Origin of the sequence: Candidatus Electronema sp. JC (genome assembly GCF_048287365.2) — a bacterium.
GTDB lineage: Bacteria > Desulfobacterota > Desulfobulbia > Desulfobulbales > Desulfobulbaceae > Electronema.
Genome location: NZ_JBLWEM020000002.1, coordinates 1 through 54,684, shown reverse-complemented (window position 1 = coordinate 54,684; position 54,684 = coordinate 1). Strand labels below are relative to the sequence as shown.

The 54,684-nt window shown below is 56.2% G+C and carries 59 protein-coding genes (1 of these 59 only partly in view); 25 read left to right on the top strand and 34 right to left on the bottom strand.

Annotated features, from left to right (window positions below; translation table 11 throughout):
• The 5 genes from nifK to nifH all read right to left on the bottom strand — a co-directional run.
• A protein-coding gene (gene nifK, locus ACNKH3_RS00550; protein WP_420207854.1) for a nitrogenase molybdenum-iron protein subunit beta crosses the window boundary here: on the bottom strand, positions 1-1,091 show its 5' portion. Its footprint begins 283 nt before the window's first position; the window shows 1,091 of its 1,374 coding nt (coding positions 1-1,091); its start codon is at positions 1,089-1,091; its stop codon lies off the left edge, out of view.
• A gap of 118 nt (positions 1,092-1,209) precedes the next feature.
• Positions 1,210-2,853 (bottom strand): nitrogenase molybdenum-iron protein alpha chain, encoded by a 1,644-nt coding sequence (nifD, locus tag ACNKH3_RS00545; protein WP_420207853.1) that lies wholly within the window; start codon positions 2,851-2,853, stop codon positions 1,210-1,212.
• A 22-nt stretch (positions 2,854-2,875) separates the two neighbouring features.
• The gene (locus tag ACNKH3_RS00540; RefSeq protein ID WP_420207852.1) at positions 2,876-3,250 is read right to left on the bottom strand and encodes a P-II family nitrogen regulator; all 375 of its coding nucleotides are present in this window, start codon (positions 3,248-3,250) and stop codon (positions 2,876-2,878) included.
• Between the two features lie 2 nt (positions 3,251-3,252).
• Positions 3,253-3,582: a P-II family nitrogen regulator gene (locus tag ACNKH3_RS00535; RefSeq protein ID WP_420207876.1), complete on the bottom strand. Its 330-nt coding sequence runs from the start codon at positions 3,580-3,582 to the stop codon at positions 3,253-3,255.
• A 318-nt stretch (positions 3,583-3,900) separates the two neighbouring features.
• Positions 3,901-4,725, bottom strand: a complete 825-nt coding sequence (gene nifH, locus ACNKH3_RS00530) for a nitrogenase iron protein (RefSeq protein ID WP_420207851.1) — start codon at positions 4,723-4,725, stop codon at positions 3,901-3,903.
• Between the two features lie 453 nt (positions 4,726-5,178).
• On the opposite strand from nifH, the gene tsaD reads away from it, so the two are divergent.
• Genes tsaD through ACNKH3_RS00505 form a run of 5 tightly spaced genes read left to right on the top strand, consistent with a single transcriptional unit; the run spans position 5,179 to position 9,535 of the window.
• On the top strand, positions 5,179-6,180 hold the full coding sequence (gene tsaD, locus ACNKH3_RS00525; RefSeq protein WP_420207850.1) for a tRNA (adenosine(37)-N6)-threonylcarbamoyltransferase complex transferase subunit TsaD: 1,002 nt from the start codon (positions 5,179-5,181) through the stop codon (positions 6,178-6,180).
• Between the two features lie 2 nt (positions 6,181-6,182).
• A complete protein-coding gene (locus ACNKH3_RS00520; protein ID WP_420207849.1) occupies positions 6,183-6,719 on the top strand; it encodes a DUF2062 domain-containing protein in 537 nt (178 codons plus the stop codon).
• Positions 6,716-7,261 (top strand): DUF2062 domain-containing protein, encoded by a 546-nt coding sequence (locus ACNKH3_RS00515; RefSeq protein WP_417916636.1) that lies wholly within the window; start codon positions 6,716-6,718, stop codon positions 7,259-7,261. Before ACNKH3_RS00520 ends, ACNKH3_RS00515 begins: the two co-directional genes overlap by 4 nt.
• Positions 7,254-7,790: a DUF2062 domain-containing protein gene (locus tag ACNKH3_RS00510; RefSeq protein WP_417916637.1), complete on the top strand. Its 537-nt coding sequence runs from the start codon at positions 7,254-7,256 to the stop codon at positions 7,788-7,790. Before ACNKH3_RS00515 ends, ACNKH3_RS00510 begins: the two co-directional genes overlap by 8 nt.
• Positions 7,787-9,535 (top strand): YgiQ family radical SAM protein, encoded by a 1,749-nt coding sequence (locus tag ACNKH3_RS00505; protein ID WP_420207848.1) that lies wholly within the window; start codon positions 7,787-7,789, stop codon positions 9,533-9,535. The genes ACNKH3_RS00510 and ACNKH3_RS00505 overlap by 4 nt, the downstream gene beginning before the upstream one ends.
• A 27-nt stretch (positions 9,536-9,562) precedes the next feature.
• Here ACNKH3_RS00505 and ACNKH3_RS00500 read toward each other — a convergent pair whose 3' ends face one another.
• The 12 genes from ACNKH3_RS00500 to hemL all read right to left on the bottom strand — a co-directional run bounded on the left by ACNKH3_RS00500 (position 9,563) and on the right by hemL (position 17,284).
• A complete protein-coding gene (locus tag ACNKH3_RS00500) occupies positions 9,563-9,922 on the bottom strand; it encodes a CGGC domain-containing protein (protein ID WP_417916639.1) in 360 nt (119 codons plus the stop codon).
• 152 nt (positions 9,923-10,074) lie between these two features.
• Positions 10,075-10,794 (bottom strand): DUF533 domain-containing protein, encoded by a 720-nt coding sequence (locus ACNKH3_RS00495; RefSeq protein WP_420207847.1) that lies wholly within the window; start codon positions 10,792-10,794, stop codon positions 10,075-10,077.
• Between the two features lie 30 nt (positions 10,795-10,824).
• On the bottom strand, positions 10,825-11,232 hold the full coding sequence (locus ACNKH3_RS00490; protein ID WP_420207846.1) for a CBS domain-containing protein: 408 nt from the start codon (positions 11,230-11,232) through the stop codon (positions 10,825-10,827).
• A gap of 15 nt (positions 11,233-11,247) precedes the next feature.
• Entirely contained in the window at positions 11,248-11,595 is a 348-nt protein-coding gene (locus ACNKH3_RS00485; protein ID WP_420207845.1) for a P-II family nitrogen regulator, read from the bottom strand.
• Positions 11,585-12,388, bottom strand: a complete 804-nt coding sequence (locus ACNKH3_RS00480; RefSeq protein WP_420207844.1) for a DUF1538 domain-containing protein — start codon at positions 12,386-12,388, stop codon at positions 11,585-11,587. The genes ACNKH3_RS00485 and ACNKH3_RS00480 overlap by 11 nt, the downstream gene beginning before the upstream one ends.
• A gap of 2 nt (positions 12,389-12,390) precedes the next feature.
• Positions 12,391-13,119, bottom strand: coding sequence for a DUF1538 family protein (locus ACNKH3_RS00475; protein ID WP_420207875.1), 729 nt, complete (start codon positions 13,117-13,119; stop codon positions 12,391-12,393).
• 228 nt (positions 13,120-13,347) lie between these two features.
• A complete protein-coding gene (gene atpE, locus ACNKH3_RS00470) occupies positions 13,348-13,611 on the bottom strand; it encodes an ATP synthase F0 subunit C (protein ID WP_420207843.1) in 264 nt (87 codons plus the stop codon).
• Positions 13,612-13,682: 71 nt separating this feature from the next.
• Positions 13,683-14,405, bottom strand: a complete 723-nt coding sequence (atpB, locus tag ACNKH3_RS00465; protein WP_420207842.1) for a F0F1 ATP synthase subunit A — start codon at positions 14,403-14,405, stop codon at positions 13,683-13,685.
• A gap of 4 nt (positions 14,406-14,409) precedes the next feature.
• Positions 14,410-14,838 carry an ATP synthase subunit I gene (locus ACNKH3_RS00460; protein ID WP_420207841.1) on the bottom strand — a complete coding sequence of 143 codons (429 nt, stop codon included), beginning with the start codon at positions 14,836-14,838 and terminating at the stop codon, positions 14,410-14,412.
• On the bottom strand, positions 14,828-15,070 hold the full coding sequence (locus ACNKH3_RS00455; protein ID WP_420207840.1) for an AtpZ/AtpI family protein: 243 nt from the start codon (positions 15,068-15,070) through the stop codon (positions 14,828-14,830). Before ACNKH3_RS00455 ends, ACNKH3_RS00460 begins: the two co-directional genes overlap by 11 nt.
• Before the next feature lies 1 nt (position 15,071).
• Positions 15,072-15,866: a PD-(D/E)XK nuclease family transposase gene (locus tag ACNKH3_RS00450; protein WP_420207839.1), complete on the bottom strand. Its 795-nt coding sequence runs from the start codon at positions 15,864-15,866 to the stop codon at positions 15,072-15,074.
• Between the two features lie 125 nt (positions 15,867-15,991).
• Positions 15,992-17,284, bottom strand: coding sequence for a glutamate-1-semialdehyde 2,1-aminomutase (hemL, locus tag ACNKH3_RS00445; RefSeq protein ID WP_420207838.1), 1,293 nt, complete (start codon positions 17,282-17,284; stop codon positions 15,992-15,994).
• 261 nt (positions 17,285-17,545) lie between these two features.
• Between hemL and ACNKH3_RS00440 the strand changes: the two genes are divergently transcribed.
• From ACNKH3_RS00440 to def, 10 genes are all read left to right on the top strand, one after another.
• A complete protein-coding gene (locus ACNKH3_RS00440; protein WP_420207837.1) occupies positions 17,546-18,469 on the top strand; it encodes a DNA-methyltransferase in 924 nt (307 codons plus the stop codon).
• Positions 18,384-19,163: a PmeII family type II restriction endonuclease gene (locus ACNKH3_RS00435; protein WP_420207836.1), complete on the top strand. Its 780-nt coding sequence runs from the start codon at positions 18,384-18,386 to the stop codon at positions 19,161-19,163. Before ACNKH3_RS00440 ends, ACNKH3_RS00435 begins: the two co-directional genes overlap by 86 nt.
• Entirely contained in the window at positions 19,138-20,247 is a 1,110-nt protein-coding gene (locus ACNKH3_RS00430) for a hypothetical protein (RefSeq protein ID WP_420207835.1), read from the top strand. Before ACNKH3_RS00435 ends, ACNKH3_RS00430 begins: the two co-directional genes overlap by 26 nt.
• Before the next feature lie 47 nt (positions 20,248-20,294).
• Complete coding sequence (locus ACNKH3_RS00425; protein WP_420207834.1) at positions 20,295-20,762, top strand: hypothetical protein; 468 nt, start codon at positions 20,295-20,297, stop codon at positions 20,760-20,762.
• A gap of 50 nt (positions 20,763-20,812) precedes the next feature.
• On the top strand, positions 20,813-21,142 hold the full coding sequence (trxA, locus tag ACNKH3_RS00420; protein ID WP_420207833.1) for a thioredoxin: 330 nt from the start codon (positions 20,813-20,815) through the stop codon (positions 21,140-21,142).
• A gap of 69 nt (positions 21,143-21,211) precedes the next feature.
• A complete protein-coding gene (gene trxB / locus ACNKH3_RS00415; protein ID WP_420207832.1) occupies positions 21,212-22,147 on the top strand; it encodes a thioredoxin-disulfide reductase in 936 nt (311 codons plus the stop codon).
• Positions 22,148-22,157: 10 nt separating this feature from the next.
• Complete coding sequence (locus ACNKH3_RS00410; protein WP_420207831.1) at positions 22,158-22,997, top strand: outer membrane protein assembly factor BamD; 840 nt, start codon at positions 22,158-22,160, stop codon at positions 22,995-22,997.
• A gap of 4 nt (positions 22,998-23,001) precedes the next feature.
• Positions 23,002-24,816: a GspE/PulE family protein gene (locus ACNKH3_RS00405; RefSeq protein WP_420207830.1), complete on the top strand. Its 1,815-nt coding sequence runs from the start codon at positions 23,002-23,004 to the stop codon at positions 24,814-24,816.
• A gap of 23 nt (positions 24,817-24,839) precedes the next feature.
• Positions 24,840-25,580, top strand: a complete 741-nt coding sequence (locus tag ACNKH3_RS00400; RefSeq protein WP_420207829.1) for a 16S rRNA (uracil(1498)-N(3))-methyltransferase — start codon at positions 24,840-24,842, stop codon at positions 25,578-25,580.
• A 2-nt stretch (positions 25,581-25,582) separates the two neighbouring features.
• Positions 25,583-26,089 (top strand): peptide deformylase, encoded by a 507-nt coding sequence (gene def, locus ACNKH3_RS00395; RefSeq protein WP_417915741.1) that lies wholly within the window; start codon positions 25,583-25,585, stop codon positions 26,087-26,089.
• 96 nt (positions 26,090-26,185) lie between these two features.
• Here the strand turns inward: def and ACNKH3_RS00390 are convergent, their stop codons facing one another.
• From ACNKH3_RS00390 to ACNKH3_RS00380, 3 genes are read right to left on the bottom strand one after another with little or no spacing between them, the layout of a single operon-like run.
• Positions 26,186-27,247, bottom strand: a complete 1,062-nt coding sequence (locus ACNKH3_RS00390) for a KamA family radical SAM protein (protein ID WP_420207828.1) — start codon at positions 27,245-27,247, stop codon at positions 26,186-26,188.
• Entirely contained in the window at positions 27,231-27,503 is a 273-nt protein-coding gene (locus tag ACNKH3_RS00385; RefSeq protein ID WP_420207827.1) for a Txe/YoeB family addiction module toxin, read from the bottom strand. Before ACNKH3_RS00385 ends, ACNKH3_RS00390 begins: the two co-directional genes overlap by 17 nt.
• Positions 27,484-27,756: a type II toxin-antitoxin system Phd/YefM family antitoxin gene (locus ACNKH3_RS00380; RefSeq protein ID WP_420207826.1), complete on the bottom strand. Its 273-nt coding sequence runs from the start codon at positions 27,754-27,756 to the stop codon at positions 27,484-27,486. The genes ACNKH3_RS00385 and ACNKH3_RS00380 overlap by 20 nt, the downstream gene beginning before the upstream one ends.
• Positions 27,757-27,950: 194 nt before the next feature.
• Here ACNKH3_RS00380 and ACNKH3_RS00375 point away from each other — a divergent pair, with 194 nt between their 5' ends.
• From ACNKH3_RS00375 to folE2, 3 genes are all read left to right on the top strand, one after another.
• Positions 27,951-28,112, top strand: coding sequence for a hypothetical protein (locus ACNKH3_RS00375; RefSeq protein WP_420207825.1), 162 nt, complete (start codon positions 27,951-27,953; stop codon positions 28,110-28,112).
• Positions 28,113-28,296: 184 nt separating this feature from the next.
• Complete coding sequence (locus ACNKH3_RS00370) at positions 28,297-32,361, top strand: AAA domain-containing protein (RefSeq protein WP_420207824.1); 4,065 nt, start codon at positions 28,297-28,299, stop codon at positions 32,359-32,361.
• A gap of 134 nt (positions 32,362-32,495) precedes the next feature.
• Positions 32,496-33,311 (top strand): GTP cyclohydrolase FolE2, encoded by an 816-nt coding sequence (gene folE2, locus ACNKH3_RS00365; RefSeq protein ID WP_420207823.1) that lies wholly within the window; start codon positions 32,496-32,498, stop codon positions 33,309-33,311.
• A gap of 3 nt (positions 33,312-33,314) precedes the next feature.
• Here the strand turns inward: folE2 and ACNKH3_RS00360 are convergent, their stop codons facing one another.
• The 3 genes from ACNKH3_RS00360 to ACNKH3_RS00350 all read right to left on the bottom strand — a co-directional run bounded on the left by ACNKH3_RS00360 (position 33,315) and on the right by ACNKH3_RS00350 (position 35,855).
• On the bottom strand, positions 33,315-34,631 hold the full coding sequence (locus ACNKH3_RS00360) for a D-alanyl-D-alanine carboxypeptidase/D-alanyl-D-alanine-endopeptidase (protein WP_420207822.1): 1,317 nt from the start codon (positions 34,629-34,631) through the stop codon (positions 33,315-33,317).
• Between the two features lie 118 nt (positions 34,632-34,749).
• Positions 34,750-35,169: a hypothetical protein gene (locus ACNKH3_RS00355; protein ID WP_420207821.1), complete on the bottom strand. Its 420-nt coding sequence runs from the start codon at positions 35,167-35,169 to the stop codon at positions 34,750-34,752.
• A gap of 167 nt (positions 35,170-35,336) precedes the next feature.
• Entirely contained in the window at positions 35,337-35,855 is a 519-nt protein-coding gene (locus tag ACNKH3_RS00350; RefSeq protein WP_420207874.1) for a TIGR03936 family radical SAM-associated protein, read from the bottom strand.
• A gap of 6 nt (positions 35,856-35,861) precedes the next feature.
• Here ACNKH3_RS00350 and ACNKH3_RS00345 point away from each other — a divergent pair, with 6 nt between their 5' ends.
• Positions 35,862-36,017 carry a hypothetical protein gene (locus tag ACNKH3_RS00345; RefSeq protein ID WP_420207820.1) on the top strand — a complete coding sequence of 52 codons (156 nt, stop codon included), beginning with the start codon at positions 35,862-35,864 and terminating at the stop codon, positions 36,015-36,017.
• A gap of 355 nt (positions 36,018-36,372) precedes the next feature.
• Here ACNKH3_RS00345 and ACNKH3_RS00340 read toward each other — a convergent pair whose 3' ends face one another.
• Positions 36,373-37,422, bottom strand: coding sequence for a hypothetical protein (locus ACNKH3_RS00340; protein ID WP_420207819.1), 1,050 nt, complete (start codon positions 37,420-37,422; stop codon positions 36,373-36,375).
• A gap of 168 nt (positions 37,423-37,590) precedes the next feature.
• Positions 37,591-38,163 carry a TIGR03936 family radical SAM-associated protein gene (locus ACNKH3_RS00335; protein WP_420207873.1) on the bottom strand — a complete coding sequence of 191 codons (573 nt, stop codon included), beginning with the start codon at positions 38,161-38,163 and terminating at the stop codon, positions 37,591-37,593.
• A gap of 6 nt (positions 38,164-38,169) precedes the next feature.
• Between ACNKH3_RS00335 and ACNKH3_RS00330 the strand changes: the two genes are divergently transcribed.
• The gene (locus ACNKH3_RS00330) at positions 38,170-38,313 is read left to right on the top strand and encodes a hypothetical protein (RefSeq protein ID WP_420207818.1); all 144 of its coding nucleotides are present in this window, start codon (positions 38,170-38,172) and stop codon (positions 38,311-38,313) included.
• A gap of 94 nt (positions 38,314-38,407) precedes the next feature.
• Here ACNKH3_RS00330 and ACNKH3_RS00325 read toward each other — a convergent pair whose 3' ends face one another.
• The 6 genes from ACNKH3_RS00325 to ACNKH3_RS00300 all read right to left on the bottom strand — a co-directional run bounded on the left by ACNKH3_RS00325 (position 38,408) and on the right by ACNKH3_RS00300 (position 47,423).
• On the bottom strand, positions 38,408-42,691 hold the full coding sequence (locus tag ACNKH3_RS00325) for an eIF2A-related protein (protein WP_420207817.1): 4,284 nt from the start codon (positions 42,689-42,691) through the stop codon (positions 38,408-38,410).
• Between the two features lie 12 nt (positions 42,692-42,703).
• Positions 42,704-43,027 (bottom strand): CU044_2847 family protein, encoded by a 324-nt coding sequence (locus ACNKH3_RS00320; protein ID WP_420207816.1) that lies wholly within the window; start codon positions 43,025-43,027, stop codon positions 42,704-42,706.
• Positions 43,028-43,097: 70 nt separating this feature from the next.
• Positions 43,098-45,626 (bottom strand): TIGR03960 family B12-binding radical SAM protein, encoded by a 2,529-nt coding sequence (locus tag ACNKH3_RS00315; RefSeq protein ID WP_420207815.1) that lies wholly within the window; start codon positions 45,624-45,626, stop codon positions 43,098-43,100.
• A gap of 25 nt (positions 45,627-45,651) precedes the next feature.
• Positions 45,652-46,080, bottom strand: a complete 429-nt coding sequence (locus tag ACNKH3_RS00310) for a type II toxin-antitoxin system VapC family toxin (RefSeq protein WP_420207814.1) — start codon at positions 46,078-46,080, stop codon at positions 45,652-45,654.
• Positions 46,080-46,313, bottom strand: coding sequence for a type II toxin-antitoxin system Phd/YefM family antitoxin (locus ACNKH3_RS00305; RefSeq protein WP_420207813.1), 234 nt, complete (start codon positions 46,311-46,313; stop codon positions 46,080-46,082). The genes ACNKH3_RS00310 and ACNKH3_RS00305 overlap by 1 nt, the downstream gene beginning before the upstream one ends.
• A gap of 135 nt (positions 46,314-46,448) precedes the next feature.
• Entirely contained in the window at positions 46,449-47,423 is a 975-nt protein-coding gene (locus ACNKH3_RS00300; RefSeq protein ID WP_420207812.1) for a DUF2971 domain-containing protein, read from the bottom strand.
• 252 nt (positions 47,424-47,675) lie between these two features.
• Here ACNKH3_RS00300 and ACNKH3_RS00295 point away from each other — a divergent pair, with 252 nt between their 5' ends.
• Positions 47,676-48,752, top strand: coding sequence for a DUF4469 domain-containing protein (locus ACNKH3_RS00295; protein ID WP_420207811.1), 1,077 nt, complete (start codon positions 47,676-47,678; stop codon positions 48,750-48,752).
• 29 nt (positions 48,753-48,781) lie between these two features.
• Here ACNKH3_RS00295 and ACNKH3_RS00290 read toward each other — a convergent pair whose 3' ends face one another.
• Genes ACNKH3_RS00290 through ACNKH3_RS00280 form a run of 3 tightly spaced genes read right to left on the bottom strand, consistent with a single transcriptional unit; the run spans position 48,782 to position 51,097 of the window.
• Positions 48,782-49,225, bottom strand: coding sequence for a PPC domain-containing DNA-binding protein (locus ACNKH3_RS00290; RefSeq protein ID WP_420207810.1), 444 nt, complete (start codon positions 49,223-49,225; stop codon positions 48,782-48,784).
• Positions 49,226-49,237: 12 nt separating this feature from the next.
• Entirely contained in the window at positions 49,238-49,648 is a 411-nt protein-coding gene (gene nikR, locus ACNKH3_RS00285; protein WP_420207809.1) for a nickel-responsive transcriptional regulator NikR, read from the bottom strand.
• Positions 49,649-49,690: 42 nt separating this feature from the next.
• Entirely contained in the window at positions 49,691-51,097 is a 1,407-nt protein-coding gene (locus ACNKH3_RS00280; RefSeq protein WP_420207808.1) for a M48 family metalloprotease, read from the bottom strand.
• A 256-nt stretch (positions 51,098-51,353) separates the two neighbouring features.
• On the opposite strand from ACNKH3_RS00280, the gene ACNKH3_RS00275 reads away from it, so the two are divergent.
• The 4 genes from ACNKH3_RS00275 to ACNKH3_RS00260 all read left to right on the top strand — a co-directional run bounded on the left by ACNKH3_RS00275 (position 51,354) and on the right by ACNKH3_RS00260 (position 54,648).
• Positions 51,354-51,737 carry an NADH-quinone oxidoreductase subunit A gene (locus ACNKH3_RS00275; RefSeq protein WP_420207807.1) on the top strand — a complete coding sequence of 128 codons (384 nt, stop codon included), beginning with the start codon at positions 51,354-51,356 and terminating at the stop codon, positions 51,735-51,737.
• Positions 51,728-52,978: an NADH-quinone oxidoreductase subunit NuoB gene (gene nuoB / locus ACNKH3_RS00270; protein ID WP_420207806.1), complete on the top strand. Its 1,251-nt coding sequence runs from the start codon at positions 51,728-51,730 to the stop codon at positions 52,976-52,978. Before ACNKH3_RS00275 ends, nuoB begins: the two co-directional genes overlap by 10 nt.
• A gap of 12 nt (positions 52,979-52,990) precedes the next feature.
• The gene (gene arfB, locus ACNKH3_RS00265) at positions 52,991-53,407 is read left to right on the top strand and encodes an alternative ribosome rescue aminoacyl-tRNA hydrolase ArfB (protein WP_420207805.1); all 417 of its coding nucleotides are present in this window, start codon (positions 52,991-52,993) and stop codon (positions 53,405-53,407) included.
• 65 nt (positions 53,408-53,472) lie between these two features.
• Positions 53,473-54,648, top strand: a complete 1,176-nt coding sequence (locus ACNKH3_RS00260) for an NADH-quinone oxidoreductase subunit D (protein WP_420207804.1) — start codon at positions 53,473-53,475, stop codon at positions 54,646-54,648.
• Positions 54,649-54,684: the final 36 nt, after the last annotated feature.

Genomic DNA, 54,684 nt, shown 5'->3' with positions numbered 1-54,684 from the left:
TGATACGGCATCCCGGCGGTCAGCTCCTTAATCCGCTTCTCAAACTTCTTGCCCGGCGTGCCGGTGACAATATGCACCGGGCACATGTCTATGGACACGAGGAACTCGGTCATGGCAATGAGCTGATCAGGATCACCAGCCAGAGCCACCTTCTTATGGTAGAAGTACTGGTGCATGTCCGAGATCAAGTCAACAAGCTGCCCGCGCTCGACCATGATCTCCTCCGGCACATTCACGCCCGCCATCTTGTGCAGTGCGTCAATAAAGCGGTCAGTCGCCTTGAGGCCGAAGGGCATGTCCAGCACCTTGCACGGCACCTTGTGCTTGCTGTCTAACTCGCGGGCCGCATCGCCGGAGCACCACTCGCCCAGCGCGATGGTGCCGATGGAGTCTGCGGTTGACTTCAGCTCGGCAATGGTCACGCCGCCGTCCGGGAACATCTTGTACTCGCCCGTCAGCGGGGTGTTGAGCACGCCAGAGGTGTCCGGGAACATGATCGTGCCCACGCCCATCAGCTTGCTCAGACGCTTCAGCTCCTCCATGTCGCACGGCTCGACCCAGCCGGGGATCAGGTTGACCTTGCCGTTCTTCTTGCCGGTCGGCTCAGCCAGCTCAGTCATGGCCTTGACCATGTTCGAGAAGCCGGTGACGTGCGAGCCTGCGTAGCTCGGCGTGGACGCGCTGATCACGTACTTGCCTTCCGGGATCTTGCCTTCCGCAATGGCCTTCTTCCTGATCTGCGGCAGGTCGTCGCCAATGGTCTCGGACAGGCAGGTGGTGTGGACAGCGATGATCTCCGGGTTGTAGACCGCAAAGATGTTGCTGAAGGCCTGCATCAGGTTGGCCTGACCTCCGAAGACCGACGAGCCTTCGGTGAACGAGCTGGTGGCTGCCGAGACCGGCTCCTTGTAGTGCCGGGTTAAGGCGGAGCGATGATAGGCGCAGCAGCCCTGCGAGCCGTGACTGTGCGGCAGGCAGCCATGGATGCCCAGCGCCGCGTACATCGCGCCGATGGGCTGGCAGGTCTTGGCCGGGTTGATGGTCAAGGCGCTGCGCTCAGTGATTTCTTTGGGTGTATGTCGTAAGAGCATGGTCTTTGCCTCGTGATAATTCGTTGTTGTGGTGCCTGCTGTCTCTCGTAGCCGTAGGGGCACGGCATGCCGTGCCCCTACTACGGCTACTACGGCTACGGCGGCGGATTTGCCGCTGTTATTCCCAGACGTATGCCCCAGACAGCTGCGGGTTCTCCTGCCACGGCGCCTTCATGTACGACCAGACCTTGCTGTTGACCAGCCGGTCTATTTCCTTGTAGAAGTTGACCGCGCCCTGGAAGCCCGCATACGGCCCGCCGGAGTCGTAGCTGTGCAGCTGCTTCATCGGGATGCCGAGCTTCTGGATAGAGAACTTCTCCTTGATGCCTGCGCAGAAGATGTCCGGCTTCATCAGCTTGACCAGCGTCTCCGCCTCATGCTGATTGAGGTCGTCAATGATGAGCGTGCCTGCCTCCATGTCCGGGGCAAGGCCCTCGTAGTCCTTGAACTTGACCGTGCCCGCCGCTTCAAGGGCCTGCATCGCGGCCTCGCTTTTGCGCGGCTTGAAGCGCGTGGCATCCGCCTCGACCTCAATCTCCTCGATGTTGCGGCTGTCCGCATCCACCTCGATGGTCGGGATGACGCGGCGGCCCTCGTAGTCGTCACGGTGGGCGAACTCATAGCCCGCAGAGATGGTCTTCATGCCCATCTCCTTGAACAGCTCCTGGTAGTGATGCGCCCGCGAGCCGCCCACGAACATCATCGCGGTCTTGCCTTCAGTGCGCGGCAGGATCTCCGCAACTGCTGCCTCGACCTCTGGCATCTCTTCGGCAATCACAGCCTCCACACGGTCAATCAGCTCCTTGTCCTCGAAGTAGGCCGCGATCTTCCGCAGGGACTTAGCTGTTGCCTTGGCACCGATGAAGTTCACCTTGATCCAAGGGATGCCGAACTTCGTCTCCATCATGTCCGCCACATAGTTGATCGAGCGGTGGCACATGACTGCGTTCAGATCCGCCTGATGTGCCGTGGCGAACTGCTTGTACGTGCTGTTGCCGGAGAAGGTGGCGATGTTGGTGATGCCGCACTTCTTGAAGATACGGTCGATCTCAAAGCCGTCGCCGCCGATGTTGTACTCGCCCAGCAGGCTGATCTTGTACTTGCCCTCCACAGGCCGGTCGTCTTGGCCGACTATGTGACGGAAGACCTGGTTGTTGGCGATGTGATGCCCTGCGGACTGGCTCACGCCCTTGTAGCCCTCGCAGCTGAAGGCATAGACGTTGCAGTCGCCCAGCTTCTCCTTCATCTGCCGCGACACCGTGTGGATGTCATCGCCAATCAGACCAACCGGGCAGGTGGCGAAGACCGCTATCGACTTGGGATGAAAGAGGTCGTAGGCTTCCTGAATCGCCGCTGCCAGCTTCTTCTCTCCGCCGAAGATGATGTCCTGCTCCTGCATGTCGGTGGAGAAGGCGTAGGTCATGAAGTTCTCGCCGTCCGGTCCTTCCGGGCCAGGGTCGGTCTGGTTGCGCCGGGTCAGCCAAGCGTAGAAGCTGCATCCTATCGGGCCGTGCACCAGATTGACGATGTCTCTGGTCGGCCCCATGATCACGCCCTTGCAGCCTGCATAGGTGCAGCCGCGCATGGTGATGATGCCGGGTATGGTGCGCACGTTGGCGGTGATCTCCGGGGTGCCGTTCTCCAGCGCCTCGTTGATCATGATCTGCTTGCTGCGCTTGCGGGCCACCTTGGGCGGGTACGGGGCCAGCAGCTTGGCTTTGACCTCCGCAGGCTCCATCGGCGCCATTGCTTTCTTTGTCATATTGTTCCTCCGTCAGAGTATGTCAGGCTATGGCCGCCGCGCCTTTCTCAGCAGTGCGCACCCGGAACGCGTCCGCGACCGGCAGGACGAATATCTTGCCGTCGCCGGGCTTGCCGGTCTTGTTGACCGCGATGACAGCCTGCACCACGTCCGCAACCTGCTCGTCTTCAACCACCACAGTGACCATGCGCTTGGAGTAGAGCTTGCCCTTCTCGCCCAGCACCGAAGCCGCCTCCTCATAGCCCTGATCCACGCCTTCAAGGATCTTCGGGTTGACGAAGCCCTTGCCCCGCCCTTGGCATTCGTGGGCGAAGAAGGCGGCAATGCCAGCATCGCTCAGAGCCTTCTTGGTCTGGTTCATCATGTTGATGCGGACAACCGCAATCACCTCTTTCATGATCAGGCCTCCTTCTGGCCGGAGCTGACCGTGTGAACTTCTTCCACCGCGCTGACGAAGATCTTGCCGTCGCCGAACGCGCCCTTGCCGGGCGTGCGGGCTGTGTCCATCACGGTCTGGATGACAAAGTCCTTGTCCTCGTCCTTGACCACCATAATCAGCATGGTTTTAGGGATCTCATCGTAGGTCACGTCGCCGATCTTGATGCCCCGCTGCTTGCCGCGTCCGGCCACGGAATACTTTGTGACCGCCGGAAAGCCCGCATCCATAAGGGCGTCCAGCACTTCGTCTGATTTCTCCGGCCGTACTATCGCTCTGATCATCAGCATGATTCTTGTCTCCTTGTATGTTCGTTGTCCGTAGGGGCGGTTCGCGAACCGCCCCTACCGCGTATCCTGCATCATCTGTCCGGCTTGATTTCAATGCCAGCATGGAGGCATCCTCTATGCTGGCATTGGGCCACCCGCCATGCCAGCATGGAACCACTCTCGATGCTGGCATGGAACTTCCCTCATTGCCAGCATCGAGATTTGCTCCATGCCAGCATCCACGCCCACCCTCACGTAGGGGCGAAAAATTTTTCGCCCCGCACCGGCCCGGCATGGCCAACAAGGGCAAAATATTTTTTGCCCCTACATTGGCCGCCCGCCTTAATTCAGCAGGCCGTAGTCCATCAGCAGCTTTTCCAGCTCCTCAATCTCCATCGGCTTGGGAATGACGAACATCTTGTTCTCGTCAATGGACTTGGCCAGGCCGCGGTACATGTCGGCCTGCGGGGCCTCCGGCTTCCACTCGATGACCGTCTTGCGGTTGATCTCGGCCCGCTGCACGTCGTTGTCGCGCGGCACAAACCAGATCATCTGCGTGCCCAGCTTCTTGGCGAACTCTTGGATCATCTCCTTCTCGTTGTCCACAGCGCGGGAGTTGCAGATCAGTCCGCCGAGGCGCACCGCGCCAGTCTGGGCGAACTTCATGATGCCTTTGGAGATGTTGTTGGCCGCGTACATGGCCATCATCTCGCCCGACACAACGATGTAGATTTCCTCGGCCTTGCCGTCGCGGATAGGCATGGCAAAGCCGCCGCAGACCACGTCGCCAAGAACATCGTAGAAAGCGTAGTCCAAGCCCTCTTTCTCCTCATACGCGCCCAGCGACTCCAGCATGTTGATGGAGGTGATGATGCCGCGTCCGGCGCAGCCCACGCCCGGCTCCGGCCCGCCCGACTCCACGCACCAGGTGCCGCCGTAACCCTTCTTGCGGATGTCCTCCAGATCAACGTCCTCGCCTTCCTCACGCAGGGTGTCGAGCACCGACTTCTGCGCCAGGCCGCCGAGCAGCAGGCGGGTGGAGTCGGCCTTGGGATCACAGCCCACAACCATGACCTTCCTGCCCATCTCCACCAGACCTGCCACCGTGTTCTGCGTGGTTGTAGATTTGCCAATGCCGCCCTTGCCGTAGATCGCCACCTTTCTCATCTTCGTGTTCCTCCTGTGTTCTATAAGGATGTCCCGGAATGTCCGGCCCGTTGCTTGCTGTGCAGTGCCGCGCAGGCTGCTGCGCTTTTGCCTTCTATATAGCAAGCGCCGTGCCAGAGCGGGCAGGAGGAAAAGAAAAGCCGCCATTACGGCGGCTTGGGCTGCGCTTTCGCAGGAATGTCAGGGCAAGGCTTTCGTGACAGCGGAAACCCTTTTGTGCGGAAGGCTACAATAAGGTGGGAGAGAGGCGTTTTTGTCGGGAGAGCGAGCGGCTTCCCCAAAACGGCAGCCGCATAAAATCACCCCCCTGCCCGCCCGCAGCATGGTTTCTCCGCGAGAAGATGCTTTTTTGTGCGGACTTGGCTGGTTTCAGTTGACCTTGACGGGATTTGTGACCATTATAACGTGGCGGCGGCCCGCTCCGCCAAGGTCTGAAACAAACAACACCGCGCCATGCTCATCCTTGCCATTGAAAGTTCCTGCGACGACACCGCCGCCGCCGTGCTGGAAGACGGCAGCCGGGTGCTGGCCAGCGTGATCAGCAGCCAGCACAGCGTGCATGAGAAATACGGCGGCGTGGTGCCGGAGCTGGCCTCGCGCTGCCATATCGAGGCAGTCTGGCCGGTGGCGGAGGAAGCCTTGCGCCAAGCTGGTGTGACGCTGGACGAGATCGGCCTGATTGCCGCCACGCAGGGGCCAGGCTTGGTCGGCTGCCTGCTGGTGGGCTTCACCTTTGCTAAGTCATTGGCCTTGGTGCGGAACATCCCCTGCGTCGGCGTGGATCATTTAGCCGGGCATCTGCTGGCCATCCTTTTGGAAGAAGACAAACCTGCATTCCCCTACACCGCTTTGGTGGCTTCCGGCGGCACCAGCTCGCTCTTCGCGGTGAGCAGCCCGACTGAATTCCGCTTGCTGGGCCGCACCCGCGACGACGCGGCAGGCGAAGCGTTTGACAAGGTGGCAAAGATGCTCAATCTCGGCTGCCCCGGCGGGCCTGCGGTGAGCCAGCGGGCCGAGCAGGGACGGGCTGACGCTTTCGCCTTTCCTCGCGCCTTGGCCGACGGCAGCGTCGATTTCAGCTTCAGCGGTTTGAAGACAGCGGTGATGAATCAGGTTAATCGCTTTCAGCAGGCAAATCAGCCGGTGCCGGTCGAGGACATCTGCGCCTCCTTCGAGCAGGCGGTGGCTGACGCGTTAACCGAGAAGACCATTCTTGCCGCCAAACGAGCCGGACACAGGCAAGTGGTGCTGGGCGGCGGCGTGGCGGCCAACCGCAGGCTGCGGCGGCAGATGGCCGCCCGCTGCGCCGAGGAAGGGCTGCAATGCTTCCTGCCCTCGCCGCTCTTCTGCACCGACAACGCGGCCATGATCGGCTTGGCGGGCTGGCATCTTTTCCAGGCGGGCCAGCGCGTCGGCCCGGACGTAGACGCATTCTCGCGCTCGCCGCTCAACTGACGATGTTCCGCAAGCTCCTCCGCCTGCCCCGATACTACTTGCTGCGGATCAAGCGGCTGAAAGGCGACCCCGAATATCTGGCGCGGGGGCTGGCCTTCGGGGTTTTCATGGGCGTGCTGCCGCTGGCCCCGGTGCAGACCATCATTTTGGTGCCGCTCACTGTCCTCCTGCGGGTCAGCACCTTGGCCGCCTTCATCGCCAGCGTGTTGGTCAGCAACCCGCTGACCTTCATGCCGCAGTACTACCTGACGTGGAAGGTCGGCAACGCGGTGCTGCCCGACAGAATCTCCTGGGAGCGGCTGAATGAAATACTCACCGAAGTGACGGCGATTCTGGAGCGGGAAGAGCTGCTCAACGGCATCGTCCTCAGCCTGAAAACCCTCAGCCGGCTCGGCATGGAAACTCTCAGCGTGCTGCTTGTCGGCGGCCTGATCATCGCCGTTCCGGCAGGCATCGCGGCCTACTGCTCCGCCCGCAGATTCTTCGGCGCCGTCCACGAGCGGCGGCTGAGACGGCAGCGTCTGGACAGCAGAAATTGAACGGCATAGAGAACCTGCTCCGCAAAGTATCCCGTCTGCCCCGTTATTACTTCCTGCGGATCAAGCGGCTGAAGGGCGACCCGGAATATTTGGCCAGAGGCTTCGCCTTCGGCATTTTCATGGGCATCCTGCCGCTGGCCCCGGTGCAGACCATCATTCTCGTGCCGCTGACCATCCTCTTTCGGGTCAGCACCTTGGCCGCCTTTATCGCCGGAATCATGGTCAGCAACCCGCTGACCTTCATCCCGCAATATTACTTTTCCTGGAAAATCGGCGACGCGGTGCTGCCCGGCTGGGTGACATGGGCGCAGATTGAAAACGCCTTACATGTCATCGCCGAGCGGGGCCTGCTTGACGGCCTCGCCGCCCTGAGCCAGCTCGGTTTCAAAGCCATCGCCGTGATTGAGACCGGCGGCGCGATCATCGGCATTCCAGCCGGGATCATCAGCTATTTTTTCGCCCGCAGATTCTTCCTTGCCGTCAGCGAGCGGCGGCTGAAGAAGCGGCGGCTCGACTTCATCCCCGGCTTCAAGCATGACTGACGCGGCAAGAGCATGGTTCCGCAACATCCCCCGGCTGTCCAAATACTATCTCCTCCGTCTGCGGCGGCTGAAAGGCGATCCTGAATATTTGGCCAGAGGCGTGGGCTTCGGCGTCTTCATCGGCAACCTGCCCCTGATGCCGCAGAGCCTTTTTCTCATCTCGCTGACCGTGCTGCTGCGGATCAGCACGGTGGCGGCCTTCATCTCCTCGACCGTGGTCAACAACCCGCTGACCGTGATGTTTCAGTATTATCTCTCCTGGAAGGTGGGCAGCGCGGTGCTGCACGGCGGCTGCTCGTGGCCGCAGCTGCAAGCGGCCCTGCGCATGTTTGATCAGGGGCTGCGCATCGGCTTGGGCGCAGTCAGCGGCCTCGGCATGAAAACCTTGGGCGTGCTGCTCACCGGCGGGGCGATCATCGGCGTGGTCTCCGGCGTGGCCAGCTACCTTGGCTCCCGCTGGTTCTTCTGGACAGTGAAGAGAAAGCGGGCGATGAAGCACCGGCTGGACAATCCCGCCCGCTCCCGATGAGTCATTTTCTCCCCAGCACCCCGCAAGAAGTCCAGCAGCTTGGCTGGGATCGCCTTGATGTCATCCTTGTCAGCGGCGATGCCTATATCGATTCCCCCTTTGTTGGCATTGCAGTGATTGGCCGGGTGCTGGCGGATGCAGGCTTTCGGGTCGGCATCATCGCCCAGCCTGAGCTGCAAAGCGGCGATGACATCCGCCGTCTTGGCGAGCCGCGCCTGTTCTGGGGCATCAGCGGCGGCTGCGTGGATTCGATGGTCGCCAACCACACCGCCTCCGGCAAGAGGCGGAAGCAGGACGACTACACGCCCGGCGGCCTGAACAGCCGGCGGCCCGACCGCGCTGCGCTCGCCTACGCCAACCTCATCCGCGCCCATTTCAAACAGACCTGCCCGCTGGTGCTTGGCGGCATTGAGGCCAGTCTGCGCCGCATCGCCCACTACGACTGCTGGAGCAATGCGGTGCGCCGCTCTATTCTCTTTGATGCCAAGGCAGATTATCTGCTTTACGGCATGGCCGAGCGCAGCGCGGTCGAGCTGGCCTGCTGCCTGCGCGACGAGGGCGATCCACGCGGCATCCGTGGATTGTGTTATATCAGCAAGGAGCGGCCTGCGGACTATCTGGAGCTGCCAGCGTACAGCGAGGTTGCGGGCAATGGCAGGGGCGGTTCGCGAACCGCCCCTACAGCCTTCACTCAGATGTTCCGCCTCTTCTATGAGAACAACGACGCGCTCACCGCGCAGGGCTTGGCCCAGCTCCACAACGACCGCTGGCTGATCCAGAACCCGCCGCAGCCGCCGCTGACCCAAGAGGAGCTGGACCATGTCCACAGCTTGGACTATCAGCTTGACCTGCATCCTTATGACCGCCAGCGCGGGCAGGTGAAGGCCTTGGAGACCATCCGCTTCGCTCTCACCACGCACCGGGGCTGCTACGGCGAATGCAACTTCTGCGCCATTGCCGTGCATCAGGGCCGCACGGTGACGTGCAGAAGCCGTGCATCCATCATTGCTGAGGCCAAGCGGCTGACCAAGCACCCGGCTTTCAAGGGGCGCATTCACGATGTCGGCGGCCCGACCGCCAATATGTACGGCATCGAGTGCCGCAAGAAGCTGAGCAAGGGCTGCTGCCCAGACCGCCGCTGCCTCTTCCCCGACATCTGCAAGAACATGGTGGTTGATCACGGCGAGCAGCTCCGCCTGCTTGAGGAGCTGCGCGCGCTGCCGGGCGTGAAGCAGGCCGTGGTCTCGTCCGGCATCCGCTATGACCTGATTCTCGCTGACCGCAAGCACGGCCTGAGCTACCTGCGGCAGGTGGTGCGGCATCATGTCTCAGGCCAGATGAAGGTTGCCCCGGAGCACTGCCAGCCGCACGTGCTCGCCTGCATGGGCAAGCCGGGCGTGGAGAGCCTGCTTCGCTTCCGCGAGCTGTTCACCCGCCTGACTCAAGAGGAAGGTCTGCCGCAGTTCCTCACCTATTATATAATAGCTGCCCACCCCGGCTGCACGCAGGCGGACATGCTCGCCCTGCGCGACTTCGCCCGCAAGGAGCTGAAGGTGCTGCCCAAGCAGGCGCAGATCTTCACGCCCACGCCCTCGACTTGGTCAACAGTGATGTGGTGGACAGGCGAGAACCCCTTCACCGGCCAGCCCTGCTTTGTGGAGAAAGACGCGCGGCGGCGGGAGCGGCAGAAGGAAGTGCTGACGGCGGGAACAGCAGGAGGGGAACGGCGGCAGGGGAAGATTTGAGGAGCCTTCCCCGGCTTTGACGGGCGGTCAGTAGGAATGCGTGCCCAGCACCACCTGCACTCCGAACTTTTTCTCCAGATTCACTTTCAAGTCTTCGTATGCCAGCGGGCAGCCTGAAGTTTCCATCGCCGCTTTGACGCAGGTGCCGAGATGCACCACCTCCATCGGCCTGCCGATGCTGGTGGTGGTCTCTTTGAGCAGCTTGACGCGCGGCACGGTCAGGCCGGGACAGCCGCCGCAGTCGGTCATCGCCACTATTTCAATTTCCTCGTCCTTGTAGCGGGCGAACTCGCCGTTTTTCTCCGCCATGCCCTTGTAGCATTTGGCGCAGGCAATGCAGGAATTGTCTTTGATCTGCTTGCAGTACAAAATTGCGATTTTGGCCATTCGGTTCTCCTTTCCGGTTTGCATGGCGTGTTCATGCTGGCTGTTGGTCAATTCAGATTAAAAGCCGCAGCAGCCCTTGTCAACAGGGAAATTTTCAAAACCATTGCAGGCGGATATTTTTCGCAGGCGCCATTTCGGCTCCGGCTCATGCCCTACCGCGTCTCTTCAATAAAGCGGCGGATTTCCGCGCTGAGGCCAAGGGCCGCGCCCAGCTCGTCCAGCCAGCAGCGTTCGCTTTCGGTGTCCACCTCGATGGCGGACAAGGCTACGGCGTACATGGCCTGCGCCAGACGGAGGCTGCTGATGCCTTCGGTCAGCTCGGCGACGCTGCGCGGATGATGCAGCTCCTCCAGCAGGAACATTTTCTCCTCCTGCGACAGCTCCGCGCCGCGCAGGCGGTCAAGGATGGCCCGCTCCTCGTCCGCGTCCAATGCGCCGTCGGCATGGGCCGCCGCGATCATCACCCGGATCAGACGGCGGGCCAGCTCCTCATCGCCGTCGGCGGACGAAGCCGCTGCCGGAGCAGGCGCGGACCGGGCGGCTGAGGGCGGCGGGGGAGGAGGCGGAGCCGCCGCAGGCATGGACGGCGCGGCGCCCCAGTTCGGAGCCTGCGCCGCCGCAGGCTGCTCCTGCCGCTGGCCGCTGGTGCGGAAGACCTCGTAAGCCCCCACGCCAAGGCCGATGGCGGTCATCAGCCCCTTGCCCGATGTGAGCTGATTAGTCAGGCTGCCGAGCAAGGAGCTGGACGATGCCGCATGTTTTTTACCTGCGTAGCCGCTTTGACGGGAGCCGTGCTGCGGCGCCTTGAACTGGCCGCCGCCGGAACCGGTCGCCTCTTGCAGCAGTTTGCCCAGCAGTTTTTCGATGTTCATGACAATTCTCCTGAAAAAGGGGCGGCTGTTTCAGCCGAAGATCGACTCGTTGAGGATCAGCGAGGAGAGGGAGATCATCCCGACCAGCTCGCCGTTTTCCTCCACCGGCACCCTGCCCATGCCGGTGTTGTGGAGGAGCCGGGCCACGTAGCGGATGTCCATGTCCGCAGGCACGGTGATCACCGGCTTGGTCATCACCTCGAAGACGTTCACGTCCGCCGCAGGCCGTCCGGGCAGAATCACGCCCTGAATCAGGTCGCGCACTGTGACGATGGCCCATGCGTCGTCCGGGTTGCGCTTCTCCACCAGCAGGCAGGAGACGTGCTCGGCCCGCATCTTGTCCGCCGCCTCTTTGACCGTGGCCATGCCGTTGATGGTGAGCAGCCTCGCCCGCATCACGTCCCGCGCCCGGATGACCGGTTTCTGTCCCGCGCTCATGCTGTTCCGTTCCTTTTAGAAATATTGATCCTGAATTTTAGCCTTGATCAGATTCATCTGGCTCTCCAAGCCGATGACCTGCTCCACTGGCAGGACAAAGGCGATGCCGGTGCCCGGCTTGTGAAACTGCCCCGCCTTGGCGATGGCCTCCAGAATGGCCGGGACCAGATGCTCCTCAATGAGAAAGAGGATGATGTCAGTCTGCGGCTCCAAGGTCAGGCCGAAAAAGCTCTTGGCCTCATGAATGCCGGTGCCTCTGCCGGTGAGAATGGTCGCGCCGGTGGCCCCTGCGCTTTTGGCCGCGTCAACGATTTTGTCGGTGCAGTCGGGTTTGACTGAGGCGATGATGGTTTTAAACCGCATTGCCGCTCTCCTTCTTGAGCATTTTTTTCCTCTTTCTGTTCGCTGACCAATGGCCGATCTGAGCATAGCCCAGCACCGTGATGACTGGAAGCAGGCAGGCGAAGGCGATCAGACCGAAGCCGTCCAAAGCAGGATCGCGGCCCGGCACCGCCGAAGCCAGTCCTAGGCCGAGCGCGGTGACGATCGGCACGGTCACTGTGGAAATGGTCACATAGCCGGAATCATAAGCCAGCGGGATGATGTTTTTCGGAGCAACAGCGGTCAGCGCGGCGATGATCAGATAACCGGCCAGCAGATACAGCGCCAGCGGCACACCGGTGACGATGCGGAGCGCGCCGAGGCTGACACCCAAGGCCACGCCGGCCGCAGCGGCCAGCCGCAGGCCCCACTCGCTGATAGTGCCGCCGGATGCCTCATGGGCCTTGTAGGCCACAGCGATCAGCGTCGGCTCGGCCACGGCGCAGGCGAAGCCGATCATGGCGGCGAAAAGATATATCCAGCCGTAATCTGTCCACGCAGCTGCTGCCGGAACAACGTCCTGTCCATAAAGAAAGGACGGCGCGGAGAGCTGGTCGGCCATCATGCGGCCCAAAGGAAACAGAGCCTTTTCCAATCCCAGCAGAAAAAGCACCAGCCCCAGTGCCACATAGACCCCGCCGAGCAGCAGCCTTTTTAAATTAGGAATGGGCTGGCGAAGGACAAAGAGCTGGAAGCCGACGATCAGCCCGACGATGGGGGTGACATCGCGCAGAGTCGCCAGCAGGGTTCGCAGGAATTCAGCCGGAAAGTTCATGATCAGCGGAAAAGGATCAGGCCGTAGCCCATGACAAAAATCGTCGGCAGCAGGGCGGTGAAGGCGATCAGGCCGAAACCGTCGGTCATCGGATTGCGGCCCCGGATGATGGCCGCAAGGCCCACGCCAAGAGCGGTGACAAGAGGGACGGTGATGCTGGAGGTGGTCACGCCGCCGACATCGCAGGCGATGCCGATGATTTCCTTCGGCGCGATCATGCTCATCAGCATGACCAGCATGTAGCCGCCGAGAATCAGATAATGAATCGGCCAGCCGCGCAGGATGCGCAGCACCCCGGTCAGCACAGCGGTTCCGACGGCTGCGGCCACAGTCAGCCGCAGGCCCAAGGCGTACCGCTGCACAGCCTGCTCATCCGTCAGCAGCCCGGCTTTGCTGGCTGTTTCGCCCGCCTTGGCCGCCACTGCAATCAGAGCTGGCTCGGCGATGGTGGTTGAGAAGCCGAGAACAAAGGCGAAGAGGAGCAGCCAGAACAGGCTGCCTTTGCGGGCAAGTCCTTCAGCCAATCCCTCACCGATGGGGAACAGTCCGATCTCCAGCCCTTCCACAAACAGAGCCAGGCCTGCTGTCACTAATGCCACGCCGAAAAGAATGCCGCCCAAATCAGGCAGCGGCTGCCGGATCACCGCCAGCTGGAAAAAGCTGATCACGGCGATGATCGGAATCAGATCAGCGAAGGCGCTCCAGAGTTTTTTGAGAATAGTGCGGAACATGCGGCTGCGGGGATGTTCTGGGCAATCAGCGAACTGCTCCGGGCAGTCGGAAACAGCCTCAGTGTAACAAGCCTGCCGGGAAATGAACAGAAAAATATGCGCCTGCCGCTCCCTTCGGCTCCGCTCAGGGAGCAGCGGGCGCAAGTGCCCTGAGCGGAGCCGAAGGGCAATAAAAAAGGCCGCAGCCGAAGCCGCAGCCTTTTTTGCGCTCGCGCGTCAGTTGCTGCATCAGCCGCCGATCAGCGCGTCCTTATACGGGTTGGCGAAGAGCAGGATGAAGGCGATGACCAGACCGTAGATGGCGATGGACTCGATCAGCGCCATGCCGATGATCATGGTGGTCGTGATCGGCCCTTTGGCCTCCGGGTTGCGGGCGATGCCGCTGCACGCGCTCTCAACGCCGCGTCCCATGCCCAGTGCGGCGGCGAAGCCGGTCAGCCCGATGGCTGTCGCGGCGGAAAAACATACTAATGCGAGAGAAAGCTTGTCCATGATGGTTCTATACCTCCAAAATAATGAAAAATAAGAAAGTTGGCCTTCTTCCTTTGTTGAGTCGGAAAAAATCAGTGCGCGTGCTCCATCGCGCCGACGCAGTAAATGACCGAAAGCAGCACAAAAACAATGGCCTGAATCAGCGAGACCAGCACGCCGAGACAGAGGATCGGCAGCGGCGCGAAGACCGCTCCGGCCAGCATGAAAAGCACGCCGAGCAATATCTCTTTGGCGAGAATATTGCCGAACAGACGCATGGACAGCGAAACCAGCCGGGCGAGGTTGCCGATCAGCTCCAGCACAAACATGAACGGTGCCATCACCGGGATTGGCCCGGTGAAGTGCTTGTAGTATTTCCAGCCGTGCTCGCGGAAGCCGAGATAATGATGGAAGCTCCAGACGATGAGCGTCATGGCCAAGGTGATGTTGAGGCTGGAGGTCGGCGACATGAAGCCGGGCAGCAGGCCGATCATGTTGGCCAAGGCGATGTAGATGAAAAAGGTCGCCAGCACCGGAAAAAGTGCCCGCGCCTTCTCGCGGCCCATGTGCTCGGTGAAAAAATCCATCAGCCCGCCGATCAATGCTTCCCAGAAATTCTGACCGGTGCCGGGCACCAGCTCCAGCTTGCCCAAAGTCAGCTTGGGCACGACAAAGAGAAAGGCCATCAGCATCCAGCTGTAGGTCAGATACGGCGCGGTCAGCTTCTCCAGAAATGTTGCCCCGATCGGCCCGTGCGGCACCGGCAGCCCGATCCAGTCGAGAATCACCGAGATGAAAAGTATTGGATGCTCCATGACCTTATGCTCCTTTCACGTGTTTTCCTTTTCCTGAAAAATCCATCAAGCCCCTGATGAGGACAACGCTGAACACGCTGACCATCACCGTGGACAATCCTGCAAGCAAACCCGGCAGATGCAGCTGCACGCTCATGCCTGCGGCGGCCAGCAAAATGGCCAGCGCGAACAGGCGCAGATAAAATTTGAAGGCAAAGCCCGCCGCCGGGTTCTGCGTGCCAATCCGGCTGACTAACTGCATCATCGTCCGTTTCAGCAGCAGAAAGCTGCCGAGCGACACTGCCCCGCCGAGCAAGGCCGAGAGCGCGAACTGGCTGCCGAAGACATAGCCGCCACCCAGCGCGAGCAGCGCAAGCAGCAATAGGCTGCACTGCTCAACTTGGCGCAGGAGGGCGTAGTCATCCTCCTGCCTTTGCTCTGGCTCAGTCCTCATCCTTGGCGAATTTTCGGCTCAAATCCCAGAGGTGCTTGAAGCCCGCCGCAATGCCGAAGCCGAGAAAGATGAAACTCAGCCACGGCGCAGTCCAGCCTGAAAAAACCTTGTTGTCCAAATACCAGCCGATGCCGAAACCGATCAGCACAGAAAGGGAGAAGGTCATGCCGCTCTGGCTGTAGATGGCCAGATCAGTCAGAATGCCTTTCTTCCCTTTTTTCTCTTCGGGCATGTCATGCTTCTTTTGCAAGAAGCCTCAATTCTTCCTGAGAGAGTCCAGTCGTTTCAGCTATTATATCAGCAGCAATACCTTTTCCCAGCAACGCACGGGCAATTTCTTTCCGCTGGATCAGCTTTCCTTCCTCAAGTTTTGTCTGCTGCAATTCTTCCAGATGAAATTGATCAATCATGCTGGCGCGTTCCTCTGGGGAGATGTGGTCACGCCGAATAGCATCAAAAAGTTTGTGAATAGCTGCCTGCTGATACTGCGTTTCATCAACTTTTTCATCAAGCGTGTCGTCAATAGCCCGCAGCCACTCCCGATACGGTTCAGGCGTTTCTGCCGTAACATATTTTGGACAGAGATAAATAACCTTGTGCGGGATTTCATGCAGCGGCCTGCCGTCGAGATCATGCGGGTCGAAATCAGTCACAGAAATCGGAGTCTGATGCCGGTCTCCTGATGTCAGCACCACAACCGTGAAAACTTTAAGCGGTGGGCGGTAATTCTCAGCTTTGGCTACCTGCTCAAGGAGCGCAACGCAGTGATAATACAAAAAACGGTCGTAATGATCGCCTGTTCTGCCATGTTGAATGTCAACAACAATTCGGTGTCTGCTGTCTTCCGCAAACAGATCGAAACGCGGCTTCACATAGCCCACCGGCGGATCAAATTCCTTTTCGGTTTCAACTCGGTCAATTGCAATAGGCAGCCCGATGATATCCTGAGCAAAAGCCGAAAAAATTTCCGGGTCGCAAAATGCCTTTTTGAAAACGACTCCGTATTTTAATGAGGCGACGTGCTTCATTTTTTACATTTCCCTCGCCGGAGCTTTCAAACAAACTGCAAAATCAATCTGTTATTGCGACTGACAAGTCTTTTTGCAGACAGAACATACAAGTAGCACGGCTGCGCAGCGAACGCAAGTCTTTTCTATGCGTTCGCCAATTTTGCCAGCGAAGCGGCGGTTGCATCCAGAGCCTGCTGCAAATGCGCTTGGTCATGAGCGGCGGAGACAAAAGCTGCCTCGAACTGCGAGGGCGCGAGCCAGATGCCGCTGGCGAGCATGTTGCGGAAATGCTGAGCGTACCGCTTGGCATCGGCCTTCATTGCCGAATTGAAATCTGTCACCGGAGCGTCGGTGAAGAAGCAGGTCATCATCGAGCCGATGCGGTTGAGCACGGTCGGCACCGGAGCTTTTGCCCCGATTGCCGCCAATTTTTCCGCAAACCACGTACTCTTCTCCTCCAGCTCCTCATAAAAACCCGGTCGCCGCACCACCTTGAGCATTGCCAGCCCGGCGGCCATCGCCAGCGGATTGCCAGAAAGGGTGCCTGCCTGATAGACCGGGCCGTCCGGCGCGACCAAGTCCATGATTTCTTTCTTGCCGCCATACGCGCCGACCGGCAGGCCGCCGCCGATGATCTTGCCGAGACAGGTCAGGTCGGGCAGAATGCCAAAACGCTCCTGCGCCCCGCCCAAGGCGAGCCGGAAGCCGGTGATGACTTCATCGAAAATCAGGACGATGCCCAGCTCGGCGGTCAGCTCGCGCAGTCTGCGCAGGAAAGCCAGCTCCGGCACGATCACGCCCATATTGCCCGCCACCGGCTCGATGATCACGCAGGCGATGTCCAGGCTGGCATCGCGCAGGGTCTTTTCGAGAATTTCTATATTGTTGTACGGAATGGACAGGGTGTTTTTGACGATGTCCTCCGGCACGCCGGGGCTGCCGGGAATGCCGAGGGTGATCACGCCGGAACCCGCCTTGACCAAGAAGGAATCCGCATGACCGTGATAACAGCCGTCAAATTTGACAATCACCTTGCGCCCGGTGTAGCCCCGTGCCAGCCGCACTGCGCTCATGGTGGCCTCGGTGCCGGAGCTGACAAAGCGCACTTTCTCGATGGACGGCACGGAATCGCAGACCAATTCGGCCAGCTCGACCTCCAACGCGGTGGGCGCGCCGAAGCTGGTGCCGCTGGGCACAGCCTCGTGAATCGCCTTGACCACTTCGGGATGGCCGTGGCCGAGAATCATCGGCCCCCAGGAGCCGACAAAATCAATGAATTCATTGCCGTCCGCATCCGTGATCGTGCAGCCCTGCGCTTTGGCGACAAAAAGCGGGTCGCAGCCCACAGATTTGCAGGCCCGCACGGGCGAGTTCACGCCGCCGGGGATGACTTGGCAGGCTTTGGCGAAAAGGGCGGCGGAGTTCTGGGTTTTCATGAGCGATTTTCTGTCGTTGGAGCTGGTTCAAATGATTCCGGGCTTTGCGTCTTGAACTGTCAGCCCTATCTATGGTAAGCTGCACGGGCAAGACAGTTCTGAATCAAGGGCTTGCAGCGGCGGGCCTTCTGCGCCGCCACAGCCCGCTGACTATAGCATGTTGCCTTTTTTTCTGCAAAAGCAAAAAGAGGCGGCAGGGGATTTCAGGAGCGAGGAGCGGCAGCGGTGCAGATTTGCTGCTGGAAGAAATAACCGCAAAAGATGAAAATCACTGCTGACATATATCTTGGCGACTGCAAAGAGCAGCTCAAGCTGCTTGCCGACAACTCAGTTGACTTGATTGTCACCTCGCCGCCGTATGCCGATCAAAGGAAAAACACCTACGGCGGCGTTCATCCTGATGAATATGTCGAATGGTTTCTTCCTGTTTCTGAGCAGCTTCTGCGCGTTTTGAAACCGACAGGCACTTTTGTTCTGAATATCAAAGAAAAAGTGATCAATGGTGAGCGCAGCACTTATGTGATGGAATTGATTCTCGCCATGCGTAAGCAAGGTTGGCTATGGACAGAAGAATTCATTTGGCATAAGAAAAATTGCTATCCGGGAAAATGGCCGAACCGTTTTCGTGACGCATGGGAGCGGCTGCTGCAATTTAACAAGAGCAGAAAATTTCACATGTATCAAGAAGAAGTGATGGTGCCGATGGGTGTTTGGGCCAACTCTCGCCTAAAGAAACTTTCCGATACTGATAAAATCAGAGACAATTCAAAAGTTGGCAGCGGCTTTGGCAAGAATATTTCCAACTGGCTTGACAGGGATAAAGCCTATCCGACCAATGTTCTGCATTTGGCAACAGAATTCGGCAATAAGAAGCACAGCGCGGCATTTCCAGAATCTTTGCCGGAATGGTTCATTAAACTTTTTACAAAAGAAAATGACACAGTTCTTGATCCGTTTATGGGTTTTGGAACAACATTGATCGTTGCTAACCGGATGCAGAGAAATTCCATAGGCATTGACATCATGTCTGAATATTGCGAAGCGGCAAAAAAACAACTGAGGCCGGTCACGCTTTGTTTGTTTGAGCCAAAGAAAAATTATGAACAAGATAAATCTGCACGAGGTCTCGGAATACGTCGGTCAGAATATTGGAATCTTTCATCAGAAGCGGATTCGCAGCCTTGATGTCCTGAAGCTGTCTCATGTTTTGAAAAGAAAGAATCCTTATCTGTTCCGAGCCAAGCATGTGTTGACTGCTGAACAGATTGTAAAAAGTCTGGTTGATGCGCATATCTCTTCCAACGAGGAAACGCTCTTCGGCGACTGGCTGGAAGGTCTCGCCCTGTTTATCAATGAACGGGTTTATGGTGGATGGAAATCAGGGATTTCCGGGATTGATCTTGAATTTGATGACGACGGCGTGAGAAATATTGTCGCCATCAAGTCCGGGCCAAATTGGGGCAACAGTTCTCAGATTGCAAAAATGCGGCTGGATTTCAAGATCGCCCAAAAAACACTGCGAACTAGCAATTCAGGCTTGCGCATTGTCGCTGTCAACGGCTGCTGTTACGGCAGAGACAGCAGGCCGGACAAGGGAGATTATTTCAAATATTGCGGCCAACGGTTTTGGGAGTTCATTTCCCGCGAAAGCGAATTATACACAACAATTGTTGAACCGCTCGGATATAAAGCAAAAGACAAAAACGAAGAATTTGCAGCGTCCTATTCGCAGATGATTAACAGATTCACAAAAGAGTTTATGGATTCGTTCTGCAAAGACAGCGGAAAAATCGCTTGGGACGAGCTGGTGCGTTTTAATTCTTCTGCTAAATATTTTTTTCTGGTATATATAAATGACAGCAAAATTATCTACTTGTAAAGCGGTTCGCATTAAGACGGATTCCACAGAGAAAATTCTTTCTAAAGAGCAGAAGAAGTTTAATATGCTCATCAAAAAGATAGAAAAGAAGAAAATTCTTTTTAAAGAATGGGAAAATGCTGTTCGTATTTTTCGGCATGAGATTAGCTCTGAAAACAACAAGGCGTATGACGAGCATGACAAGCATTTAACTACTCTTGTCTGCCTTCTTGATGCCGCCTACTCTAACAAAATTTTTACAAAAACAGAGAAAAATAAAATTAAACACATGATTATTTCTGTCGTTGAAGACATGATGTCAGACGGCGGAACGGAGGAAGCGATAACTATATATAATAAATACAATACAGCTGCTTCTCAATTTGACGAGCAGCTTCTTGATCAGCAAGTTGGCGAGATGATGAAATCTATGTTTGAGGAGATGTTGGGTGTTAAACTTGACGAAGATGCAGATGTCAGCTCGCCGGAAAAATTCAGCGAGGCATTAAACGAAAAATTGAAGCAACGGGAACGGCTTGCGGAAGAAAAGCGCAGCAAGCGGAAAAAGACCGCCAAGCAAATGGAAAAAGAGGAGCGGCTAAAGCAACAGGAACAGGATGTCAGCAAATCGATTCAAGAGATTTACCGTAAGATGGTTGCCGCTCTGCATCCTGACCTTGAGCAGGACGAATCTGAAAAAGTGAGGAAAACTAAAATTATGCAAGAGGTGAATGCCGCGTATGCGGAGAAAAATTTATTGCGTTTATTTGAGCTGCAATTGGAGCTTGAGCATATTGATCAGGATCATCTTGGCAATATAGCGGAAGAAAAGTTAAGACTCTTCAACAAAATTCTGCAAAGCCAGCTTAAAGAGCTGGAGCAGGAAGTGTCTTTCATTGAGAGGCAGGCAAAAATGGAAATTGATTGGATTCCGTTCTTTTTGTCGCCGGATCAGTTTTTGGAGAAATTGCGTCAAAATGTTGAAAATATAAAGAAAGGTATTGTTAAAACAAAAGAATATATAGAGCGGTTTGCATCGCATCAGGAGCTGAAAGCGTTCCTGAAAACCTACAAAATCCCGCGTCAGCAGCCGCAGTATTTTTGAAAAAATTGACTGCTTGCGACAAAATGCAGCAAACAAAGAGGAATGCTATGAAACAAAATGCCAGAAACACCCTTGCCGCCCTGCTGCTGACCGCCCTTTCCTGCTCTTCCGCGTGGGCAAAATTCGAGCTGCCGGATCACGTTTATACGGCCATCCAATGGAAAACAGCGCAGGAACAGGCAATAAGCAGCAAGAAAGCCTTGGCTTTTGTCGGCACGGACAAAGAAACCACCTGCCCGATCGCCACTGCTGCCAGCTTGGATGTCTTCAACGGGCTGAAAGATTCCAGCGTGCTGGTGTATCTTGAGCAGGACGATTTAGATGTCGTGCCGAAAATTGCCGCTGACGCGCTGGATTCCGAAGCGGCTGGCAAGTATATTCCAAAAACAGCAGTGGTGAGTGCTGATCTGAGCAAGCTGATTCTTGTTCTTTCTGATGCGGAACCAGCGCAGCGGGCGGAGAAGATCAAGGCGGCGGAGGCGGAAATCAGCAGCTATTTGCAGAAAAATAACTAAGCAGCACAGTTTTTCCTTCTAATTCAAACGTGATCAAGGAGATTTGAACTATGGCAAGCGACAAAGTCATCAACGTCACAGACAGCGCATTTGAAAGCGCAGTCATCAACAGCGACCTGCCCTGCTTGGTGGACTTCTGGGCGCCTTGGTGCGGCCCCTGCAAGGCCATCGGGCCAGTCATTGACCAGCTCGCCGATGAATTTGACGGCAAGGTGAAAATTGCCAAGATGAATGTGGACGACAATCCCGAAACACCCGGCAAATTCAGCATCAGGGCCATCCCGACTCTGATTCTGTTCAAGAACGGCGAAAAGCTGGACACCATCACCGGCGCAGTGGGCAAAGGCCAGCTCGTGGCTCTGCTCAACAAGGCGGTCTGAACTAGCCAGCAGCGCAGTCTCCGGGGCGCGCCGCGCTCCGGGGGCAAAATTTCATTGCGGAAATTTTTTATGAACAAGCCAGATTATCAGCTGATCATCGTCGGCGGCGGCCCTGCTGGACTGACTGCCGGGCTGTACGCGGCGCGGGGGCGGATCAAGACCTTGCTGATCGAAAAAGGGGCGACCGGCGGCCAGGTGCTGCTCACGGACTGGGTGGACAACTACCCGGCCTTGGCCGAAGGTCTGAGCGGTTTTGAGCTGATCGACAAGATGACCGCCCACACCGAACGCTTCGGGCTGGAAAAGAAGTTTGCGGCGGTGGAATCGCTGGATTTGCAGGGTGATCTGAAAAAAGTCCGGCTGGATTCCGGCGAAACTCTGACCGCACAGGCGGTGATCCTCTGCACCGGGGCTAAGCCGCGCCAGATCGGAGTGCCGGGCGAGGCCGAGCTGCAAGGCAAAGGCGTGTCCTATTGCGCCACCTGCGACGGCCCCTTTTACCGCGATCAGGAAATCGCGGTGGTTGGCGGCGGCAACACTGCCATCCAAGAGGCCATTCATTTGACCAAATTTGCAAAAAAAGTCACGGTCATTCACCGCCGCGACAGCCTGCGGGCCACGGCGATTCTGCAAGAAAAAGCCTTGGCCAACGAAAAAATCAGCTTCATCTGGAACGCGCAGGTGAGCGAAATTGTCGGCAAGGAGAGCGTCGAGGCCGTCAAGATCCGCCACAATGACGGCTATAGCTCCGTCCTGCCGGTGACCGGCATTTTCGTGCTCATCGGCGTGAAGCCGAACAATGAGGCACTGCCGCTGGACCAGCTCCAGACCGACGCGGAGGGCTTCCTGCTCACCGACAGCGAAATGAGCTGCCCCGGCCTGCCCGGCGTGTATGCCGCCGGCGACATCCGCAGCAAAAAATTCCGTCAGATCATCAACGCCGCTGGCGAGGGCGCGAACGCCGAACTTTCCGCTGAACATTACCTCGGCACCCTGCCGGGCTGAATCAACAACCATGCCTCAGAACGCCGCCATGCCGAATGCCGAACGCCGTCCTCTTTTCCTGCCTAAACGATTCATCGCCTGCGCGCTGCTGGCCGCCGTCAGTCTTTCCCTCAGCGGCTGCGGCACGATGAAAGACATGTTCAGCTCGTGGAGCTTCGGCTCCGGCAATGAGGACGAGATTGAACCGGCGGATGTCTTGGCGGCCAAGGGCATGGAAGCCTACCGGGTCGCCAACTACTCTGACGCGCTCAAGTCGTTTCAAGAGATCACCGACCGCCATCCCTTCAGCCCGCAGGCCCTGCTGGCCGAGCTGAAGGCGGCGGACTGCCAGTATTACAGCGGCAAATACGCCGAGGCCAAGGAATTTTACAAAACCTTTGAGGAGCGGCACCCCACCAACGAGGCTGTTCCCTACGTCATGTTTCAGATCGGCATGTGCGATATCTCCCGCGCCGACCGGATTGACCGCGACCCTACCGGCGCACGCGACGCGGTGCAGTCTTTTTCCCGGCTGCTGCGCGTTCATCCTGACTCGCCTTACACCAAAGAGGCCAAGGCCCGGATGCGCGAAGCCAAAGAATTCATCGCCAGCCATGAGTATTTTGTCGCGGTCTTCTATGTCCGCACTAAAAAATATGAACAGGCCAAGCACCGGCTGAAATATCTGATTGCCACACAGCCGGAGGCCGCTGTCCTGCCCAAGGCCAAAGAGCTGCTGGCCAAGCTGGAGGCGGGCGAGCCGCCCAAATGGGGCATTGAGAAATGGCTGCCGGATTGGAAGCTGCCAAGCTGGGGCAAGAGCGAGGTTTTCGAGCAGACGGGCAAAGAGGCGGAAAATTCCGCCCAATAACCGCATGAGCCTGCTGGAAAGCGAGGAGCTGCTTGAGCTGCTGCAACGGCAGCGGCTGATCAACGAGCAGCAGAAGCAGTTTGTCCTCAAGCACCGGGAGCGGCAGAAGCTGCTGCTGCTCAAGCAGCAGGGCGGCCAGAAGTCCGCAGTCGGCCCGGCGGGATCAGGCTATCCTGACCTGGCCGACATCATCGCCTCGATGAAGCTGGAGATTCCCGGCGGGAAGAAAAAAATCCTCACCGAGGAAATGGTGATGCGGACAGTGGCGCATCATTGCAGCATTCCCTTCAAAAAGCTCGACCCGCTCGAATTGGACATTGAGGTCGTCACCAAGACGATTCCCCGCTCTTTCGCTCTCAGCCATCTGATTCTGCCCTTTGAAGTCCGCAACGGCGTGCTGCAAGTTGTCACCTACAATCCAGACAACAAGAGCGCGCTGGAGGACATCGAGCAGGTCAACCAAGTCAAGGTCAGCCCGTGGCTCAGCACGCGCTCGGACATCAAGAAAATCCTCGCTGAATTTTTCGGCTTTCAGCAGTCCATAACCGCAGCGGAAAGCCAGTTCAGCGGCATCGGCGGCAGCGCGGCGGTGGATATCGGCAATCTGGAGCAGTATGTCAAAATCTCCAGCGCCGAACTCAGCTCCACGGACCAGCACATCAAGGCGGCGGTCAATCATCTCTTCAAATATGCCATAGACCAGCGGGCCAGCGACATTCACATCGAGCCGAAGCGCGACTGTTGCATGATCCGCTACCGGATCGACGGCATCCTGCACACTATCTACAGGCTGCCCAAGGCCGTGCATTCAGCCATCACCTCGCGCATTAAAAGCCTCGCCCGCTTGGACATCGCTGAGAAGCGGCGGCCCCAGGACGGCAGAATCAAGATCAGCCAGCAGGAGGGCAAGGATGTCGAGCTGCGCGTCTCGACCATCCCGGTTTCTTTCGGCGAAAAAACCGTCATCCGCCTGCTGGACTCCTCCGTCATCTTTCAAAATCTGGACGAGATCGGTTTTTCCCAGCGCGACCGGGCCATTTATGACTCCTTCATGAAGGCCCATCACGGCATAGTCTTGGTCACCGGCCCAACCGGCAGCGGCAAATCCACCACCCTTTATTCGACGCTGAAAAAAATCGCCACGCCGGAGATCAATGTCATCACTGTGGAAGACCCGGTGGAGATGGTGCATGAGGAATTCAATCAGATTTCTGTGCAGCCGCAGATTGATGTCACCTTCTCCACTGTCCTGCGCCACATCCTCCGCCAAGATCCCGACGTGATCATGATCGGCGAGATCCGCGACCTCGCCACCGCCACCCATGCGGTGCAGGCCGCGCTCACCGGCCATCTCGTCTTTTCCACCCTGCACACCAACGACGCGGTCTCCACGGTCATCCGCCTGCAAGACCTTGGTTTGGAGCCGTTTCTCATCGCCTCGACCATGCTCGGCGCGCTGGCCCAGCGTTTGGTGCGCAAAATCTGTCCGCACTGCATCGAGGGCTATCAGGCCGACCTTGCTGAATTGCAGCGGATGGGCTTTCCTGTTTCCGGCGAGGGCAAAATCGAGCTGAAGCGCGGCAAGGGCTGCAAGGAATGCCGCAAAACCGGCTATTCCGGCAGAATGGGCGTGTTTGAAATCTTCCCCATGAGCGACCGGCTGAAAAAGCTGGTGACTGACAAGGCGGCGGATGCCGAGCTGCGTCAGGCCGCGATCCGCGAGGGCATGACCACCCTCAACGAGGATGCTTGGCAGAAGGTGAAAAATGGTCTGACCACTGTGGAGGAGGCGCGGCGGGTCTGCGGCGGCGACAGCTGAGGCGGCCTTCCGGTTTTGCGTGTATGCGGCGTTTTTTCTATCATCCCGGCGATGAGGCTGCCGGTTGCGTTGCCATCAGCGACGCAGAGGCGCACCACATCAGAACTGTGCTGCGGATGCGGCCCGGCGACACAGCGGAACTGCTTGACGGCGCAGGCGGCGCATTGACCGGCGAAATTGAGCGGATCAGCGCGGACAGCGTCTCCTTCCGCATCCTCAGCCGCCGCACCGAGCCGGAAAGCGGCAGCCCGCTGACCTTAGTCATGGCCCTGCTCAAAGGCAAAAAGATGGACAAGGTTGTCCAGAAAGCTGCGGAGCTGGGCGTGAGCCGCTTTGTCCCGGTCATCACCCGCTACTGCGAGCCGCAGGGCCGCGACAGCCAGCTGTTCGACCGCTGGCAGCGGATCATGCTTGAAGCCTGCAAGCAGTGCGGGCGGCTGCGGCTGATGGAAATCAGCCCGCCGCAGCCGCTGCACGGGCTGCATTTTCCGGCGGAAAGCCAAAAGATTATGCCGTGGGAGAATGAGACTGCCTCTTCCTTCGCCGCTGCCGGTGTGCAGCCGGGCCAGCCGCTGATCCTGCTGATTGGCCCGGAAGGCGGCTTTCATCCGGCGGAAGTCGAGCAGGCCAAGCACTGGGGTTTCCGCACTGTCTCGCTCGGCCCGCGTGTGCTGCGGGCAGAAACCGCCGCTGTCGCCGCAGCCGCGCTGGCGCAGCATCTGCTCGGCAACCTTGAACCTCCTGAACATCCAATATTTTATTAAGCATGGCCCTGAGAAAAATCGTCACCCATCCCCATCCCGTGCTGCGCGAGCAGGCGGCGGCAATCACTGAATTCAACGCCGAGCTGCGGCAATTGGCCCAAGACATGGCCGAAACCATGTACGATGCCGAAGGCGTGGGGTTGGCCGGCAATCAGATCGGCGTGGCCCGCCAGATCGCGGTGATTGACATTTCAGCCAGCGAGGAGGAACGGAAGCACCTCGTGCTGATCAATCCGGCACTTTCCGAAGGCGAGGGCTGCGAGAGCGGCAAAGAAGGCTGCCTGAGCGTGCTGGAGTATAACGCGAAGGTCGAGCGCTTCAAAAAAATCCGCGTCACCGCCCAAGATGTTGAAGGCAGGCCGCTGGATTTCGTCGCCGAAGACCGCTTCGCCCGCATCATCCAGCACGAGGTGGATCATCTGCACGGCACCTTGTTCATTGACCGCATCAGCAGGCTGAAGCAGGATATGTACAAGCGGAAGCTGAAGAAACTGCTGGAGAAGAAATAGGCACTTGAATCAGTGCCGGAACGTGCTTGAACCGCGCAAAAAGGCGGTTGAGCGGAGCCGAAACCGCCTTCGGCTCCGCTCAGGCGGCTGGAGCGGCTACTCCAACGGATACGAGCAGGGCAGCCCCTGCCAGGTGGTGAACTCCAGCTTGCCGTTCTGCATGGCGGTGATGTAGTCCGGCGTGAGGGGAATTTTGCCTTTGCCGCCTGGCGCGTCGAGCACAAACTTGGGTACGGCCATGCCGGAGACCGTGCCGATGAGCTGACGCATGATCGCCAGCCCGTCCTTGACCGGAGTGCGGAAATGGCTGGTGCCTTTGGTCAAATCCGCCTGCATCAGGTAATACGGTTTGACCCTCAGCCGCAGCAGGCCGCAGAACAGCTCGCGCAGTGTTTCGGCGGAATCATTCACTCCTTGCAGGAGCACGGTCTGGCAGCCGAGCGGAATGCCCGCGTCGGCGAGGAGCGTGCAGGCGCGGGCCGCTTCTGCGGTCAGCTCCGCCGGGTGGTTGAAATGGGTGTTGATGTAGAGCGGATGAAACTGGCGCAGCATGGCGCAGAGTTCCGGCGTGATGCGCATCGGCAGGGTGCAGGGCGTGCGGGTGCCGATGCGGATGACCTCGATGCTCGGCACCTCGCGCAGCCGCCGCAGGATGCTCTCCAATCGCGCATCGGCCAGCAGGAGCGGGTCGCCGCCGGAAATCAGCACCTCGCGCACCGACGGCGTGCGGCGAAGGTAATCCAGCGCGGCGGCGAAGCCTGTCTCGCTGAACTGCATGGCCGCGCCGCCGACCTTGCGCTTGCGGGTGCAGAAACGGCAATACATCGCGCACTGGCTGCTGACTAAAAGCAGCACCCGGTCCGGGTATTTATGCACCAAATTCGGCGACGGACTGAGGTTTTCCTCACCGAGCGGGTCATCCATGCCAACCGGATCATCCAGTTCGCGCAAATCCGGCACCGCTTGAAGCCGCAGCGCGTCGCACTGTTTGATCAGCTTCAAATAATACGGTGTGATCCGCATCGGATAGCGGGTGATGACCGCCTCGACGGCCTTTGGATCGCAGCCCAGTTCGCGGGCCAGCTCCTCGCCGTCGCTGACGCTGTTTTGCAATTCTTCCTGCCAAGTCATGGCCGGGCCGTCATTTGATCGTGTCATAATGCCCGCCGATGGCGAAAATGCAGATGCGCTGCTCGTCAAAGGTGTAAATCAGGCGGTCTTTATGGGAGATTCTGCGTGACCACAAACCGGAAAGATTGTGTCTCAGGGCCTCCGGCTTGCCTGTGCCCTGCGCCGGGTCATTCCTCTGCATTTCCTGCAAAATGCGGCAGAGATTCTTGTGAACAGCCTTGTCCTTGCTGCGCAGCTTTTCGTATTCCTCCCATGTGCCGCCTTCAAAAACGATTGATCTCATCAAGCTGCTCCTGCGTGGGGCAATAGCCTTCCCCTTTGTGGTGCGATGCCGACGACTGCTTGATCTGCCGCATCAGGCTGGCGTTTTGCAGAACATAAAGAGTTTCCTGAAGCTGCTCCCAGTCTTCCGCGCTGACAACCACGAAATCATTTCCCTGCTTGCGGGTCACGCGCAGCGGCTCGTGATCGGCAGCAGCTTGATCAGCGCAGCTTTTCAGGGAGGCTCTGAATCTGTTGACAGTGATTTCGCGCATGATGGTCTGCCGTGAAATATCAGTGGTGAAGATGACTGTACTGTGACACAGTACAGCATAGGCTGTTTTTCAGCAAGTTTTTCCTGATCGCTGCTTGCAGGCGCGGCTCTTTTTTCAAGCTCGACATCCCCCTGCTTTGGTGGTATATCCTTGCATTGCTTCTCTTTGCTGAATTCTATCCGCCGTTTTCGCACATGCCTGACAACACCGCCCGCCTGCTCGAATATCTTGCCGCGCTGACCAAACTCGGCAGCAAAGCTGTCTTCAGCCTTGATGACTACGAACGGGTTTTCTGGCTGCACAGCCTGCCCCGCGAATCGCCGCTCTGCTTGGAAAGCGGAAGAGCAAGACGATGACCTCTGGCTGACTGTAAAAAAAGCTCCGCCGCGAGCCGCTGCGCCTCAGCCTCCTGATGACAGTGTTCTCTGGTTGCGGCAATATGCGTCGGCAGATTGCAAGGAACCGCCGAAGCTGGAGCCGTCTGTCATCCTTGACTGCGCTAAAACCAATTCGGAGAGTGAAGCGGAACCAGTCAGAACATTGCATCTGAAGGATTTTCCGGCAGTTCAAGAGCCGTGGCTGCCTTGGGCCGAGGACGATCCTGTCCGGCAGGCGTACAAAGAGCTGTTCCTGCTGCATCAGGAGCTGCAAAAAAGCGGCGAGCAGTCTGAGCTGGTTTTGGGGCTGGGCCTGCTGCGCTGGCGGAACAGCGGCGGCAAGGAAATCAAACGGCACATGGCGGTTGCCGGAGTTTCCTTGGTTTTTGAGGCGGAAAAAGGGCTGTTCACAGTTCGGCAGGACAGCGACAAGGCCGAGATTGAGTTGGACATGCTCGACGATCAGCCGCTTGATGCCCGCAGTCTGATTGCTGAAGGCCGGGCCGCAGTCAGCACGGCAGTCTATGACCGCTCCGGGCTGGATGCTGTTCTGCGCAAGATTGCCCATTCCTTGGGAGCAGGCGGACAGGGAGAATATCAACCTGATCGTCTGGAGCCTGCGCAGCAGCCAAGCAAGGACAGACCGCTGCTGGAATATGCTCCGGCCTTGATTTTACGGAAACGCAGTCAGCGCGGGCTTGATCAGCTTCTGACCGAACTGAAGGCCCAGCCTGCTGAAAGGCTGATAGGGTTCGGGCCGCTCTGCGGCATTCTCCCGAAAAATCCGCCTGTTCAGTTCCCGCCAGATTGGGAGGGCCAGCCTCCCGGCGAGTTGTATTTTCCTCTGCCCGCCAATGAGGAGCAGAAGAAAATCATCCGCACCTTGGACATGCAGGCCGGGGTGCTTGTGCAGGGGCCGCCCGGCACCGGCAAATCTCACACCATCGCCAATCTCATCTCGCATCTGCTGGCAACCGGCCAGCGAATTTTAGTGACCGCAAAGACGAAACAGGCGTTGCAGGTGCTGCATGGCAAGTTGCCGGAAGAGCTGCGGCCTCTTGCCATCAGTTTGTTGGGAGAGGAAAAAAGCTCGCTGGCCCGGAGCGTGGAGGGCATCCTTGACAAATGGAAAGACTGGGATGAATCCGAGAACCGCCGCCGCACAGATGAGCTGGAAGCGCGGCTTCATGCCTCACGCAAGGCCAAGGCTGCCGCTGAACAGCAGATTCTCGCCTTGCGCGAACAGGAGACCTTCAAGCATCAGCTCGCCGGTGGCCGCTGTTCCGGCACTGCCGCCGAAATTGCCCGCCAGCTCCGCAGCGATGCGGACAACTTTGCTTGGTTCACAGATTCCATTCCCGCAGATGCGCCGCTGCCTTTGGCAGGCAATGAGGCTGATTTCCTTCGCAAATATTTTGCCGAAATTTCTCAGGCTGACGAAAAGGAGCTGACCTTGCAGCTTCCTGCCTCGGAAACGCTGCCGCCAGTCAGCAAGGTGGAGGCGGCTTTTCAAAAAGAAGCTGCGGCCAAGGAAAAGGCTGCGCCGGGAGCAAAACGTCTGCAACACGGATCAGGGGCAACGCTTCTTTTCCTTGGAGAAAACGGCAAGGAGGCGGTGCGCTCCCTGCATCAGCAGGCGCAGGACATGGCGGCAGCTTTTCGCACACTGCGGCAGAAGCCGATGCCGTGGATAGACAAGGCGGCGGATGATGTGCTGGCCGGTAAAAGCAGGATTTGGCGGGAGCTGCTGAAGCTCTCGCAGGAAAGTGTCAGCGGTCTTGAAGAGTTGGCGGCCAAAAAAAGCAAAGCGGCTGACGTTGAGATTCCGCCGGACATCAACCGAAAAGCCCTGCTGTCCGCTGTCAAGGAATTGCATGAGCATTTCAAAGCAGGCGGAACAGCGGGCCGCTGGATTTTCAAACCAGAGGCGGTACGCAAGCATGGCGGCATGGTCAGCCAAGTCAAAGTGGACGGGCAGGACTGTCTCAGCTTGGAGCCGCTGGAAAAACTCGTTGCTTGGCTGACTGTTGAGCAGCAGCTTGATCAGGCTTGGTCTTGCTGGCAAGGTAGGGCGAAGCGTGATTCTGGCCCGTTCCGCTTGCAGCTTGTTCAATTGGATGAAATGCACAAGGCACTGGAGAATGCGCTTCGGCTGCGCCAGACGCAGAAGCAGGTGCGGACGGCGGCAGAAGCCTGCGGGCTGAACGTGGAAAAATGGACTGAAGCAGCCATGCTGGAGCTGGCCGAAGATTGCCAAGCGGTTCTGGCTTGGTTGCATCAGGAGCAGATAAGCAGCTCAATCAATAAGTTGCAGTGTCGTTTTGCTGAGTTGGCCAAGAATCCCAAAGCGCATCCTGTAGCTGGACAGCTTGCCGCCAGCATTGCTGAACGGGACAGTGCCGCGTATGCCCGTCTGCTTGGGGAACTTGACGCTCTGGCCAAGAAAGCAAAACAGATGCAGGCAAAACAGCAAATTATTGCAAAAATGGCTGAATTTGCGCCTCATTTGGCGGCAGAGCTGAACAGCGGGCGTGAATGGCAGCTCTGGCCGCAGCGTCTGGCACAACTGGAAGAGGCATGGACTTGGGCGCAGGCATCCTCATGGCTGAAGAAATTTCTGCAAACTGATCTGTCCGCCCTGCTGCGGCAGAGCCAGCGGCTTGAGGAGGAAATACAGCGTGATCTTGGCAAATTAGCCGCAGAAAAGGCATGGAGCTGCTGTTTTGAGCGGATGAGCGATATGCACCGCAAGCATTTGACTGCTTGGCCAAAGGCAATGCAGAAAATTGGAAAAACAGGAAAAGGGAAATTTGTTTCCGTCTATCGAAGAGATGCTCAATATCACCTCAGCCAGTTCCGGGATGCTGTGCCCGCGTGGATTATGCCCTTGCATCAGGTGTATGAGACAGTCAATGCTGGAAGCGGATTGTTTGACATCATAATCGTGGATGAGTCTTCACAGTGCGGCCCGGAAGCCCTGCCGCTCTTCCTGCTTGGCAAACGCCTGATTGTGGTCGGCGACGATAAACAGGTCAGTCCAGATTCCGTGGGTATAGAGAAGGAGCAGGTGCATCATCTCATGCGCACATGGCTGCATGATTTTCCTTTTGCTAAGTCCTTTGACCTTGAGACAAGCCTCTTTGATCATGCTGATGTTCTTTTCAGTGGGAAAAATCAAAAAATTACTCTACTGGAGCATTTCCGCTGTATGCCGGAAATCATCCGCTTCAGCAGCAAACTCTGTTACAAGGGCGATCTGGTTCCACTTCGCCGCTATTTGCCTGACCGCTTGGAGCCGCTGCAATCGGTCTTTGTGGAAACTGGCTATCGGGAAGGGGACGGCCAGCGGGTCATCAACCGGCCTGAAGCTGAAGCCATTGCTGAGACCGTGAAAAAATGCTGTTCAGATGAGCGGTATCAGGGCAAATCAATTGGTGTGGTTGTTCTGCAAGGCGCAGCGCAGGCTGATCTGATTCAAGGCTTGCTGGTGGAAACTATTGGCGCGGAAGAAATGCAGAAACGCAAGGTCATTTGCGGCAATCCGCCCAGCTTTCAGGGGGATGAGCGGGACATCATTTTTCTCAGCATGGTGGCCGCGCCGAATGCCAGATTCACATCCTTGCCCGTGCCTGAGCCTGGAGAGACAAACCAATACGCGCAACGTTTCAATGTCGCCGCCAGCCGGGCGCGGGATCAGATGTGGCTTTTTCACTCATTGACGCTCAACGAGCCTCGTTTGGGAAGCAACTGCCTGCGGCGCAGGCTGCTGGAGCATTTTCAGAACAAGGATGCCCCGAATGGCGACATTCAATGTCTAAACATTGAGGAACTTGAGGAACTGCGGCTGAAGGCGCATCAGGCGGACAGAAAGACAGAATCCGCGCCCAAACTCAAACGTTTTGATTTTGATAGCTGGTTTGAGGTGGATGTTACCCTTCAGATTGCAGGACAAGGATACTGCGTTGTTCCGCAGTATGAATTCGCAGGCAGACGAATTGATTTGGTGATTCAGGGCAGCAAGGCGCAACTGGCGGTGGAGTGCGACGGCGACTATTGGCACGACTTGAAAAGCTATCCCGCTGATTTGGCCCGGCAGCGGCAGCTCGAACGCTGCGGCTGGCAGTTCTTCCGCATCCGCGAATGCCTCTATTACGCCGACGCAGACAAGGCTCTTGCGCCGCTCTGGCCGCTGCTGGAGCGCATAGGGATAGAGGTCGCCGGATCATGATGCAAGGCGTGCTCGGCGAGCCAAATTTCTATACCCGAAAAAAGGCTTGCCTGTCCCGCGCATCTTCATTAATGTTCGGGGCATTCAATATTCTGCCCTGCAATCAAGCCGCTGAATCCTGCCGAGACGCCATCATGACCCTGCCCCGCATGACGACAGAAATTCTTCCAGACATTCAAAATATGGGGGATTCCAGAGGAATAGCCATCAACAAGGTGGGGATTAAAAAATTTAGGCTGCCGGTCTATGTGCAGGATCAGCAGCACAAAGGCCAGCATACCGTGGCTGAATGCAGCATGTACGTCAATCTGCCCTGCGATTTCAAGGGCACGCACATGTCCCGCTTTGCCGAGATACTTAATACGGATGAGTTTGCCATCACCCTGCAATCTCTGAAAGACACGCTGCTGAAGATGACCCAGCTCCTCGATGCCAGAGATGCCTATCTGGAATTGAGCTTCTGCTATTTCATCAAAAAAACTGCGCCTGTCTCCGCCATCACCAGCATGATGGATTACAAAGTCACCCTTATGGGCGAGCTGGTGGACGGCAGATATGCGGTATTCATCAAAACCGTGGTGCCGATCACCAGCCTTTGTCCGTGCTCAAAGGAAATTTCGCAGTACGGCGCGCACAATCAGCGTTCTTATGTCACGGTGACAGTGGAGCTGAAGAAATTCGTCTGGATTGAGGAAATCATCAGAATTGTCGAACAGGCTGGATCCTGCGAGGTCTATGGCATACTCAAGCGGCCAGATGAGAAATACGTCACCGAGAAAGCCTACGAGAATCCGAAGTTTGTTGAGGACATCGTCCGGGATATTGCGGTGCAGCTCAATGCCGACGAGCGCATCGTCGCGTATGAAGTGGAGTCTGAGAATGTGGAGTCCATCCACAATCATTCCGCCATCGCGGTGATCACCCGCGACAAGCGGCAGCAGGCGCCCTGAAACTTATTTCCGTTTCGGCTTTTTCTTGCTCTGCCTGCTGATCACCGCCCGCTTTCCGGCTGAAGCCTTGGCCGGTCTTTTTGCGTGCACTGCCGGTTTGTGGGCCGCAGCCGCCCGCTTCGGCACGCCGCCATTCCGCAGCAGCTCCAGCACTTGACCGCGCTTGTTGCCCCATTGATTGAGGAGGATCACGTAGGCCCTGCCGTCATCCAAATATCCGGCGTAATTATAAACGCCGCTCATGGTTCCTGATTTGCCCGGCACGCCGCCATGTTTGCGCAGCAGCCAGGCATGAGGCCGGAACGCCCGCAGCACCTCCAGCATCGCCCGCGCCGTGACCCGGTTGGTGCGGCAGAGGCCGGAGCCGTCGCGGTGGGCAATGTCAGCGGCGGTCTTTGCGCCAAGCTGCCGCTCCAGCTCCTGCCGCACAGCCTGATTCGCCTTGCCCCACGTGGCGGGCCAGCCGAATTTCTCCGCGCCAACAGCCAGATACACCAGATTGGAAATGTAGTTTGACGAAAATTTGAGGAAGGAGGAGGTCAGCTCCTGCAAGTTCTTGCTGCTGCGGTGCTCGTAGATCAGGCGGGCTGTGGGCGGCGTTGGTTTCAGCGCAAGCTGGCCTTGGCCGGGAATGCCCGCCTCCTCTTGCAGGGCGCGGAAGAGCTGGGCGGCGTAGCGGGCCATTTCGCGGTCGGCGTTGCAATTGCCCCGGCAGATGTTGATCCGGCGGCTGCCTGCTGACAAACCTTGAGCCGCTTCCGTCATCAGCGGCAGAAAGGGGGTGTTCGGCTCGCCGGAGAAGACAAGGCCCTCCCGCGTCATCCGCACCGGCACGCTGTTGAAATTGACCGCTGTCGGCCCCACCGGCGCGTCGTAGGGATTGTCGCTGAACTCGCTGCCCGGCGACTGATGTTCAAGGGCGAATTGGGATGCGTCGATGTAGATGTTTCTGACCTGCCGCAGGCCGCGCAGTTTGAGCGCATTGAAAATACTGCGGATTTCCTCCGGGATCAGCATCGGGTCGCCGAAGCCTTGGATGTAGAGGCTGTCCTCCGCGTCCGTGTAAAAGCGGGTCTTGAAGCGGTAGTCCGGCCCCAAGACAGACAGCGCGGCCAGCGCGGTCGGCACTTTGAGGATGCTGGCCGGAATGTAGGGCGTGTCAAGATTGCAGCCCTCGACGATGTTGCCTTGCAGGTCAGCGACCGCATACGCGCCGTTCTGAATCAGCCCGGCGTAGGGCGGCGGGCAGCCTGCGGCAAGGGCGGTTTGGCTGGCGGCAAGCAGCAGAGCAAGAAAGAGATAAAATATATAGGAACGCATTTGTGTGCTGCTTGGGTGGATGCTGGCTGCGGCAGGAGGGTTGAAGGCAGGATGAAAAAAGTTGAGGGAGAACATTGCTCTTCCCTCAACGTTTTATGCACTTGCAGGATTTAGGAGATTATTCCAGTGCGACGTGGACAAAGTTTGTCACAAAGGGCACTATGGATATCTCTCCAGTCGCATAATATGTCCTTCCTTGATAGCTGCTCATCTTCATGTAATAGGTTCCGGCAGCTAAATTTATAGAATTCCATTTTTTTTCCTGTTTGAAACTTATGCGATCTTTGCCGAGCCATCCTTCTTTGGTGATTTCATACAGATAGCCCGTGCAATTTTTTAGAATACCTATACTAGGATGAGAGCATGATTCAAAAAAAAGCTTTGTCAGCTTCTCTGGATTCAAGTCGGTACGGACAACAGCTATTTTACCAAAGTCTCTTTTTGTCTTCTCGATCCTAATAGGTTCCCTTTCGTCGGCATAACCAACAGAAACCTGAGCAATAATGATTGCGACAAGCAGCAGAATATATTTCTTCATGGCGGCACCCTCTTTTTGTTTATTTTATTCATAGCAGCATCTTTTAAAAGAATAGCATTGCCAAGCAATCTATGTCAAGGCTCGCTGTGAAAAAAGCTCCGATCACGCTGCTCAAACCTCCCTTGCTCTGACCTTCACAATCCTCACCAGCTCCGCCTGCTCGTCCTTCAAACCAAAGACCGCTGCCAGAGTGTCTCTTGACCCGACACCAGCTTCAGCGCAGGGATGATAGAGGTGTCAAGCAGCAGCCTGCCGCCTTCGCCCAGCTCCAGCTTTTTAACGAATTCCTTCAGATCAAACTCGCGGCTCTTGCCCTTGCGGCGGCGTTCCAGCAGAAAGCGTTCCGTGATCTGAAAGGCGGCGATGCTGTCTCTTGCCTGCTCGGCATCCACACTCTCCGGCAGCAGGCAGTCATAGCTGATGATCTCATTGACCGGAGCCTTTTTCTTGGCCAAAGCAAGGGCGGTGACAGCCATGAAGCTCGGCAATTGCCGGTTCAGCTCGTCCAGCATCTCTGCCGTGCGGCGGATGGGTTCAGCGAGATCAACCTCGAAGAACTCAATCTCGCTTTCCACGCCAACCGGCAGGGCTGGACTAAAGGAGACCTTGGGTGTGGGATTGAAGCCCTGCGAGAAGAGCACCGGCAGCCCGGCTCGCTGCAAGGCGCGGAAGACGAGGTTGAGCAGCTCCAGATGACCAATGAAGCGGCCATCGCCAAGGCGGGAGTAATCGGCGCGATAGCGGAAAATGGTCGGCTGGCTGTTCTTGTTCCGCTCCGGCTTGTTGGCGACGCGCAGAAGCGAGCCGCGAGAAACATCGTGAAGTTTCTGTTACGAAACGGCGACTAACTGTGCAGGTTACTCATTTTGCGGCAATGGAAAACTATAAAGAATAGTTAGAATTGCTTCGCTTTTCCAAATATGCAATTTGGATAAAAGCAGTGCTACTTATAGTAACAGTCAAGTACCACCGGCAGAGCCGGTGGCTTGCGGTTGCTGGCCCCTCAAAGGGGCCTGATCGCAACCGGAAGTGCTGCATGACGGGGAAATCTCTTTGCACCCGACAGGCACTTCATAACCAAGAGGGAAAAGCGGATATGACACCGTCATGCCACTGCCCCAATTACAAAAAAAATATTCCCAGAACTGTCAAACTTCGGGAGTCCCCCGGCAGAGCCGGTGGTTTACTTGTTTAAATTAAAAATTACAATCCAAGCAAATTGAATGCGCATTCATTTACGCTTACAGCATCTGCCAAGCTAGTTTCAAATTTAAAAACAGATGAAAATATACTGGCCCATCCAGCTTCGTATGAAATATTTATTTGCTTTCCACAGAATAGGTATGTTGCAATTGTATTTGCTGCGCCTATAATATTATTAATCATTATTAATTTTCCTGAATGCGGAAGCCTTGACAAGGGAAGTTTCGTTGAAAAAAATGAAATAGCATCAGAAATACAAGTTATTTTAGCGGACATATTACAGTATACATTACTGCTTGACTTGCTTTCCCCGCACATTTTATTTAAATATTCATTAACAACAGGAAGGTGTTGAGTAGATTCATTGTATGCTTCCATAGAGCTTAATCTCTCTTGGCATTTTTTAAAAAAATTATCACTATCATCTTGATATACCTCAGAATGATGCATCATTTTAGATAAAATTTCCAGCCATCTACCCCATTTATACCATGCTTCAGAGCATTCTTTTTGCCATTCTTTATAGCATTGACTATATTCATCAACATAATCACAAAATCGACTTGCGCTTGCAAGTGAATATAGATAACTACCATTACCCGTATCATATCTGTTGACCTCGCATGCGTAAAGCATATCTATATCATGCGTTGTTGTTACACTGCAAGCGTTAATGAATAATTTCATTATTTCAAAATAATCCTCACTTCGTCTTATTAATTTTTCAAAATATCTTGACATGACATAATGAGACTCGTAGTAAGAAGTAAGCCTTTCGATAGATTCGTAATTTTCTTTGTAATTTTGTATAAAAAATTCTTTATTATAATTTAGAACAACTGGAATTCCAACTACGCGTTTTGATAATGGAAATATTGAACAAAAAGAAAGACTTTCTATTTTTCTTCTTATTTCTTCTTCTTTTTTTATTCTCATCTCTTTAGCATTATCGTCAAAAAATGCTGCGCTCGCAGAGGAAACTAATAGGACAAACAGAGAGGCAAGAAAAAATGAGCAGCGGGACAGGAAAGATATAGGCCGCAAAAACATGATCATTCTCCAAAAAGGGGGTTGCGGAGTGAACAGGCAGGACTTTTCATATCACATTGGAGCGGTTAGATCAAGAAGAATTAGGAAGACACATAGCTGCGGAGCAAAAAAGGTGCGGCTCTTGCGAGCCTGCACCCTTCTTCCAGCCTAGCGACAGGGCACAGCAACTCACACCTCCCTCACCCCCATCTTCACAATCCGCACCAGCTCCGCCTGCTCGTCGTTCAAACCAAACACCGCTGCCAGCGTGTCCCTTGGCCCGACACCCGCTTCAGCGCAGGGGTGATAGAGATCAAGCAGCAGCCTGCCGTCTTTGTGCAGCTCCAGCTTCCTGACGAACTCCTTCAGATCAAACTCACGGCTTTTACCCTTGCGGCGGCGTTCCAGCAGGAAGCGTTCCGCGACCTGAAAGGCGGCGATGCTGTCTCTTGCCTGCTCTGCATCTACGCCCTCTGGCAGCAGGCAGTCATAGCTGATGATCTCGTTGACCGGGGCCTTTTTCTTGGCCAAAGCAAGGGCAGTGATCGCCATGAAGCTCGGTAGCTGCCGGTTCAGCTCGTCCAGCATCTCTGCCGGGCGGCGGATGGGTTCGGCAAGATCCACCTCGAAGAACTCGATCTCGCTTTCCACGCCAACCGGCAAGGCCGGGCTGAAAGAGACCTTGGGCGTGGGATTAAAGCCCTGCGAGAAGAGCACCGGCAGCCCGGCTCGCTGCAAGGCGCGGAAGACGAGGTTGAGCAGCTCCAGATGACCAATGAAGCGGCCATCGCCAAGGCGGGAGTAATCGGCCCGATAGCGGAAGATGGTCGGCTGACTGTTTTTGTCCCGCTCTTGCTTGTTGGCGACGCGCAGAAGCGAGCCGCGAGAAACATCGTGAAGTTTCTGTTTTGAAACAGCGACCAGCCGTATAGATTACGGGTGAGGTCGCCATATCTATTTTTGCATACGCTTGAATATCGCGTTTCGGGTAATTGATGAATGTCCTCTACCGCGCCTGCTGCTTCTCCGCCCATTCCAGCACTTGGTCGAATTTGCTTTGGCCGGGCGGCGGGGGTGAGAGCAGGCTGCCGAAGCGTTTCATGTCCGCAGGGCTGCGTTCCTTATGCACGATTTCAAGGCCCTGCACGTCTAATTGCCAGAGGAATTTTACGGCTTCGATGAAGGTGTGGTAGAGTGGGGTGGGTTTGGAGTCGTGTAGGAAAAGGGTATACGAACGCATATCCCAAATCCGTATTGTCTTGTCATCAGAACCGGAAGCCAGCCACTTGCCGTCAGGGCTAAAAGCGACATCATAAACAGTATCCCTATGACCTTTCAGTGTTCCAATTTCTTTTCCGGTCTTGCTGTCCCAAAGACGCACTGTTTTATCATTAGAGACTGAAGCCAACAACTTGCCGTCAGGGCTGAAAGCTGCATTGTTGACCTGATCAGTATGTCCTTTCAAGACAAATAGCACGTTGCCGGTTTTTGTGTGCCAAATTCGTACTGTTTTGTCTTCAGAACATGAGGCAAGTCTTTCTCCATCAAAATTAAAAACCAGTCCTCCAACATAATTATTTTCAGCATGTCCTTTTAGTTCATTAAGTTCTTTTCCTGTTTCTTTGTCCCATATTTCGATAATCCCGCCTGATGAAGAAGCAATCAACTTTCCATCAGGACTGAAACAGAGACCTGGATGCCACCTGTTCTTCATCACGTCCAGAATTTTCCCAGTCTTACTATCCCATTTCAGTAGGTTGTCGTCCTCTGGTCCTGAAATTAACTGGTTACCGTCAGGACTGAAATTGATATTCCAAACATAGCTGGAATGTCCGTTCAGAACATGAAGTTCTCTGCCAGTCTCACTGTCCCAAAGACGCACTGTATGATCTAATGAACAAGAAGCAATCTGTTTACCATCAGGACTAAATATTGCACTGTTAACAGCAGAAGTATGTCCTTGCAGCAGATTTAGTGTTTTCCCTGTCTTGATGTCCCATGTTTTAACTGTGTTATCCGAAGATGCGGAAATTATCCTTTTGCTATCTGGATCAAAAGACACACTGCGGATATCTTTTGTGTGCCCTGTGAGTATTTTGAATTCTTCATCTGTTGCGCTGTCCAATATCCTCACTCTTTTATCAATAGAAGCTACAGCTACACGTTTGCCGTCTGCACCGAAAGATACGCTGACAGCAGCCTCGGGTATTGTCAAAATTTTCAGTTCAGTGCCATTTGCAATGTCCCATATCTGAACCGTCTTATCTGCGGAAGCAGAGGCTATTTTGCTGCCGTCTGGACTAAAGGACACGCTAAGTACAGCATCAGTATGTCCTTTTAACACCTTAAGCTCTCTTCCTATTTTAACATCCCAAAGCCATACCGTATTATCAATAGAAAACTTAAAATCCCAAGATGCTGAAGCAAGAATCTTACCATCAGGACTAAAGGACACGCTACAGACTTCATAGGCATTATGTCCTATTAACGACTTTACTTCTTCTCCGTTAATTGTATCCAGTATCCGCACGGGTTTATTGCCACTATATGCCAAAGCAAGCAGCCTCCCATCCGGGCTGAAAGATATGCTTTTGACTGCACTATCTTCTTTTATAAGAACCAACTCTTTGCCGGTCTCTATATCCCAAATTCGTACAACCTGACCAGAAGAAGTTGCAGCCACTTGTTTGCCATCAGGGCTGATGGTTACACTTTGCCTAACTCCTTTGTCGCCTTGAAGAGCCATCAATTCTCTACTGGTCTCAACATCCCATATCCGCACCGTATTATCTCCAGAAGCGGAAACAACTTGCCTGCCATTTGGACTGAAGGCTACGCTCCAGACGGAATCGGTATGCCCTTGTAGCACATTAACTTCTTTGCCTATCGTGCTGTCCCAAATCCGCACTGTTTTATCATCGGAAGCTGAAGCGATGTATCTACCATTAGGACTAAAAGCCACACTTCGGACAACACCCTGCTGTAGCGGAGAAATCCATTGTTCTGCCAGCGAATTCCCAAATACTCCCGCAGTAAACAAAACTGCTGTAGAATCTGGCGACAAACCAAATCCCTCAACATTCTGATCTAACGCAGCAGAAGAAAACAACACCACCTTTTTGTATGCTTCAGTGCCGTCTTTGTCCGCTGTTTTGAGAGCAGTTAACGCCTTACCTTCAAAAGCCTTTGCAACATTATACCTTGCCTCAACGGTTTTCCGCTCGGCAACCCCTCGCTGCTGCTCGGCATTTTTCCACAGCACCAAAACTACTGCCACAACTACCGCAGCAATCAGCAACGCGGCAGCAAAGGCGGTGCTCTTCCTCCTTCGCTGCTTTACCCGCGCCGCTTCACTCTCCTCAACAAACCTTCGCTCTTCCTCCGCCAAATACCCCGCATGACTTCCCCGCCACCTCAACGCCTCATCCAATGGCAGACCGCGCAGCAGCGCACTGTCATCTTGCTTGCTCTCCCGCCACTGCCGCAGAAGCACCTTTAGTTTCTCTCGCCATACCAAAAAATTCCGTTCTTTGTCCACCCATTCCCGCAAGGTCGTCCAGTGATGAAGCAATGCCTCATGAACGATCTCGACTGTGCTTTCGCGGCTGTGCGCATCTTGTCCAGTCACAAGAAGCCGCCGGTCGGCGAGCCGCTTTATCAGTCCATGATATTCCGGCTCGAATTGAGCAAAGACCGCCGCCTGCCGAGTGTCTTCAGTGCCTTGGCCGGGACGCACCAGCTTAAGAAAAATATGCCGAACCCGTTCTCTATCCGCCGCATTGAAGAGATTGCACACATCATCAGCATGAACGGCAATTGCGTTCTTTACCCCGCCGATGTCTTGATACGCCGCGTGGGTTATCTGTCTGCATTCCTGCTTTTCCCAAAGCTGCGTCAGGCAGAATTCCAGCAGCGGCAGACTGCCGGGGCTGTCGCCAGCTTCAGAGACAATCAAATCCACCAACCCTGGCTCAAAAGCGACATGCTGAAGAGCGGCAGGACGCTCAACCACCTGCTGCAAATTCTCCTTGTCAATTGACGGGATGAACACCGGCGAACTGCTGTTCAATATCCCGGCAAAAACACCACAGCTTCCCGCAGCGGCAAGAAAATCTGCCCGCAGAGTGACAACTGCACTGAAGCCTTCCGTCTGCGCGGCCTCCAGCACTTGACTAAGAAATGACCGGGAAAGAACTTTGTCCGCATTCGGCGTGTACAGTTCCTCGAACTGATCAATGATAAGCAGAAAACGGCGGCGATCGTGCCGCTCTCTGATCTGACTGATGACGCTGGACAGCGAGACAGTGCCTGCGTCAAAGTTCGCTTTCAGCTCTTCCGTTTTCTCTGAACGTTGCAAAGGGTCTTCATACAGAAAGGAAACAAGGCGGACAGACAGCTCATAAAATGGCTGGTTCAAAGGGCGGCAGTCGGCAACCAGCCAATCGCCGCTTTTGCGTAGGGCCGGAACCAGCCCGGCAAAGACAAGCGAGGACTTGCCGCTGCCGCTCGCGCCGATGACTGCCGTGAAGGACTGCGTTTCAGGAATTTTCTTGAGATGCGCGATCGCCTCATCTCTGCCGAAATAAAAGTGCGCATCTTTTTCCCGGAACGCTTCCAAGCCCTTGTACGGATTGACCGGAAGCGGCATGTCCGGGAAGGCGCTGAACAGCGTGGAAGCAGGAATCATGTAGGCAACTGTGGCGGCATTCCTCCTGTCCAGTACACTGACGATCATGCCACAGACTGCACTCTCTTTGATAGCCCAGACCGCTGTGCCGCTGAAGCCTTCTTCAACTAACTCAAGACCTTGATGATGAATCTCCACCCAGCCCTTGGCTGTCAAGTCTTGCAGAGTGCCTTTGGCATAAGTACCATCATCAATGCCTGCGGGAAAGCCGCACATTTGCACTTGATGGGCAAAAAAGGACTTGTCGCCGCTATCCAGTCTCACTATCGGCGCAGACTGAAGCTCGGCAGGCAGCGGCACGTCAGATGACAACTCCAGCACGGCAATGTCCTCTATCTCGCCGACAGAAGACTCCTCCCTCATCGGAAACCAATGCAAAACTTTTGCTTGCAAGAGGGGTTGGCCAGGCTGCAATGGAACATCTATCCATATCTGAATATCAGGATGTTCAGCGGCATCTCGCCTGAGTCCCAGCGCATCATTGATCACATGGGCGCATGTCAGCGCATGACGTGATGTGACTAAAAAACCAGCTCCGACAGGTTGGCGGGGGCTTTTGTCGTCGGTCAGGATGCGGATCAGGGCGGATTTTAAAGAGGACACGGAAGTCTGGCCTTACTTCTTGTTGCTCCACTTCAGAGAGACCTTGAAAGTTGCCTCGCTGTCGGCTGAGGCAAACACCACGCCAGTCTTCGCCTTGAAATTCAGACCAAACTCAAGGGAAATTTCATCCGGGGTGTTCATCTCTTTGAAAGCGTTCAACACCACTTCGGCGGCTGGCTTGATGCGGGCCACGGCTTCGGTAAAGCGGGAAACCGCCTTTTCCGGTTCGTCCTCCCCACCGCCCCGGCTCACTCGGCGTATTCCTTCCGCTTCACTGATCTCGGTTTCAAAGTAAACCGGCTGGCCGTCCAGTTCAAATTCGACGAGTTTCTTCATGGTTTTCATGACAATACCCATGCAATAGATAAAGGTTCGATATTACCAAGTTGGTAACTCAGAAAGAACATCACACCTCCCTCACCCTCGCCTTCACAATCCTCACTAACTCCGCCTGCTCGTCCTCCAAGCCAAAGACCGCTGCCAGCGTGTCCCTTGGCCCGATGCCCGCTTCAGCGCAGGGGTGATAGAGGTCAAGCAGCAGCCTGCCGCCTTCGCCCAGCTCCAGCTTCTTAACGAACTCCTTCAGATCAAACTCACGGCTTTTACCCTTGCGGCTGCGCTCCAGCAAGAAACGTTCTGCGACCTGAAAGGCGGCGATGCTGTCTCTTGCCTGCTCTGCATCCACGCTCTCCGGCAGCAGGCAGTCATAGCTGATGATTTCATTGACCGGGGCCTTTTTCTTGGCCAAAGCAAGGGCAGTGATCGCCATGAAGCTCGGCAATTGCCGGTTCAGCTCGTCCAGCATCTCTGCCGGGCGGCGGATGGGTTCGGCAAGATCCACCTCGAAGAACTCAATCTCGCTCTCCACGCCCACCGGCAAGGCCGGGCTGAAGGAGACCTTGGGCGTGGGATTGAAGCCCTGCGAGAAGAGCACCGGCAGCCCGGCCCGCTGCAAGGCGCGGAAGACGAGATTCAGCAGCTCCAGATGACCAATGAAGCGGCCATCGCCAAGGCGTGAGTAATCGGCGCGATAGCGGAAGATGGTCGGCTGGCTGTTCTTGTCCCGCTCTTGCTTCTGAACCGCAGGCGCGGCACTTGCTGCTACCTCCTTTGGCGGATTGACTAACGGCCTGATGCTCTTGAAATCACAGAGGCCGCAGTTCTGGCAGCCCTGATTGCGGCAGTCTGGGGTATAGGCGCGCTTCATCGCCCGCTCGTATTCGCGCTCCAAGAAACTGCGGTCAACACCACTGCTGAGGTGATCCCAGGGCAGGACTTCGCTGCGGTCGCGCTGGCGCAGGTAGAATTCGAGATCAATGCCGATGCGTTCTGCCGCCTGCTGCCAGCGGGCCAGCGAGAAATGCTCATTCCAGCCGTCGAGCCGCGCTCCGTCCCGCCACGCCTCTTCCAATAAACGCGACAGCCTGCGGTCGCCGCGCGAGAACACCCCTTCGAGCAGGCATTGCTCCGGGTCGTGCCACTTCAGCTTGTAGCCCTTGGGCGGCAGCTTTTTCATCAGCCGCTGGATGCGCTCTTTTGACTCATCCAGCGAAATCTGGCTGCACCACTGGAACGGCGTGTGCGGCTTCGGCACAAAAGTGGAGACGGCCACGTTGATGTCCGCCTTCTTGCCGCTCGCCTCGCGCCGCGCCCGCGCCGCCAAGTCAACTATCGCGTCCACATCCTCCAGCGTCTCGGTGGGCAGGCCGATCATGAAATAAAACTTGAGCACGCTCCAGCCCGCATTGAAGGCATCACGGCAGCCTGCGAGCAAATCCGCTTCGGTGATGCCCTTGTTGATCACCTCGCGCAGCCGATCAGTGCCTGCTTCCGGGGCCACGGTGAAGCCGGTCTTGCGCACCCGCCTGATTTGGGCGATGACCTCTGGCGTGAGCGTGCCGACCCGCATCGAGGGCAGGGAGATCGAGACACGCTCCTCGGCAAAGCGGTCCATCAGCTTGGTCAGCAGCTCCGGCAGGCAGGAGTAGTCGCCAGTGGACAGCGAGAGCAGGGCCAGCTCGCCAAAGCCGGAGTTCTGAATGCCCTGCTCGGCCAGCCGCATCACCTGCTCGACCGTGCGTTCGCGCACCGGGCGGTAGATCATCCCTGCTTGGCAGAAGCGGCAGCCGCGTGTGCAGCCCCGCGCAATCTCCACGCCGAGGCGGTCATGCACTGGCTTGACCATCGGCACGAGCGGGCGTTCGAGCAGCTCGGTCGGCGGCAGTTGGGAAACAATACGGCGGCGAATGTGTGTATAACCCGGCTTGAGCGGGAGGACAGCCTTGAGCTGCTGACCTTCATACTGCGGCGCAAAGAACGCAGGCACGTACACGCCCGCAATCTCCGCCAGCCGATGCAGCTTCGCGCTGCGGGACAAGCCTTCCTGCTTGGCAGCACGCAAGGCAGCCGCAATTTCCAGAATCACCTCCTCGCCGTCGCCCAAGACAATGGCATCGAAGAAGTCAGCCAGCGGCTCAGGATTCATCGAGCAGGACCCGCCGCCGATCACCAAGGGCGCAGCCTCGCCGCGCTCCGCCGCCCGCAGCGGTATTTGCGCTAAATCAAGGATGGTGAGGATGTTGCTGAAGCACAGCTCGTAGGGCAGCGTAAAGCCGATGACATCGAAGGCCGCCAAGGGCCGCCGCGATTCCAGCGAGAAGAGCGGCAGCTTGTGGCGGCGGAGCTGCTCCTCCATGTCCGTATCCGGGCAGAAGCAGCGTTCGGCAGCCAAGCCCGGCTCGCGGTTGAGGATGTGGTACAGTATCTGCAAGCCCTGGTGCGACATGCCGATCTCGTACAAGTCCGGGAAGATGAGCGCGAAGGAAAGATCAACCGCCGCGTAATCAGGCCGCGCCGCGTGCAGCTCGCCGCCGATGTAGCGGCCCGGCTTGCGCACCAAGGGGAGGATGGAGTCGAGGGAAAGGGTAGTATTCATGAGGATTGAGGCGGTTGTCATTGGGTCAGCAAGCAAGAAGCGTCACGTCAAGCCCGAAGAACTGCGCTGCTTGGGCAAGACGGACATCAGCAGTGAGCAAGGTCAGATGCGCTGTGCAAGCCGCCGCAAGATGAAGGCCATCAAGGGTGCGCAGCGGCGTGCTGCACTGGGCAATCCACCCGGCGGCCATAGTGTAATGATGCTCCTCAATCTCCAAGAGGCGGTACAGCTTCTCCTTGAAAAGATGTCGGTCAAATTGGTGGATGATCTTTAAGCCGTCCTCACGCGCCATGCCTTCCCTGATCTTTCTGGATACTGTCGAAATCAGCTCAAGCCTCGTCAGATGACTTACAGCAGGATTCTCTGCGGCAAGAATCAGCTCCTCTGCCCGCTCACTGAGCGGTTCAGGACAATAATACGCAGCCAGAACGCTAGTGTCGATGTAGCAAGACATCAGCCGCGCTCCTCATCTCGTGCAGCTATGACAGCAGAACTGAGGCTATGCTCCGGGGCGACGATGCTCTGGCGAAACTCTTTCAGGCTGGGCAGGCGATCAGTTTTCCTTGGTGGAACCAGACAAGCAACTTCCTTGCCGCGCCTTGTCAGCAGAACATCTTGACCATGCTCAACCTGCCTGAGCAGCCTGCCAAACTTTGACCTGGCCTCTTTCACGTTCATTTCCAGCATAATTCTTCGTTGACGTTCTGTTTTAACTCTTCCATGCCAATGCTTGAGGTGAAGCAGAAGGCTGTTTATGACAAGGCAGAAATATGGAAATAGATTGCTACGTTAAATTGTTCAACATGCTCACAGGTGAAGTCATCAGTCTATTCGCACTATATCAAGACCGAATTCTGCTGCTTTCGGACGGGCCTCGAAGAAGGCTACTCGACAGTTTCCTTCTTTAACCCATTGCTTGACTGATGCACGGACGTTATCCGATGTCCTACAGCCAAAAATGATCCCTGTCAAAAACGCAACTGGATAGTCGATGTACTCTTCAGCCTTTTCTGGTCTAAAAATCCTATACTCCTTTTCATACGACCAGTGTTTGGACTTCGTGAGAATCACTCTGCGCATCTGATGTTCTTTATCTTCATGCAAAAGGATTGGCGTGTAATCTTCATGTTCCACAGGTTGAGCGACACCGAAGAACTTACAGTTGCAGGAACCATCAAATTCGAGGCACAATCCTTGATGTTTGTCTGCATAATGTGCCCACATCAAGATGTCATCTCTCACCGTAGAAAAACAGGCTATACCTGCCTTATCGACTGCATCCTGAAGTCCTCGGCGAATACCTTCGAGTGTGTTGACCGGCATCAGCTTATCTATCATGTCTGACTTTTCAGTTTCGCTGTGGTTGGGAAGCAGACGATCTACAGATTCCTCAGCCCACCTCTTCAAGAAGGTGCCAGATATTTGTGACAAGTTCCCAATAGCGCAGTCGAATGGGTCGTTAAAACCTTTTCGACTTGCGAAAAATAGCTGGTGTTTAACAAGAATATGCTTCATCCACTTCTGTCTTGTCTGGTCACATTCAGGACATGACATGTATTTGTATAAAGGCACTGTTTCGAGATTTGTCTGCGATTCTGACGTTAGCATCTCTTTACTTCCTCTTCTGGCTGATTCTATAGTTTCTGTATAACTCCAATATTCCGTCTCCTTAAAATACCTCTCTCCTCCACACCCCGCAAGCAGTTTAGGTGGCACCATCACCGAAGCACAGCCTATGCTCACTCCAAAACACAGGTTAAGCTCCTGCTCTGGACAGGCTATGCACAGAGGGAGCATAACGTTATGCTCCTGCCGAGCTTAACCTGTCCGCAGCACGAGCATAAGCTATGGTTTGCACCTGCCACAGCCTATGCTCTTCAATCACCATAGCCTATGTTCTGGCAAAGGCATGGGGCATCCTCCGGCAAAAATGCTCTGCGCCGCAGCATTGCTGACAATTCCATTGACAAGACCGCAGCGCCGTTTTAATCTGCCTGAAAGCGGCAGCATCCTCCCTCGTTATCCCACCTTTCTCACAGGAGAATCAGCATGACAACCATTCAATGGCGGCCCCAAGTCAATGCCCTCACCAAACCCCAGTCCTACCGTCCGCAAGTCGTGCCGCGCGGCACATCCGGCTACGACAAGATGGCCGCCGACATCTCGACGGCCAATCCGGTGTACAACGCCGAGCTGCTCCGCTCGGTCGCGCCGCTGATCATGGACTGGATTCAGCAGGAGCTGATCAACGGCTGGCAGGTGACGCTGGAGGATGCCTTCACCTTTCATCCCTCAATGACTGGGAAAATGGCCGGGCCGGATGACCCGCTGCCGAACGCCAATGAGCTGCTGCAAGTCAAAGTGTACGCGGCCCGCTCCTTTGTCCAAACCGTCCGCCAGAAGGCCAAGCTGGAACGGCTGCCGATGAACGAGAAGCTGCCGCAGGTCACTTCAAGCGAAGACACCAAGCTCAAGCTGGCCGACGTGCTCAACCCTGACGGCGTGCTGCGCCTGACCGGCAGCAATCTCTGGTTTGACGAGGACGACCCGGACTGCGGCTGCGTCATTGCAGGCACGGAGAGCGGCACGGTCAAGCAGAGCACCTTCGCCTCGGTCGCCAACAGCGAGATCCTGCTGGTGCCGGACATCCCGGCTCAGGCGCAGCCGTGGAACAACGAATGCAGCCTGAGCATCACCACTCAGTACACCGAGCACGGCACGCCGCGCACCGGCCTCTACCGCACGCGGCTGCGCAGCCCGCTTCTTGTGGAGAGGATGGGCCACCCCAATCCGCCGGAGACCGGCATCCTCAGCGGCAATGGAGCCAGCCCCTTGGTCAGCGTCACCGGCGGCAGCGTGTCAGCGGACGAGCGACTGCGCATTCAGGCGATTTTCGATGCAGTTGAAGACTGCCTGCTCTTCAACCTGCTGGATATGAAGGAAGATGGCGCGAAAGGCACAGAAGTCCCTGCGGTTGCGAACGGGGAACTGACCCTGCTAGGCTTCAGCGGCTCGGCAGTGAGCAGTTTGACGATCAGCGTGAATGACTATGCCAGCCTGAAGAAGCTGGTTCACGACCAGTACGGCGGCAGGCTGGCGGACATATTGGATGTGAAGCTGGCGTGAAGCCGATGACTTCTAAATATTGCAACTCATCATAGTGCCGCAAAGCGCAGCTTGCTGAAGCCGTCCGGTGCGTCCCAAGGCCGGGAGGCGCCGAGGCCGTTCAGCTCGAAGAGCAGCACTTCCAAGGTCAGATAAACCCGGCTGTCGCGGCGGACGCAGGCGGTAAGTGTCTCGCCGTGGTCGCCCAAGGCGGCATGGAGATGAATTTTCGGCTCGCCGTTGTCCAAATGGATTGAGCCGGTGCCGATCACCTCGCAGACCGCCTCCACCTCGCGCCAGACCGGCTCCGGCGGCACCACCGGTTCTTTCGGGCCAGTCACCACCCCTGCCCTGCCCAGCGCGCCGATGATCTGAAACCAGCCGCTGGCGATCCCCTCGTGCAGCGCCAGCTCCCGCAGCCCGGCGAGAAAGTCCTCGCCGTGATCAAAGCGGGCCGCAATCACCCTCCCCACAGAGCCTGTCCGATATTCCATGCCGTCCTCCTGTCAGTGCAGCCCGTCGCCGGTGCTGCTCATGGTCAGATTGCCGCTCTTCACTCCCCGCAGGGCGATCATCTGCTCGGCTAGCTCGCGCACAGCAGAGGCATGGCCTTTGACGATGGTCACTTCTAAGCAATTGTGATGATCCATGTGGACATGGGTGGACGAGGTGATGAGCTGGAAAAAATCGTGCTGGGCTTCGGTGATCCGCTCTTGAAGCTTGGCTTGATGGTGATCATAAACCAGGGTGACAACCCCAACCACCTCGCTGTCCTGCTCCCACTCCTCACTAATCAGCTTGCTGCGGAGCAAATCGCGCACTGCTTCGGAGCGATTGGAATAGCCGTGCCTACCGATGTAGTCGTCAAATTTTTCCAGCAGTTCTTCTTCCAGAGAGACGGAGAATCGTTTCAGCATGGCCTTGCCTTTTTTTCTGTTTTACCTGTAAAGTTGTAGGTGCTACGACGCATCTTCCAGTTTTTTCAGCCGCTCTAAAATGGTTTTGGCCTCTTCACGCAGATCAGCGGACACAGTCTGATCTTTTTTGGCTCGTTCCAGATATTGTTTGGCGTACTGCATCCGGCCTTTGTACAGATAATGCTTGGCCAGATAGAAATTACTCGCGCCAACCTGATTCTGCCGGGATTTTAGGCGGCCCAGCTCGTAATACACCTGCGGATAATCTGGGATGGCCTTTGTGATCTCCAATTGCAGCCGTTCCGCTCCGGCCAGATCGCCAATCTTTTCCAAAGCCCTGGCGAGATGAAAGGCGGCATAGAGGTCAGCAGGATTACGCTGATGCGCCAAACGGAGTATCTCAAGAGCGTGGTCGATCTGTCCGGCCTCAAGCTGAAGGACAGCAAGGTCGATATCCAAAATTTCCCGGCCTGGACAGTCTTGCCGGGCCTGTTCCATCAGCCGAACCGCGTTGTTAAAGTCCATCTCTTTGGCACTGAGAAGAGCTAGACCGTAGCGGGCCAAACCAATCTCCTGCGGGTCTTTGTCTGAGGCAATGACTGCGGCGCAGGCGTTGCGCATCATCTCCGGCTCCAAGGTCTGGGCCATTGCCCGGTACTTGAAGCGGAGAAAGGCAAAGCCATCTCCTGCTGACTTCTTGAGAGTATCCTCATTCTTGTGCCGCTCCATCAGGGATTGGACGTAATGGAGCCTGTCTTCAGGATTAGGATGGGTGAGTAAATAGGGTGGGAGCTGTTCAGAACTGTAGCGAGCCACTCGACGGAGGATTTTCAGCATTCCCACCATCGCAGCAGGATCGCGATCCATGCTCCGCAGCCAGTCAAATGCCAACCGATCAGCCTGTTCTTCGTCTTGCCTGGAGAAACTCAAGCTCGCACTCGCGCCTGCCGCCATTGCACTGGTGAATAGTCCCTGAGTGAGCTGTGGATTGCCTGCGGCAATGCTTGCTAGGCCAAACAACATGCTGAGAGCGGTCACTCTGGTTTGTTTTTCCATGCGTGAGGCGATGTGACGGCTGGCCACATGCCCGACCTCGTGAGCCATAACGCTGACAAGCTGGTCTTCGTTCTTCATGACCTTGATTAGACCGGTATTGAAGAAGATCAGGCCGGATGGGGCGGCAAAGGCATTGAACTGATCGTTTTTGACTACAAAGAAATGGTAATCAAAATACTGCGGCCCAGCGATCTCCAGCACCTGTTGGCCAAGATTGTTGATGTACTGGGAGATGTCAGGATCGTCAAGCAGGTCAAATTCCGTGCGGACAGCGTATAGGAGCTGCTCGCCGAGCAGTCGCTCTTCACCGATGCTGAAACTATGTGCTGGTAGAGGCAGAAGAAGCCATGCCGTCGCCAGAAGGACGGTGGCGTACTGAAGCAGTCTGGTCATTGAGTTGCTCCGCTTTTCAGGAGGTAAGAACAGCCTCCTGCATAGTACCCTGCCGCCGCTGCCCACGTCAAGCGGGCAGTCTCCAGTGTCTGGCAGAAACAGTGCGCATTCCGGCTCATCAATTCAGCTTATAGTTATTATCTATTTGACCGACTTTGAAAGTAGTGGTAATATATATTCTTTATGCTATGCTCACCTCTAGGCGAGTAACACAACAGCTTGAAGCAGAAACATGAATTCAGCCTTGTCAGCACTCATGGACAGCTACATATTGATAGGTTTCTCGGCCTTTCTTGGGACTATTTTTGCAGGCGGTGCGATGCTGCTAGCTTGGCTGCTTTCGTATCGCTCGCCGGATAGCTTGCGCAAACGGCAGGCGTATGAGTGTTCTGAAACCCCCATCGGTGCAGCGCGCATCCGCTTTAAGGTTGCCTACTACATCTTCGCCCTGCTCTTCCTCCTCTTCGACATAGAAACGCTGTTCCTCTTCCCCTGCATGAAAATTTTCCGAGCAGTGGCCAACGGTGCGGCTGGCGCAGTCACTATTAATCTGCTCTATCTTGAATTATTCGGCTTCGTCTTTGTTCTTTTCTCCGGCCTGCTCTACGCGTGGCGCAAGGGGGTTCTGGTATGGGAGTAAACAACGGCGCATCCGCCTTGGTCAGACAGTCCGGCGAGCTGATTGAAAAACTACCTGGCGGTATCAAGCTAGTTGACGCGGTCGAGCTGCTAGTGGCGTGGGGGCGGGCAAATTCAGTTTGGCCGCTGGTTTATGCCACTTCCTGCTGCGCGATTGAGATGATGTCCACCATCGCCGCCCGGCATGACTTGGCCCGCTTCGGCTACGAAGTCATGCGTGCCAGCGTCCGTCAGGCGGACATGATCATCCTTGCCGGCACGATCAATGAAAAGATGGCGAAGAATCTCGTCACCCTCTACGAGCAGATGCCCGCGCCCAAATACATCATCGCGATGGGTTCCTGCGCCATCTCCGGCGGGCCGTTTTATTATGACTCCTACGCGGTAGTCAAAGGCGGCGACCGGCTAGTGCCGGTGGATGTCTATATTCCCGGCTGCCCGCCCCGTCCTGAGGCCCTGATTCAAGGCATCTTGCAGCTTCAGGAGAAGATTAAAAAAGAAGGCCGCCGCCATCCGTGGCGGGTGCATAAGACACTGAACGTTCCGTTTGAGGATTTGTTCAGCAAAGCGCAGGCAGAATGGGCCGCCCAGGAAAAACGAAAGGACGAGGAGCTGCGTGAGGCGCGGGAGCAGTTCAAGCGCGACAATCCGGCCAGCTCCGCGCCCAAGTCCGCCCGCGTCAAGAAAGAGGAATTTCCAGTTGTTCCGCGTCGGAAACCGGCGGCGCAGGGCATCAGCAACTGGACGCTGCTGCAAATGATTCAGGAAAAATTCCCTACTGTTGAGGTCTATGATCATCCGGGTATTACCCCAAAGCAGGTTGCCGAGCTTGGCTCAGATTATATCCTCGATCTGGTCGTGCCGCCTGAGCAATACCGTGAATTTGCCGAATACGTGAAAAACGAGCAGAGCCTTGGCTTGGACATGCTCATTCAGCTCACCTGCGTGGACTGGAAGGACTCGTTTGACATTGTGGTGCAGCTGCTTTCCTGCCGCGACGGCCACAAGCTCTTCTTGCGCAGCCGGGCAGCAAAAGATGCAGACGGCGGTGCGGAAATTGCCACAATATCCGATCTCTATCTCGGCGCGGAATGGCATGAGCGCGAGGTGTATGACTTCTTCGGTGTCCGTTTCCGCAATCATCAAGACCTGCGGCGGATTTTCTTGGAAAAAGATTTTCCCGGCTATCCGCTCCGCAAGGATTATGATGATCCAACGCGGGTGGTGAAAAGGCCGTATTAACGGTGCAAAGCCATGCTCCACATCTCCCGCAACATCTCCATCCATAATCACGAGATTGAGCTGCTGGCCATTCGGGCGCAGGGAGCTGGCGGGCAGAATGTGAACAAGGTGGCTTCGGCGATTCATCTTCGTTTTGACATCAACGCTTCATCGCTGCCGGACATCTGCAAGCAGCGTTTGCAGCTCCTCAATGATGCGCGGATAAGCAAAGATGGCGTGGTCATCATCAAGGCGCAGCAATACCGCACGCAAGAGCAGAACCGTCTGGACGCGCTGGAGCGGCTGCGGGACTTGATCAAAAAAGCGTTGACGGTTCAAAAGGCGAGAAAACCGACGAAGGCGACTCAGGCATCGGAAAAAAGACGCTTGGAAAGCAAGGTGCGGCAGAGCAAGATCAAGCTGCTGCGAGGCAAAGTGCTGGACAATTAAGCAATGTTCCGCAATGCGGCGGCGATATGTTGACAGCGGCGGACACGGAAAAGAACGGGAAGGAAATGATCACAGAATCATTCAGCGAATACAGTCTTGACGGAAACACGCTGCCGGAAGGCTTCAAGCTGCCGCCGCCGGACGACGAGGAAGCCGAGGAGTTCTTCGTCAACATCGGGCCGCAGCATCCCAGCACCCACGGTGTGCTGCGCGTGGTGGTGCGGCTCAACGGCGAGACGGTGGTGGAAGTGGTGCCGCATCTCGGCTACATCCACCGCAGCATTGAGAAGATGGCCGAAAATCAGACCTACGTCCAGAACATCCATCTTTCCGACCGTCTCGACTATCTCTCCGCCTTTTCCAACAACCTCTGCCTCTGCATGGCGGTGGAGCAGGCCCTTGACATCGGCGTGCCGGAGCGCGGCGAATACATCCGGCTGATGATCTGTGAGCTGCAACGGCTTCAGTCGCATCTGCTCTGGTGGGGCGTGCTCGGCATGGACATGGGTGCCTTCACCACCTTTTTTTACGGTTTCCGTGAACGTGAGCTGATCAACGATATCTTCGAGGAGCTGTGCGGCGCACGTTTGACTGTGAACTATTTCCGGCCTGGCGGCTCTTCAGTCGATGTGCCAGACACCTTTATTCCAAGAGTCAAGCATCTGCTCAAGATAATGCCCAAGGTGCTGGACGAGTACAGCAATTTGCTCAACAAGAACATCATCTTCTTGGAGCGGACAAAGGACATCGGCATCCTCTCGCCGGAAAAAGCTCTGTCCTATGGCTGTACCGGCGCGGTGCTGCGCGGTTCCGGCATCAGCTATGATGTCCGCAAGCACGATCCCTATTCGATTTACGATCAGTTTGATTTCGACATTCCCTTAGGCAGCACCGGCGACAGCTACGACCGCTGCCAAGTGCGGATGGAGGAAATGGCCCAGTCGCTGCGGATATTGGAGCAGGCTGCGGCCCGCTTCCCCGGCGGCCCGCACCGCAGCCAGCCGCAGCAGAACTACAAATTGCCGAAAGGCAGCTATTACAGCCAAGTGGAGACTCCGCGCGGCCTGCTCGGCGTGTACATCGTCTCCGACGGCGGCACCAAGCCCTACCGGCTCAAGTACCGCTCGCCCAACTTTTCCAATCTCAGCGTGCTGAACGAACTCGCCGCCGGACACAAGGTGGCCGACCTGATCACCATCATGTCCACGCTCGATTTGGTCATCCCGGACATTGACCGTTAGAAAACACAGGTGACACGCCATGATGCCTTCTTCCGC

Coding starts and splice junctions, on each gene's coding strand:
- ACNKH3_RS00500 (WP_417916639.1), bottom strand. CDS start 9,922: ATGGCCAAAATCGCAATTTTGTACTGCAAGCAGATCAAAGACAATTCC.
- tsaD (WP_420207850.1), top strand. CDS start 5,179: ATGCTCATCCTTGCCATTGAAAGTTCCTGCGACGACACCGCCGCCGCC.
- ACNKH3_RS00390 (WP_420207828.1), bottom strand. CDS start 27,247: ATGACACGATCAAATGACGGCCCGGCCATGACTTGGCAGGAAGAATTG.
- ACNKH3_RS00310 (WP_420207814.1), bottom strand. CDS start 46,080: ATGTCTTGCTACATCGACACTAGCGTTCTGGCTGCGTATTATTGTCCT.
- ACNKH3_RS00345 (WP_420207820.1), top strand. CDS start 35,862: ATGACCAATGAAGCGGCCATCGCCAAGGCGGGAGTAATCGGCGCGATA.
- ACNKH3_RS00260 (WP_420207804.1), top strand. CDS start 53,473: ATGATCACAGAATCATTCAGCGAATACAGTCTTGACGGAAACACGCTG.
- ACNKH3_RS00355 (WP_420207821.1), bottom strand. CDS start 35,169: ATGAAGAAATATATTCTGCTGCTTGTCGCAATCATTATTGCTCAGGTT.
- ACNKH3_RS00320 (WP_420207816.1), bottom strand. CDS start 43,027: ATGAAGAAACTCGTCGAATTTGAACTGGACGGCCAGCCGGTTTACTTT.
- ACNKH3_RS00520 (WP_420207849.1), top strand. CDS start 6,183: ATGTTCCGCAAGCTCCTCCGCCTGCCCCGATACTACTTGCTGCGGATC.
- ACNKH3_RS00510 (WP_417916637.1), top strand. CDS start 7,254: ATGACTGACGCGGCAAGAGCATGGTTCCGCAACATCCCCCGGCTGTCC.
- ACNKH3_RS00435 (WP_420207836.1), top strand. CDS start 18,384: ATGAACAAGATAAATCTGCACGAGGTCTCGGAATACGTCGGTCAGAAT.
- ACNKH3_RS00505 (WP_420207848.1), top strand. CDS start 7,787: ATGAGTCATTTTCTCCCCAGCACCCCGCAAGAAGTCCAGCAGCTTGGC.
- ACNKH3_RS00440 (WP_420207837.1), top strand. CDS start 17,546: ATGAAAATCACTGCTGACATATATCTTGGCGACTGCAAAGAGCAGCTC.
- trxB (WP_420207832.1), top strand. CDS start 21,212: ATGAACAAGCCAGATTATCAGCTGATCATCGTCGGCGGCGGCCCTGCT.
- trxA (WP_420207833.1), top strand. CDS start 20,813: ATGGCAAGCGACAAAGTCATCAACGTCACAGACAGCGCATTTGAAAGC.
- folE2 (WP_420207823.1), top strand. CDS start 32,496: ATGACCCTGCCCCGCATGACGACAGAAATTCTTCCAGACATTCAAAAT.
- ACNKH3_RS00475 (WP_420207875.1), bottom strand. CDS start 13,119: ATGTTCCGCACTATTCTCAAAAAACTCTGGAGCGCCTTCGCTGATCTG.
- atpB (WP_420207842.1), bottom strand. CDS start 14,405: ATGGAGCATCCAATACTTTTCATCTCGGTGATTCTCGACTGGATCGGG.
- ACNKH3_RS00305 (WP_420207813.1), bottom strand. CDS start 46,313: ATGCTGGAAATGAACGTGAAAGAGGCCAGGTCAAAGTTTGGCAGGCTG.
- ACNKH3_RS00380 (WP_420207826.1), bottom strand. CDS start 27,756: ATGCGCGAAATCACTGTCAACAGATTCAGAGCCTCCCTGAAAAGCTGC.
- ACNKH3_RS00275 (WP_420207807.1), top strand. CDS start 51,354: ATGGACAGCTACATATTGATAGGTTTCTCGGCCTTTCTTGGGACTATT.
- ACNKH3_RS00450 (WP_420207839.1), bottom strand. CDS start 15,866: ATGAAGCACGTCGCCTCATTAAAATACGGAGTCGTTTTCAAAAAGGCA.
- ACNKH3_RS00330 (WP_420207818.1), top strand. CDS start 38,170: ATGACCAATGAAGCGGCCATCGCCAAGGCGGGAGTAATCGGCCCGATA.
- ACNKH3_RS00480 (WP_420207844.1), bottom strand. CDS start 12,388: ATGAACTTTCCGGCTGAATTCCTGCGAACCCTGCTGGCGACTCTGCGC.
- ACNKH3_RS00495 (WP_420207847.1), bottom strand. CDS start 10,794: ATGAACATCGAAAAACTGCTGGGCAAACTGCTGCAAGAGGCGACCGGT.
- ACNKH3_RS00315 (WP_420207815.1), bottom strand. CDS start 45,626: ATGAATACTACCCTTTCCCTCGACTCCATCCTCCCCTTGGTGCGCAAG.
- ACNKH3_RS00425 (WP_420207834.1), top strand. CDS start 20,295: ATGAAACAAAATGCCAGAAACACCCTTGCCGCCCTGCTGCTGACCGCC.
- ACNKH3_RS00300 (WP_420207812.1), bottom strand. CDS start 47,423: ATGCTCCCTCTGTGCATAGCCTGTCCAGAGCAGGAGCTTAACCTGTGT.
- nuoB (WP_420207806.1), top strand. CDS start 51,728: ATGGGAGTAAACAACGGCGCATCCGCCTTGGTCAGACAGTCCGGCGAG.
- ACNKH3_RS00295 (WP_420207811.1), top strand. CDS start 47,676: ATGACAACCATTCAATGGCGGCCCCAAGTCAATGCCCTCACCAAACCC.
- arfB (WP_420207805.1), top strand. CDS start 52,991: ATGCTCCACATCTCCCGCAACATCTCCATCCATAATCACGAGATTGAG.
- ACNKH3_RS00540 (WP_420207852.1), bottom strand. CDS start 3,250: ATGAAAGAGGTGATTGCGGTTGTCCGCATCAACATGATGAACCAGACC.
- ACNKH3_RS00410 (WP_420207831.1), top strand. CDS start 22,158: ATGCCTCAGAACGCCGCCATGCCGAATGCCGAACGCCGTCCTCTTTTC.
- ACNKH3_RS00385 (WP_420207827.1), bottom strand. CDS start 27,503: ATGAGATCAATCGTTTTTGAAGGCGGCACATGGGAGGAATACGAAAAG.
- nifH (WP_420207851.1), bottom strand. CDS start 4,725: ATGAGAAAGGTGGCGATCTACGGCAAGGGCGGCATTGGCAAATCTACA.
- ACNKH3_RS00455 (WP_420207840.1), bottom strand. CDS start 15,070: ATGCCCGAAGAGAAAAAAGGGAAGAAAGGCATTCTGACTGATCTGGCC.
- nifD (WP_420207853.1), bottom strand. CDS start 2,853: ATGACAAAGAAAGCAATGGCGCCGATGGAGCCTGCGGAGGTCAAAGCC.
- def (WP_417915741.1), top strand. CDS start 25,583: ATGGCCCTGAGAAAAATCGTCACCCATCCCCATCCCGTGCTGCGCGAG.
- ACNKH3_RS00375 (WP_420207825.1), top strand. CDS start 27,951: ATGCCTGACAACACCGCCCGCCTGCTCGAATATCTTGCCGCGCTGACC.
- ACNKH3_RS00405 (WP_420207830.1), top strand. CDS start 23,002: ATGAGCCTGCTGGAAAGCGAGGAGCTGCTTGAGCTGCTGCAACGGCAG.
- ACNKH3_RS00360 (WP_420207822.1), bottom strand. CDS start 34,631: ATGCGTTCCTATATATTTTATCTCTTTCTTGCTCTGCTGCTTGCCGCC.
- ACNKH3_RS00400 (WP_420207829.1), top strand. CDS start 24,840: ATGCGGCGTTTTTTCTATCATCCCGGCGATGAGGCTGCCGGTTGCGTT.
- ACNKH3_RS00485 (WP_420207845.1), bottom strand. CDS start 11,595: ATGCGGTTTAAAACCATCATCGCCTCAGTCAAACCCGACTGCACCGAC.
- nikR (WP_420207809.1), bottom strand. CDS start 49,648: ATGCTGAAACGATTCTCCGTCTCTCTGGAAGAAGAACTGCTGGAAAAA.
- hemL (WP_420207838.1), bottom strand. CDS start 17,284: ATGAAAACCCAGAACTCCGCCGCCCTTTTCGCCAAAGCCTGCCAAGTC.
- ACNKH3_RS00430 (WP_420207835.1), top strand. CDS start 19,138: ATGACAGCAAAATTATCTACTTGTAAAGCGGTTCGCATTAAGACGGAT.
- ACNKH3_RS00460 (WP_420207841.1), bottom strand. CDS start 14,838: ATGAGGACTGAGCCAGAGCAAAGGCAGGAGGATGACTACGCCCTCCTG.
- ACNKH3_RS00290 (WP_420207810.1), bottom strand. CDS start 49,225: ATGGAATATCGGACAGGCTCTGTGGGGAGGGTGATTGCGGCCCGCTTT.
- ACNKH3_RS00490 (WP_420207846.1), bottom strand. CDS start 11,232: ATGAGCGCGGGACAGAAACCGGTCATCCGGGCGCGGGACGTGATGCGG.
- ACNKH3_RS00280 (WP_420207808.1), bottom strand. CDS start 51,097: ATGACCAGACTGCTTCAGTACGCCACCGTCCTTCTGGCGACGGCATGG.
- atpE (WP_420207843.1), bottom strand. CDS start 13,611: ATGGACAAGCTTTCTCTCGCATTAGTATGTTTTTCCGCCGCGACAGCC.
- ACNKH3_RS00340 (WP_420207819.1), bottom strand. CDS start 37,422: ATGTTTTTGCGGCCTATATCTTTCCTGTCCCGCTGCTCATTTTTTCTT.